The organism is Eggerthella guodeyinii (assembly GCF_009834925.2).
GTDB classification, from domain to species: domain Bacteria; phylum Actinomycetota; class Coriobacteriia; order Coriobacteriales; family Eggerthellaceae; genus Eggerthella; species Eggerthella guodeyinii.
In genome coordinates this window covers 3207912-3265582 of record NZ_CP063310.1, presented here as the reverse complement: position 1 = coordinate 3265582, position 57671 = coordinate 3207912, and the positions used below count along the sequence as shown (strand labels likewise).

General features: G+C 62.2%; 51 protein-coding genes and 1 pseudogene (2 of these 52 cut by a window edge). 36 read left to right on the top strand and 16 right to left on the bottom strand.

Annotation, left to right across the window (positions count from 1 at the left end; all coding sequences use genetic code 11):
* From GS424_RS13925 to GS424_RS13910, 4 genes are all read left to right on the top strand, one after another.
* Positions 1 to 3878 carry the 3' portion of a hypothetical protein gene (locus tag GS424_RS13925; RefSeq protein ID WP_193666528.1) on the top strand. 2722 nt of this gene lie to the left of the window's left edge, so the window shows 3878 of its 6600 coding nt (coding positions 2723–6600); its start codon lies off the left edge, out of view; its stop codon occupies positions 3876 to 3878.
* 103 nt (positions 3879 to 3981) lie between these two features.
* Positions 3982 to 5517 (top strand): IS21 family transposase, encoded by a 1536-nt coding sequence (istA, locus tag GS424_RS13920; RefSeq protein WP_009307278.1) that lies wholly within the window; start codon positions 3982 to 3984, stop codon positions 5515 to 5517.
* Positions 5517 to 5948 (top strand): ATP-binding protein, encoded by a 432-nt coding sequence (locus tag GS424_RS13915; protein ID WP_160943664.1) that lies wholly within the window; start codon positions 5517 to 5519, stop codon positions 5946 to 5948. The genes istA (GS424_RS13920) and GS424_RS13915 overlap by 1 nt, the downstream gene beginning before the upstream one ends.
* Positions 5933 to 6571, top strand: coding sequence for a protein rep (locus GS424_RS13910; RefSeq protein ID WP_234970878.1), 639 nt, complete (start codon positions 5933 to 5935; stop codon positions 6569 to 6571). The genes GS424_RS13915 and GS424_RS13910 overlap by 16 nt, the downstream gene beginning before the upstream one ends.
* Positions 6572 to 6748: 177 nt before the next feature.
* On the opposite strand, the gene GS424_RS13905 is transcribed toward GS424_RS13910, so the two are convergent.
* On the bottom strand, positions 6749 to 7600 hold the full coding sequence (locus GS424_RS13905; protein ID WP_218958846.1) for an ATP-binding protein: 852 nt from the start codon (positions 7598 to 7600) through the stop codon (positions 6749 to 6751).
* On the bottom strand, positions 7597 to 8904 hold the full coding sequence (gene istA / locus GS424_RS13900) for an IS21 family transposase (RefSeq protein ID WP_218958845.1): 1308 nt from the start codon (positions 8902 to 8904) through the stop codon (positions 7597 to 7599). The genes GS424_RS13905 and istA (GS424_RS13900) overlap by 4 nt, the downstream gene beginning before the upstream one ends.
* Before the next feature lie 167 nt (positions 8905 to 9071).
* Here istA (GS424_RS13900) and GS424_RS18165 point away from each other — a divergent pair.
* Both GS424_RS18165 and tet(L) read left to right on the top strand, forming a co-directional pair.
* A pseudogene (locus GS424_RS18165) lies at positions 9072 to 9131 on the top strand (tetracycline resistance efflux system leader peptide); the annotation flags it as partial.
* Between the two features lie 36 nt (positions 9132 to 9167).
* Positions 9168 to 10544, top strand: coding sequence for a tetracycline efflux MFS transporter Tet(L) (tet(L), locus tag GS424_RS13890; protein ID WP_160943602.1), 1377 nt, complete (start codon positions 9168 to 9170; stop codon positions 10542 to 10544).
* Positions 10545 to 10593: 49 nt separating this feature from the next.
* Here tet(L) and GS424_RS17990 read toward each other — a convergent pair whose 3' ends face one another.
* Positions 10594 to 10977, bottom strand: coding sequence for a hypothetical protein (locus tag GS424_RS17990; protein ID WP_244977561.1), 384 nt, complete (start codon positions 10975 to 10977; stop codon positions 10594 to 10596).
* Between the two features lie 130 nt (positions 10978 to 11107).
* Here GS424_RS17990 and GS424_RS13880 point away from each other — a divergent pair, with 130 nt between their 5' ends.
* Positions 11108 to 11251 (top strand): plasmid recombination protein, encoded by a 144-nt coding sequence (locus GS424_RS13880; protein WP_160943603.1) that lies wholly within the window; start codon positions 11108 to 11110, stop codon positions 11249 to 11251.
* Between the two features lie 81 nt (positions 11252 to 11332).
* On the opposite strand, the gene istB is transcribed toward GS424_RS13880, so the two are convergent.
* Complete coding sequence (gene istB, locus GS424_RS13875) at positions 11333 to 12067, bottom strand: IS21-like element helper ATPase IstB (protein ID WP_021410582.1); 735 nt, start codon at positions 12065 to 12067, stop codon at positions 11333 to 11335.
* On the bottom strand, positions 12064 to 13602 hold the full coding sequence (istA, locus tag GS424_RS13870; protein WP_057385246.1) for an IS21 family transposase: 1539 nt from the start codon (positions 13600 to 13602) through the stop codon (positions 12064 to 12066). Before istA (GS424_RS13870) ends, istB begins: the two co-directional genes overlap by 4 nt.
* A gap of 124 nt (positions 13603 to 13726) precedes the next feature.
* Here istA (GS424_RS13870) and GS424_RS18160 point away from each other — a divergent pair, with 124 nt between their 5' ends.
* A complete protein-coding gene (locus GS424_RS18160; protein ID WP_160943604.1) occupies positions 13727 to 14008 on the top strand; it encodes an NlpC/P60 family protein in 282 nt (93 codons plus the stop codon).
* A 135-nt stretch (positions 14009 to 14143) separates the two neighbouring features.
* Here GS424_RS18160 and GS424_RS13860 read toward each other — a convergent pair whose 3' ends face one another.
* The gene (locus GS424_RS13860; protein WP_160943605.1) at positions 14144 to 14821 is read right to left on the bottom strand and encodes an alpha/beta fold hydrolase; all 678 of its coding nucleotides are present in this window, start codon (positions 14819 to 14821) and stop codon (positions 14144 to 14146) included.
* A gap of 109 nt (positions 14822 to 14930) precedes the next feature.
* Here GS424_RS13860 and GS424_RS13855 point away from each other — a divergent pair, with 109 nt between their 5' ends.
* The 17 genes from GS424_RS13855 (at position 14931) to GS424_RS13775 (ending at position 30328) form a co-directional block, all read left to right on the top strand.
* Positions 14931 to 16349: a cytosine permease gene (locus GS424_RS13855; RefSeq protein ID WP_160943606.1), complete on the top strand. Its 1419-nt coding sequence runs from the start codon at positions 14931 to 14933 to the stop codon at positions 16347 to 16349.
* Entirely contained in the window at positions 16346 to 17449 is a 1104-nt protein-coding gene (locus GS424_RS13850) for an S-methyl thiohydantoin desulfurase family protein (protein WP_154333209.1), read from the top strand. Before GS424_RS13855 ends, GS424_RS13850 begins: the two co-directional genes overlap by 4 nt.
* 3 nt (positions 17450 to 17452) lie before the next feature.
* Positions 17453 to 19003 carry a hydantoinase/oxoprolinase N-terminal domain-containing protein gene (locus GS424_RS13845; protein WP_160943607.1) on the top strand — a complete coding sequence of 517 codons (1551 nt, stop codon included), beginning with the start codon at positions 17453 to 17455 and terminating at the stop codon, positions 19001 to 19003.
* A 183-nt stretch (positions 19004 to 19186) separates the two neighbouring features.
* Positions 19187 to 19570 (top strand): GntR family transcriptional regulator, encoded by a 384-nt coding sequence (locus GS424_RS13840; RefSeq protein WP_160943608.1) that lies wholly within the window; start codon positions 19187 to 19189, stop codon positions 19568 to 19570.
* 12 nt (positions 19571 to 19582) lie between these two features.
* Entirely contained in the window at positions 19583 to 20518 is a 936-nt protein-coding gene (locus tag GS424_RS13835) for a slipin family protein (protein ID WP_160943609.1), read from the top strand.
* A gap of 196 nt (positions 20519 to 20714) precedes the next feature.
* Positions 20715 to 22268, top strand: a complete 1554-nt coding sequence (locus GS424_RS13830; protein ID WP_160943610.1) for a molybdopterin-dependent oxidoreductase — start codon at positions 20715 to 20717, stop codon at positions 22266 to 22268.
* 67 nt (positions 22269 to 22335) lie between these two features.
* Entirely contained in the window at positions 22336 to 23157 is an 822-nt protein-coding gene (locus GS424_RS13825) for a molybdopterin-dependent oxidoreductase (RefSeq protein WP_160943611.1), read from the top strand.
* Positions 23154 to 23432: a hypothetical protein gene (locus GS424_RS13820; protein ID WP_160943612.1), complete on the top strand. Its 279-nt coding sequence runs from the start codon at positions 23154 to 23156 to the stop codon at positions 23430 to 23432. Before GS424_RS13825 ends, GS424_RS13820 begins: the two co-directional genes overlap by 4 nt.
* Before the next feature lie 66 nt (positions 23433 to 23498).
* Positions 23499 to 24116, top strand: a complete 618-nt coding sequence (locus tag GS424_RS13815; protein WP_244977560.1) for a 4Fe-4S dicluster domain-containing protein — start codon at positions 23499 to 23501, stop codon at positions 24114 to 24116.
* A gap of 5 nt (positions 24117 to 24121) precedes the next feature.
* Positions 24122 to 25114 carry an NrfD/PsrC family molybdoenzyme membrane anchor subunit gene (gene nrfD, locus GS424_RS13810; RefSeq protein WP_160943613.1) on the top strand — a complete coding sequence of 331 codons (993 nt, stop codon included), beginning with the start codon at positions 24122 to 24124 and terminating at the stop codon, positions 25112 to 25114.
* A gap of 173 nt (positions 25115 to 25287) precedes the next feature.
* Positions 25288 to 25557: a hypothetical protein gene (locus GS424_RS13805; RefSeq protein ID WP_160943614.1), complete on the top strand. Its 270-nt coding sequence runs from the start codon at positions 25288 to 25290 to the stop codon at positions 25555 to 25557.
* Positions 25554 to 26306, top strand: coding sequence for a tyrosine-protein phosphatase (locus tag GS424_RS13800; RefSeq protein ID WP_160943615.1), 753 nt, complete (start codon positions 25554 to 25556; stop codon positions 26304 to 26306). Before GS424_RS13805 ends, GS424_RS13800 begins: the two co-directional genes overlap by 4 nt.
* Positions 26307 to 26608: 302 nt before the next feature.
* Positions 26609 to 27451: a transporter substrate-binding domain-containing protein gene (locus GS424_RS13795; RefSeq protein WP_160943616.1), complete on the top strand. Its 843-nt coding sequence runs from the start codon at positions 26609 to 26611 to the stop codon at positions 27449 to 27451.
* A gap of 193 nt (positions 27452 to 27644) precedes the next feature.
* Complete coding sequence (locus GS424_RS13790; RefSeq protein ID WP_154333218.1) at positions 27645 to 28298, top strand: amino acid ABC transporter permease; 654 nt, start codon at positions 27645 to 27647, stop codon at positions 28296 to 28298.
* Positions 28299 to 28308: 10 nt separating this feature from the next.
* Positions 28309 to 29085 (top strand): amino acid ABC transporter ATP-binding protein, encoded by a 777-nt coding sequence (locus tag GS424_RS13785; RefSeq protein WP_160943617.1) that lies wholly within the window; start codon positions 28309 to 28311, stop codon positions 29083 to 29085.
* Between the two features lie 80 nt (positions 29086 to 29165).
* Complete coding sequence (locus tag GS424_RS13780) at positions 29166 to 29633, top strand: YbaK/EbsC family protein (RefSeq protein ID WP_160943618.1); 468 nt, start codon at positions 29166 to 29168, stop codon at positions 29631 to 29633.
* A complete protein-coding gene (locus GS424_RS13775; protein ID WP_160943619.1) occupies positions 29633 to 30328 on the top strand; it encodes a histidine phosphatase family protein in 696 nt (231 codons plus the stop codon). The genes GS424_RS13780 and GS424_RS13775 overlap by 1 nt, the downstream gene beginning before the upstream one ends.
* A 42-nt stretch (positions 30329 to 30370) precedes the next feature.
* On the opposite strand, the gene GS424_RS13770 is transcribed toward GS424_RS13775, so the two are convergent.
* The 3 genes from GS424_RS13770 to GS424_RS13760 form a co-directional block, all read right to left on the bottom strand.
* Positions 30371 to 31366: an SDR family NAD(P)-dependent oxidoreductase gene (locus tag GS424_RS13770; RefSeq protein ID WP_160943620.1), complete on the bottom strand. Its 996-nt coding sequence runs from the start codon at positions 31364 to 31366 to the stop codon at positions 30371 to 30373.
* Between the two features lie 230 nt (positions 31367 to 31596).
* Positions 31597 to 32865, bottom strand: coding sequence for an MFS transporter (locus GS424_RS13765; protein WP_160943621.1), 1269 nt, complete (start codon positions 32863 to 32865; stop codon positions 31597 to 31599).
* Positions 32866 to 32970: 105 nt separating this feature from the next.
* Entirely contained in the window at positions 32971 to 33789 is an 819-nt protein-coding gene (locus tag GS424_RS13760) for a MerR family transcriptional regulator (protein ID WP_160943622.1), read from the bottom strand.
* A gap of 201 nt (positions 33790 to 33990) precedes the next feature.
* On the opposite strand from GS424_RS13760, the gene GS424_RS13755 reads away from it, so the two are divergent.
* From GS424_RS13755 to GS424_RS13735, 5 genes are all read left to right on the top strand, one after another.
* Positions 33991 to 36654 carry a molybdopterin-dependent oxidoreductase gene (locus GS424_RS13755; protein ID WP_160943623.1) on the top strand — a complete coding sequence of 888 codons (2664 nt, stop codon included), beginning with the start codon at positions 33991 to 33993 and terminating at the stop codon, positions 36652 to 36654.
* Positions 36548 to 37288, top strand: a complete 741-nt coding sequence (locus GS424_RS13750) for a 4Fe-4S dicluster domain-containing protein (RefSeq protein WP_342354561.1) — start codon at positions 36548 to 36550, stop codon at positions 37286 to 37288. Before GS424_RS13755 ends, GS424_RS13750 begins: the two co-directional genes overlap by 107 nt.
* 85 nt (positions 37289 to 37373) lie before the next feature.
* Positions 37374 to 38117, top strand: a complete 744-nt coding sequence (locus tag GS424_RS13745) for a TorD/DmsD family molecular chaperone (RefSeq protein ID WP_160943624.1) — start codon at positions 37374 to 37376, stop codon at positions 38115 to 38117.
* Positions 38086 to 39765 (top strand): ATP-binding protein, encoded by a 1680-nt coding sequence (locus GS424_RS13740; protein WP_160943625.1) that lies wholly within the window; start codon positions 38086 to 38088, stop codon positions 39763 to 39765. The genes GS424_RS13745 and GS424_RS13740 overlap by 32 nt, the downstream gene beginning before the upstream one ends.
* Positions 39766 to 39770: 5 nt before the next feature.
* Positions 39771 to 40448, top strand: a complete 678-nt coding sequence (locus GS424_RS13735; protein ID WP_218958862.1) for a response regulator transcription factor — start codon at positions 39771 to 39773, stop codon at positions 40446 to 40448.
* Positions 40449 to 40452: 4 nt separating this feature from the next.
* Here the strand turns inward: GS424_RS13735 and GS424_RS13730 are convergent, their stop codons facing one another.
* Positions 40453 to 41118 (bottom strand): GNAT family N-acetyltransferase, encoded by a 666-nt coding sequence (locus GS424_RS13730; RefSeq protein ID WP_160943627.1) that lies wholly within the window; start codon positions 41116 to 41118, stop codon positions 40453 to 40455.
* A gap of 168 nt (positions 41119 to 41286) precedes the next feature.
* Here GS424_RS13730 and ptcA point away from each other — a divergent pair, with 168 nt between their 5' ends.
* The 4 genes from ptcA to arcC all read left to right on the top strand — a co-directional run bounded on the left by ptcA (position 41287) and on the right by arcC (position 46187).
* Complete coding sequence (ptcA, locus tag GS424_RS13725) at positions 41287 to 42318, top strand: putrescine carbamoyltransferase (RefSeq protein ID WP_160943628.1); 1032 nt, start codon at positions 41287 to 41289, stop codon at positions 42316 to 42318.
* A gap of 212 nt (positions 42319 to 42530) precedes the next feature.
* Positions 42531 to 44033: an APC family permease gene (locus tag GS424_RS13720; RefSeq protein WP_160943629.1), complete on the top strand. Its 1503-nt coding sequence runs from the start codon at positions 42531 to 42533 to the stop codon at positions 44031 to 44033.
* Between the two features lie 21 nt (positions 44034 to 44054).
* Positions 44055 to 45170, top strand: a complete 1116-nt coding sequence (gene aguA / locus GS424_RS13715) for an agmatine deiminase (RefSeq protein ID WP_160943630.1) — start codon at positions 44055 to 44057, stop codon at positions 45168 to 45170.
* A gap of 63 nt (positions 45171 to 45233) precedes the next feature.
* A complete protein-coding gene (arcC, locus tag GS424_RS13710) occupies positions 45234 to 46187 on the top strand; it encodes a carbamate kinase (RefSeq protein WP_160943631.1) in 954 nt (317 codons plus the stop codon).
* Between the two features lie 238 nt (positions 46188 to 46425).
* On the opposite strand, the gene GS424_RS13705 is transcribed toward arcC, so the two are convergent.
* Positions 46426 to 47028: a cytochrome c3 family protein gene (locus GS424_RS13705; protein ID WP_160943641.1), complete on the bottom strand. Its 603-nt coding sequence runs from the start codon at positions 47026 to 47028 to the stop codon at positions 46426 to 46428.
* A gap of 144 nt (positions 47029 to 47172) precedes the next feature.
* Positions 47173 to 48957, bottom strand: a complete 1785-nt coding sequence (locus GS424_RS13700) for an FAD-dependent oxidoreductase (RefSeq protein ID WP_160943632.1) — start codon at positions 48955 to 48957, stop codon at positions 47173 to 47175.
* Between the two features lie 213 nt (positions 48958 to 49170).
* Between GS424_RS13700 and GS424_RS13695 the strand changes: the two genes are divergently transcribed.
* Entirely contained in the window at positions 49171 to 50694 is a 1524-nt protein-coding gene (locus tag GS424_RS13695; protein WP_160943633.1) for a response regulator transcription factor, read from the top strand.
* Between the two features lie 6 nt (positions 50695 to 50700).
* Here GS424_RS13695 and GS424_RS13690 read toward each other — a convergent pair whose 3' ends face one another.
* A complete protein-coding gene (locus GS424_RS13690; RefSeq protein WP_244977559.1) occupies positions 50701 to 52137 on the bottom strand; it encodes an MATE family efflux transporter in 1437 nt (478 codons plus the stop codon).
* 520 nt (positions 52138 to 52657) lie between these two features.
* On the opposite strand from GS424_RS13690, the gene GS424_RS13685 reads away from it, so the two are divergent.
* Positions 52658 to 53647 carry a DUF559 domain-containing protein gene (locus GS424_RS13685; RefSeq protein WP_160943634.1) on the top strand — a complete coding sequence of 330 codons (990 nt, stop codon included), beginning with the start codon at positions 52658 to 52660 and terminating at the stop codon, positions 53645 to 53647.
* A gap of 381 nt (positions 53648 to 54028) precedes the next feature.
* Here GS424_RS13685 and GS424_RS13680 read toward each other — a convergent pair whose 3' ends face one another.
* The 3 genes from GS424_RS13680 to GS424_RS13670 all read right to left on the bottom strand — a co-directional run.
* Positions 54029 to 55660 (bottom strand): amidohydrolase, encoded by a 1632-nt coding sequence (locus GS424_RS13680; protein ID WP_160943635.1) that lies wholly within the window; start codon positions 55658 to 55660, stop codon positions 54029 to 54031.
* The gene (locus GS424_RS13675) at positions 55657 to 57084 is read right to left on the bottom strand and encodes an MATE family efflux transporter (protein WP_160943636.1); all 1428 of its coding nucleotides are present in this window, start codon (positions 57082 to 57084) and stop codon (positions 55657 to 55659) included. Before GS424_RS13675 ends, GS424_RS13680 begins: the two co-directional genes overlap by 4 nt.
* A gap of 219 nt (positions 57085 to 57303) precedes the next feature.
* A protein-coding gene (locus GS424_RS13670) for a helix-turn-helix transcriptional regulator (RefSeq protein ID WP_160943637.1) crosses the window boundary here: on the bottom strand, positions 57304 to 57671 show its final stretch. It continues 601 nt past the right edge of the window; 368 of the gene's 969 nt are visible here — the last part of the coding sequence; the start codon falls outside the window, past its right edge; the stop codon is at positions 57304 to 57306.

Here is a 57671-nt window from a genome sequence, read left to right as displayed (position 1 = left end):
CCGGCCAAACGTATTTCTTCGATGACGACGGTTCCGCTCATGCAGGTTGGCTGGATCACGAAGGATCGAGGTATTACTTTTATCCAAATGGCATCATGGCTCATGGCATCACGTCTGTTGACGGTCGACATGTGTATGTCGACTACGAAACGGGAAGGCAAGAGACGGGTCTTGTCGAGGTAGGTCTGAACAATTACATGCTTTTCTCCGAGGACGATGGTTCGGCATCGACGGGACTTCGCGAGATAGAAGGGGCGCTGTACTATTTCTCCGAAGCGGAAAGCACCTATAGCGTTGCTTTGTCCGGATTTAGAGAAGTTGGAGGCAGTACTTATTATTTCGACCCGATTACAAAACAGGCGCTAACCGGGTTCATTGAAAGCAATGGGAGCATGTACTTTTTCGGTCAAGATCATAGGATGAAAACCGGGCTTCAGACTATTGACGGGTCTTTGTGTCTATTCGGCAGCGGTGGGGCTATGAGATACGGGCTCTATGAGCAGGATGGAAACGTGTATTGTTTCGATCGCGATTCTGGAAAAGCAGTTGTCGGTTGGTATACATCAGAAAGCGGCGACTCCTACTACTTCTCCAACACGACCTTCGAAGCATTGACGGGAATTCAGATCATAGATGGGAGCCTGTTTTACTTCACTGCCTCGGGCCGGCAGGTTGAAGGTTTGGTTGCTGCCGACGATGGTTTCTACTATTTTGGCGAGGGCGATCAGGATGTAGAGGGGTTCCGCATCGTCAACGGAAGGACCATCTATGTAGGAGCCGATCACAAAATCTTGAAAGGGCTTCAAACGATCGATTCGAACCTTTATCTATTTAGCGAAAACGGCACGTTATTAACTGGTTTTCGCGAGGTGGGGGGAACTCGCTATTATTTTGATCTGGAATCGGGAATTGCTACCACAGGATTTGTCACCAGGGAAAACGGGCTTACGTACCTATTCGATGGTGCGCATGGCGCCGCGAAGGGCTGGCAAACGGTAGACGGAAAGCTTTACTATGCGAGCGAATATGGCATCCTTCAATATGGACGACAGCAAATCGACGGAGACTACTACTGTTTCAATGCGGAAACCGGCGAGGCGATGACGGGGTGGCAAATTACCCTAACGAGTTCTGGAAATGCTCGCAAGGCGTATTATGATCCCCAAACGTATCGAGCGATGACTGGCTTGCAATCGATAGACGGAGCGACCTATTGCTTCGACCAAGACAGTGGTTGGATGCTGACTGGACGACAGACCGTCGGTGACGTCGTGTGCTATTTTGATCTCGCGACCGGTGCGGTGTATACGGGATGGTACGAAGGAGAGAATGGCTCCTATTATTACGATGGCATTAACGGCCTCGTGAAAAACAGCGTCCGAGCAATTGATGGCGAGACGTACTACTTTAATGAGTACGGCGTTTGCTCGACGGGTGCGCGCGTTGTTGAAGGAAAAACTCTCTATTTTGATCCTCAAACAGCGGCTTTGAAGACAGGGTTTGTTAAGCTTGATGGTAAGACCTATTACTTCGACGGATCCAACGGCTATTTGTCCGGATTGCAGACAATCGGCAATAACGAGTATTACTTCTCCGACGGTGGCTCTATGCGCTACGGATACTATGTTGTTGATGGCGTAAAGTGCTATTTCGACGAATCTGGGGTGCGGGTTTTCGGTCCGCAGCTCAATTCCGCTAATGGCAGCTACTACATGATGAGCGAGACGCAGGAGGGCGGCGTTTCGTCGGGTGTCGTTTCGTCCGGCGACGTTCTCTATTATGCAAACGGAAATGGAGTGCTGCAAAGCGGTGCCCTCAGTGCAAGCGCGACTGGCTTGGACTATCGCTCGTACTTTGACGGTTCGACTCGCGAACAGCAATTCGGTCTTATTCCCTTTACGACTTCAAGCGGAAGCGCCTACACCTTTTACTTCCAAAAGGATGGTTGCGTGGAGAAAGCTTCGGAACTCGATGCAATTCGCCTCGAGCTTGAAGCTGCAGAGTCTTCGGAAGGTTGGTCGACGGTAGCCGGTCTTTCCTACCATTCTCATAACGGCTCGTTTGCGAGAGGACTCGAAACTATCGATGGCTCCACATATTACTTCAGCAATTTGAGCGGGGCGATGCTGACCGGATTGCGTTGCGTGGAAGGCGATCGCTACTACTTCAGCCCCGAATCGGGCGAAATGCAAACGTCTTGGGTCACTATCGATGGGAGGCAGTTCTATTTCGACCCCACAACGGGTCATCAGGCGATCGGCCTGTCTGAGGTTGATGGCAGCTTGTATTATTTGCTGCCGAGCGGGGGATTTGCAACTGGTGTTGTCCAGGTTGGGGAAGAGACGTATTGTTTCTCGGCGAGCGGCCCCGGGTCTATTATGCACGAAGATGGCGTTCGACCTGGCCAATCGGAAAAGGCAGGGAGCTGGGAGACGGATGGGCAAGGTACCTACTATTTCGACTCGTGTGGAGTAAAAGTGACAGGGCGCCAGGTCATCGAAAACAAGGCGTATCTGTTTGACGAGGATGGCAAGCTGGCAACAGGATTTAATGATGAATTGGGGAGCACGTTCTACTACACCGAAGAGGGACTTGCGAAAGGGTTCAAGACTATCGGAGGAAGCACGTACTATTTTGATCCTGGTTCGGGAGCGCTCGTAAAGGGGTTGCGCCAAATTTCGGACAAAAGCTACTTCTTCGATGAGAACGGAATCATGCGAACCGGATGGATTTTGCTTGAAAACGGAGCGAAATGCTACCTTTCGGAGACTGACGGAGTGCTGACCGGATTGCAGGAGATCGATGGATCGACCTATTGGCTCGGTGCTACGGGGGCCATGCGTACGGGTATTCAGACTGTTGAAGACGACAGCGGAAACTCAAGGGTTTGCTACTTTGACGACAGCGGAAAAATGCAAAAAGGGTTGGTTCTGACTTCCGCTGGGGTTTCGTATTTTGATCGAGCGACGGGAGCAAGGCAGGTTGGCTGGGTTGAGACAGATGGCGGCGAGTACTATTTCGATGCGACTACAGGATACGCCTTGAAAGGTCTCAAGATTATCGACGAAAACTATTACTATTTCGATCAAGAAACGGGACAGCGGCAAACTGGCCTGGTTGTTCATAATGGCAAGATTTACTGCCTCATGGGTGACGCTGCGGGAGATGGATTGGCGCACGGGCTGGTTGAAGTTGATGGCAACGTGTATTTCTTCGACGAAAACTCAGGTATCGCTAAAACGGGATACCAAATGGTTGACGGAGAAAAATACTACTTTGATCCAGAAACTGGCGCATCGATCGGGGGTATTCATTGGGCCGAGAGTGAAGGAGCTGCCTACGCTTTCAAGCAGGGCGGTGGATATGAAGTTGGATTGATCGATTTTGAAGGGTCGAAGTATTTCTTCTATCCGAGCAGCGGGAAAATGGTGACAGGACTTTTGTCGATAGGAAGTTCGCTTCATTATTTCAGCAACGAAGGGAAGATGCTTTCCAATATTTCTTTCGAGTTTGCGGGCGTTACCTACCTAATTGATGAAAACGGGTTGGTTTCGGTTGAGGGAGATTCCGGTGTGTCGGCAATGATACGCTTCGGAATAGAGAAACTCGGCACTCCGTATGAACACGAGTCCGAAAAGGACGAAGAAGATACCTCCTCGACGTTTTCCTGCAGTACGTTCGTGTCTGCAGCTCTTGATGCGAGGGGAGTTGAGGTGAGGGCTACGGCATACTTGCAGTATTACGCGTTGACCCATAATGGTTATGATGTCGATCTTGTCGATGATCTGAGAGATGCCCAACTGACTATTGCAGCGCTTTTGCTACACCGTTCCACGCTCCACTGCTACAGCGCTCCATGGCAGACTGCCACACCCTAACAATCTAAATTGCCACGCGCCCCGAAAGGGGCGCTTCCTTTTCCGCCACAATTCCGATGGGCACAAAAGTGCCCATCGGACCATTGCGAGAAAGGAAGAAAAAATGGTCAAGTACAGAGAAATACTTCGGCAAAGGGCGATGGGGGTGAGTGTCAGGAACACAGCGTTCTCGTGCAGGTGCTCCACCGCAACGGTAAGGGCGGTGACCACCCGCGCGAAGGCGCACGGCCTCGAGTGGCCCTTGCCGGAGGAGATGAACGATGCGGCGATTCGAGCCGTCATCTATCCGGCAAAGGAGCGATCCGATATGTCGAAGGCGGAGATCGACCATCCCCGCATCGACAAGGAGATGAACCGTCCCGGCATGACCATGCTGACGCTTTGGAGGGAGTACTGCGAGGACGCCCTGGCATCGGGCATGGAACCCTACCTGTACTCCGCCTTCTGCCAGAAGCACCGCGCCTGGGCGGCCGCCAACAAGGTCTCCATGCGCATCGAGCGCAAACCCGCCCAGGAGATGCAGGTCGACTACGTCGGCGACACCATGGAGGTGCTCGACGCCGACACCGGCGAGGCGCGCAAAGTCTACGTCTTCGTGGCGTGCTTGCCCTATTCGGGCGAGATGTTCGCCGAGGGCGCCTACAACATGAGAGCGGAGTCCTGGGTCGAGGCCCACGTCCACGCCTTCGCCTTCTTCGGCGGCAGCGTGCCGATAGTGGTTCCCGACAACCTCAAGCAGGGCGTCGTCAAGAACACCGTCGAAGAGCTCGTGATCAACGAGCAGTACCGCAGGATGGCCGAGTACTACGGGTGCGCCGTCGTGCCCGCGCGCCCCAGGAGGCCGAGGGACAAGGGGGCGGTGGAGATGAGCGTGAGGGTCATCGAGCAGCGCGCCATCGCGCCCCTTCGCAACCAGCTGTTCACCTCTCTCCGGCAGCTGAACGAGGCTCTTTTGGAGAAGGTGCGCGAGATCAACGCCCGTCCGTTCCAGAAGCGCGAGGGCAGCAGGGATGAGGTCTTCGTCCGCCAAGAGAAGCCGCTGCTCATCCCGCTGCCGGGCAAGCCCTACGAGATGGTTACCCGCAAGGTTGTCACTGTTAATTTTAACTACCACGTCTCGTTTGACGGATGCTGGTACTCGGTTCCGTTCAGCTACGTCAAGCGCGAGGTGGAGCTATGCGCCACCAGATCCGCTGTTTGGGTGGCCTGCGACGGCGAGCGAATCGCCATGCACGAGCGCATCTACGGCCCTAGGGGAAGCTACCGCACCAACCCCGACCACATGCCCGATTCCCATCGCGACTTTGTGGAGTGGGACGCGAAGCGCTTCCGTAAATGGGCGGCCGGGATCGGCCCGTCCTGCGGGGAAGCCGTCGATGCCATCTTGAGGTCGCGCAAGATCGAGCAGCAGTCCTACCGCTCGTGCCGCGCGGTGCTGGCGCTCGCGAAGAAGCACGGAAGGGAGATGCTCGAGCAGGCGTGCGCCAAGGCCTGCTCTCTAACGCCCAGGCCGAGCTACAAGACGATCAAATCGATTATCTCGGAGATGGGGGCCGCAGGGCCCGAGGACCAAAACGCCGGAGCGTATCTGCGCGGAGGCGACTACTACCGGAACTTGAGCGAGGGGGACGATGAATAATGACGGCGAGCCAGACGACGATGGACAAACTCTATGGCATGAGGATGTCGGTGATGGCGCAAGCGTATCGCGACCAGGAGGAATCGCAAGGAGTGGCAGAGATGACCTTCGACGAGAGGTTCGCCATGATAGTCGATGCCGAATGGGACGCGCGCCGCATCAACAGGAGGACGAGGCTGTTGCGCCAGGCCGGCTTCTCCGATCCCGAGGCGAACATTGCCGATGTCCGCTACGACGCGGATCGCAAGCTCGACCGCACGAAACTGATAGAGCTGTCCAACTGCACATGGATAAGAGGCCACCGCAACGTCGTGATCACGGGCGCGTCGGGCGCCGGCAAGAGCTGGATTGCCTGCGCGCTCGGGGTGGCGGCCTGCAACGCCTTCTTCAGCGTAAGGTACGAACAGTTCGTTGGTTGTTTCTCACATTAACAGTTAAAAATGTTTATGATGGCGAAGAATTAAATAAGAGTTTGTCAGATATGGCTCAAGGATTTCGCCGAATGATGCAATATAAAAAAATTAATAAAAATCTTGTTGGTTTTATGCGTGCAACGGAAGTGACAATAAATAATAAAGATAATTCTTATAATCAGCACATGCATGTATTGGTATGTGTGGAACCAACTTATTTTAAGAATACAGAAAACTACGTGAATCAAAAACAATGGATTCAATTTTGGAAAAAGGCAATGAAATTAGACTATGATCCAAATGTAAAAGTTCAAATGATTCGACCGAAAAATAAATATAAATCGGATATACAATCGGCAATTGACGAAACTGCAAAATATCCTGTAAAGGATACGGATTTTATGACCGATGATGAAGAAAAGAATTTGAAACGTTTGTCTGATTTGGAGGAAGGTTTACACCGTAAAAGGTTAATCTCCTATGGTGGTTTGTTAAAAGAAATACATAAAAAATTAAACCTTGATGACACAGAAGAAGGCGATTTGATTCATACAGATGATGACGAAAAAGCCGATGAAGATGGATTTTCTATTATTGCAATGTGGAATTGGGAACGGAAAAATTATTTTATTAAAGAGTAGTTCAACAAACGGGCCGTATTGTTGTATAAGTGATGAAATACTGAATTTAAAACTTAGTTTATATGTGGTTGTTAACGTCGGGGATAAATAGCCTCCGAGAGTCGGGCGAGAATAGCCAATTCCAGTCAAATAATAATCGCCAATACACCAGCAATTAGCCATGCCCGCCCGACAGATTTACTTAAGCTTTACCGCATTGGGAACCGCCTCGACAGAGTAGGTATCAAGCCCGGCGCCGCGGTAGCTCGGGCCCCTCATCATGAACACCGTGGCTTTATCGAAGATGCGGTCGAGCATGCAAAGAAGCGTTTCGTCACCCGTAAAGAACTCGCTCCAGTTGACCACGGGATAATTGCTCGTGAGGATGAGGGTGTTCGGGCATTCCTTTTCATAACGGCGGTCAATGATGTCGAAGAAAAGATCCGTGCACGCCTTATCGAAGGTGCAGCGGCCCACTTCGTCGACGATGAGGCACGACGGCTTTACCAGCGAGCTCACGGTCTTGCCGGGGTTCGGGCTCTTCGCCGCCTTGCTCAGCTTGTCTCTGAGTTCGGAGGCCTTCAGGAAGTAGGCTTTGAAGCTTTGCTGGCAGCACTCCCGGCCGTAGGCTTGGGCAAGGTGCGTTTTTCCGACGCCATGGGGGCCGATGAGCGCGATGTTCTTGCGCGCGTGCAGGTTCGACAGCGCCGACAGCTTCCTGAGCGCCCCCGCATCGCGACCCTGGATGCGGCCGTAGTCGAAGTTCCCGAAGGTCTTGGGCTCCTTGCGGGGCAGGCGGCTCATCTTGAGCATGGTCGCTATCGTGGCCTCGTGATGCTTTTCCGCCAGATACTCGAACACCGAGGCCACGGCCTGAAGCTCCGACTCTCCCATGTCCGACCTTTCTGCCAACGCGGCCAGCTCTTCCGCCGTCAAGCTGACGGCCAGCTCGTCGGCGCGGGTTTTAACGAGATCGTAGATGCTTCGGCGTGGGGCAGGTTCGCCGGCGGCAGGATCGAAGACGGCGCCGTTTTCGATCTCGGCCATCATAGCATCCCTTCGAAGTCGAACTTCTCAAAGGCCGATTTGACTTTCGGCGGCTCGAGTTGCGCGATCGTCGTCTTTACGGGTGCGGTCGGCAACTCGCATGGCTGGATGTCTGCATATTGATCCGAACAGAAGCTGTCGCGACGGCCCCAGGTGACGGCATGGGCGGCAAGCTCTTGCGACAGATCCTCAGAGTAAACGTGCAGGACGGAGCCTTCGCGGCTGATGCGGCAGGTCTTGCCCGCATACCAGTACGGGACCCCGAACCGCCGACCTTCATAGCTGACGAACCCGTCGAAGCTGATCTTGCGGCGCGGGCACAAGTAGCATGCGACGTCATCGGCGATGGCGACGACATGGGCGGCGGGAAGGCAGGAATTCGCATGCTTGTCCGCGGGAATGCAGTCGACGGCACGCCGATAGCGCGAACCTTGCGCGACGCACCAGGCCAGCGCATCGGCGTTCAACTGCGTGACGTCGGCGAACGTGCGTCCGGCGAGGAAGTTCCCTTTTACGAACCGCACCAGGCGCTCGACCTTCCCCTTGGTAAACGGGTGGCGAGGCTTGCAGAGCCTGGTCTTGAAGCCGACGCAGGCCATGAAGGCGGCGTAATCGGCCTGCCAGACGGGGCGTCCCTCAAAGTCGCGGCGGATGACGACGCTTTTCATGTTGTCGGTCAAGACGTGGTCGGACACACCCATCAGCATGAAGGCATGAACCATGCCGATAAACAGGTTTTCCTGACGGGCATTGGGGAAGAATTCGATGTAACAGGTGCCACAGTGATGGCATATCATCGCGAAGCAGGCAATCTTATAGGTACGGCCCCGCCAGTCCTCAACCTCGACGAAGCCCCAGTCCATCTGGTAGGACTCGCCAGGCCCGGTCTGAAAGCGCCTCCCGCGGCTGCCTTGTGGCTCCACCAGCCTCCGCTTGGCAGGCACCAGGTCGGCGTGGTCTTTGATGTAGGTCTTCACGCTGGTAAGGCCGCCTTTGTAGCCCTGTTCGGCGATGCGTTCGAAGCAGACCTCGGAGTTGGTGACGCTACGCCGAAGCAGGTCGTCCAACACGCCTGTAAACCCCGTGAGCACGGTGGTCTCCGCCTTCTTCCCGCACCGGCCGTGCGGAGCCGCTTTAAAGCCCTTGTCCTGCAAGGTTCTGGCCTTCGATCGCGACAGGCCTGTCTTTCTTGAGAATTCGGCGAGGTTGACCTTCGACGGGTCGAATACGTCTCCCGACTCCTCGGCCATCTCTTTCAAGACAGCGTCTATAATCGCTTGAAGGCCATTGCGTTCGTTGTCATTCATAATCCTCCTAACGCTGGCGTATTGGCGTATACCAGTGTAGGTTTATGGGGACGCAATGGCTGTTTATCTCTGACTGAAATCGGCTAATTTAATCCGACTGTTGGTGGCTAATATCACCCGACGCTAACATGGTAAAATGTTTTAATCAAGTTTAGGAGGAATTAATTATGAAGTGTAATGAATGTAACAGGGTTCAATTAAAAGAGGGAAGCGTATCATTAACCCTAAAAACTACGTCTGCCCTCATTATTGGAGGGTGAAATGTGAATACATCCTATCCACAATCGAATTTACGACACAACCAAATTTTAATTTGGCTTTGCATTTTATCTTTTTTTAGCGTATTAAATGAAATGGTTTTGAACGTCTCATTACCTGATATTGCAAATGATTTTAATAAACCACCTGCGAGTACAAACTGGGTGAACACAGCCTTTATGTTAACCTTTTCCATTGGAACAGCTGTATATGGAAAGCTATCTGATCAATTAGGCATCAAAAGGTTACTCCTATTTGGAATTATAATAAATTGTTTCGGGTCGGTAATTGGGTTTGTTGGCCATTCTTTCTTTTCCTTACTTATTATGGCTCGTTTTATTCAAGGGGCTGGTGCATCTGCATTTCCAGCACTCGTAATGGTTGTAGTTGCGCGCTATATTCCAAAGGAAAATAGGGGTAAAGTATTTGGTCTTATTGGATCGATAGTAGCCATGGGAGAAGGAGTCGGTCCAGCGATTGGTGGAATGATAGCCCATTATATTCATTGGTCCTATCTTCTACTCATTCCTATGATAACAATTATCACTGTTCCGTTTCTTATGAAATTATTAAAGAAAGAAGTAAGGATAAAAGGTCATTTTGATATCAAAGGAATTATACTAATGTCTGTAGGCATTGTATTTTTTATGTTGTTTACAACATCATATAGCATTTCTTTTCTTATCGTTAGCGTGCTGTCATTCCTGATATTTGTAAAACATATCAGGAAAGTAACAGATCCTTTTGTTGATCCCGGATTAGGGAAAAATATACCTTTTATGATTGGAATTCTTTGTGGGGGAATTATATTTGGAACAGTAGCAGGGTTTGTCTCTATGGTTCCTTATATGATGAAAGATGTTCACCAGCTAAGTACTGCCGAAATCGGAAGTGTAATTATTTTCCCTGGAACAATGAGTGTCATTATTTTCGGCTACATTGGTGGGATACTTGTTGATAGAAGAGGTCCTTTATACGTGTTAAACATCGGAGTTACATTTCTTTCTGTTAGCTTTTTAACTGCTTCCTTTCTTTTAGAAACAACATCATGGTTCATGACAATTATAATCGTATTTGTTTTAGGTGGGCTTTCGTTCACCAAAACAGTTATATCAACAATTGTTTCAAGTAGCTTGAAACAGCAGGAAGCTGGTGCTGGAATGAGTTTGCTTAACTTTACCAGCTTTTTATCAGAGGGAACAGGTATTGCAATTGTAGGTGGTTTATTATCCATACCCTTACTTGATCAAAGGTTGTTACCTATGGAAGTTGATCAGTCAACTTATCTGTATAGTAATTTGTTATTACTTTTTTCAGGAATCATTGTCATTAGTTGGCTGGTTACCTTGAATGTATATAAACATTCTCAAAGGGATTTCTAAATCGTTAAGGGATCAACTTTGGGAGAGAGTTCAAAATTGATCCTTTTTTTTATAACAGGAATTCAAATCTTTTTGTTCCATTAAAGGGCGCGATTGCTGAATAAAAGATACGAGAGACCTCTCTTGTATCTTTTTTATTTTGAGTGGTTTTGTCCGTTACACTAGAAAACCGAAAGACAATAAAAATTTTATTCTTGCTGAGTCTGGCTTTCGGTAAGCTAGACAAAACGGACAAAATAAAAATTGGCAAGGGTTTAAAGGTGGAGATTTTTTGAGTGATCTTCTCAAAAAATACTACCTGTCCCTTGCTGATTTTTAAACGAGCACGAGAGCAAAACCCCCCTTTGCTGAGGTGGCAGAGGGGGGTTTTTTTGTTTCTTTTTTCTCGTAAAAAAAAGAAAGGTCTTAAAGGTTTTATGGTTTTGGTCGGCACTGCCGACAGCCTCGCAGAGCACACACTTTATGAATATAAAGTATAGTGTGTTATACTTTACTTGGAAGTGGTTGCCGGAAAGAGCGAAAATGCCTCACATTTGTGCCACCTAAAAAGGAGCGATTTACATATGAGTTATGCAGTTTGTAGAATGCAAAAAGTGAAATCAGCTGGACTAAAAGGCATGCAATTTCATAATCAAAGAGAGCGAAAAAGTAGAACGAATGATGATATTGATTATTGCGGGCCGATTGCCACGGCGTTCCACGCTTAGCTGCCACACCGTACCGCGCAGGGCTGCCTCGTGCTAACGGGGGCACCGGGGCATCTGGCGCCCCCGTCTTCACTGGCCTTTCTAGCCGATGCGCTTGCGCATCGACTCGTCGCCCTCGATGTGGATCACATCCGACCTGTACACGATCCTGTCAATCACGGCATCCGCAATTGCGCCCTCTCCCAACTTTGCGTGCCATCCGGCTGGCGAGAACTGGGAGCAGATGATCAAGGAGCCGGTCCTGAGCCTTGACTCGACTATCTCGAGCAGCTCTCGGGCCTGGTCGCCCCCGATCTTCTCCAGCAGCCAATCGTCTACTATCAGTACGTCGCACTTCGTGTAGCGCTTCTTCGATTTGAGCCATTCCTCGTCCTTGGATACGGTGAGCTCGTCGAGCATCTCGGGCATGCGCGTGTAGCGCACCGAGTAGAAAGCGTTGCAGGCCGCGACGCCCAGAGCGCAGGCGAGCCACGACTTGCCCGCGCCCGAGGCGCCCGTGATGACCACGTTCCTGTGCGCCTTGACCCACTCGCAGTTCGCCAGCTCGGCGATCTTCACCTTGTCGAGCTTGCGGTCGGCGTCGTAGCGGATGTCGATGACGTTGGCCTCCGGGTCGGAGAAGGCCGCCTGGCGCAGCAGGCGGGTCCGCTTGTTGATGCGTCGCGAGTCCCATTCCGCGTCCACGATCATCGCGAAGCGCTCGTCGAAGGTCATGTCGGCAACGCTCAGCATCTCCTCTTGGTCCCGATATGCCTGCGCCATCACCGACAACCTCATTCCGTACAGCTTGTCCATGGTAGTCTGGCTTGCGCTCATCGTATGTCTCCTTTGCTATCGAGGGTTGCGTAATAGTCGCTACCGCGCAGATACGCGCCGGCATCCGGGTCCTCCCCGGACAGCTCGGCGCTTTTGGCGATGATCGACTTGATGGTCTTGTAGCTCGGCCTGGGAGAATAGGAGAGCGCCTTGGCACAGGCCCGCTCGAGCTCTTGCCGTCCGTGCTTGTCGGCCAGCGCCATCACCGCCCTGCAGGATCTGTAGGACTGCTGCTCGACCGCCCTCGACGAGAGGATCGCCTCAATGGCGTCGGCGCAAGCGGGGCCGATTTCCTTTGCCCATCTGCGGAAGCGATCCCCGTTCCACTCGGAGAAGTCGCGGTGGGCGTCGGGCATGTGGTCGGGGTTCGTGGAATAGGACCCCTTCGGCCCGTGCAGCCTCTTGTGCATGGCGATGCGCTCTCCGTCGCAGACGACCCACACCGCGCTCTTGGTGGCGCAGACCTCCACCTCGCGGCGCACATAGGAGAACGGGACGGAGTACCATCCTCCGTCGAAGGCGACATGGTAGTTAAAATTGACGGTGGCGGCCTTGCGCGCGATCATCTCGTAGGGTTTGCCCGGCAGCGGGACGAGCAGTGCTTTCTCTTGGCGGAGGAATATCTCGTCCCTGCTGCCCTCGCGCTTCTGGAAGGGCCGCGCGTTGATCCGGGCGACGTTGTCCAGGAGCGCCGCGTTGAGCGCATCGAGGGATGTGAAGACGCGGTTGCGGAGAGGGGCGATCGCCTGCTGCTCTATGACCCGGACCCCCATCTCCACGGCTGCCTTGTCCCGGGGGCGCCGCGGACGGCCCGGCACGACGGCGCATCCGTAGTACTCGGCCATGCGCCTGTACTGCTCGTTGATCACGAGCTCGTCGACGGTGTGCTTCACCACTCCCTGCTTGAGGTTGTCCGGGACGAGGATCGGCGTGGTGCCGCCGAAGAAGGAGAACGCCGACACATGGGCGTCCACCCAGGACTCCTCCCTCATGTCGTAGGAGCCCTTCGCGTAGAGCTTGCCCGAGAAGGGCAGGCATGCCGCGAACACGTAGACCTTGAGCACCTCCCCCGTGTCCATATCGACGACCTCCATGGTGTCGCCGACGTAGTCCACCTGCATCTGCTCGGCGGGCTTGTGGGCGATGCGCATGGCGGTCTTGCGAGACATCGCCCACTTGCGGTGCCTCTCGCAGAACGCCGAGTACATGTAGGGGGATCTGCCTTGGCTGACCGCAGACTCGCAGTACTCGGACCACAGAAGCATCATCGTCACGCCCGGACGGGACATCTCGGCGTCAACATGATCGTGGTCGATCGGCGCCTTGTCGGGATCGGCCTTGGATTTGGGAGGATAGATCACCTCCCTGATGGCGCGATCCCCCATCTCCTCAGGCAGGGGCCATTCGATCCCAGCCGCCTTCGCTCGGCCGGTGACGGCCCTGACGGTGGCGGTGGAACATCGGCACGAGAAAGCGATGTTGCGGATGCTGACCCCCATGGCGTGAAGCCTGAGGATCTCTCTGTACTTGACCATTTTCTTCTCCTGTTCTCTCGATGGCCAGCAGGTGCCTTTTGCACCACATTGGGATTGTGCAGGAAAAGAAAGGACGCCTCCGTCTGAAGACGCCCTTAAACGCGGCAAGCCGGGCAGCTAGCGCGTGGCAGCGCAACGCGGAACGCCGCAGCAGCGCAGTCTGGAACGGCGTAGCATCTCAGCCGCAATAATCACCCAACCTGGAGATCTGGTATACCTCGCAGATATGAATTGTTCTTTTGGGGATTCCTGTGAGTTCTGGAATGAGATTCATCACGTCATGATTTACCTAGGCGATGGCAAAGTGCTCCATGCGACAGACGGGATCGATGGCAGCGGAGTTGTCATTCAGGACTGGAGCGAAGTTGCCGGAAACTTCGTGTATTCGATCTTGAGGGTCAATTGATAAAGCATTTTGACCGTAGTGCGCAATTTTTGTCAGCATGACGTAGAGTAAGCCACATTCCTCCGAGATTATAGTAAACGGATGAGTGTAATATGCATGCATATTACACTCATCTATTGTTGGGATGGGATTCTATTACTCCCAAAACCCCTCCACCACTCGGTTGAACTCCTCGGGGTTTCCCGCCGCCACGAAGTGATCGCCCTCTACGAAGGCCAGCCTCGCACCCGGGATGCCGCCAGCTATCAACCTGGTGTGGTCTTCCTTGATCATGTCCTTCGTGCCGGCCACCACCAGCGTCGGTGTGCTCAGCGCGGCTAGCTCCTCCGGGGCGATGTTCGGGTCGTTCACCATGAGGCCGAGCATCTCGGCGTTGCGGCGCGCCTGCTCGCTCCACCTCCCGAAGAACGACGCTATCCGATAGCCCACGACGATGGGCAGCTGCACCGACGGCTTCACGCCGCCGGCGTCGAGGTTCGCGCCGTTGAGCACGAGCTTGCCCACGCGCTTTGGATGCGCGAGCGCGAACACGAGGGCGATGTTGCCGCCGTCCGAGAATCCCAGCAAATGAGCGCGCTCGATGCCGTGCTCGTCCATGAAGGCCAGCAGGTCGTCGGCGAACTGGCGGATGGTGAAGGGCGCCTCCCCGCGCGGCGACTTCCCGTGCCCGCGCGTGTCGAGCGCGATCACGCGGAAGCGCGACGCGAACGCGTCTATCTGATGCTCGAAGTACGAGCCGTCCTCGCCGTTGCCGTGCAGCAGGATGAGCGTCTCGCCCGATCCCTGCTCGCGGTAGTGCAGTTCGACGTCCATCGTCGCCCTTCGTCCCGTGTCGTATTGAATCGCGCTCCATGATAGCATGCGCCGTTATGCTACACTTTCGAGCCGTTACCACCTGAAAACGACGAACGAGGAGGCACCGGTGCCTACGGCACGCGACACAACCGCCGCGGCGGAAGCCGACGGCTTGCGCATCGACGAATCCGAACGCAAGAGCTGGGCCAGCATCGCGTTCATCCGCGCGGGCGGTATGTTCAGCGCGCCGACGCTCATGGTGGGCGCGTCGCTGGGGCTGGGCCTCGCGCTCGGCGGCGCGGCGCTCGCCACGCTCGTGGGGTTCGGCTTCATCGTGGCCTACATGTGCTTCGTGTCCATGCAAGCCTCCGACCTGGGGATCCCCACGGCATCGCTCGCGGCTCCCGCGCTCGGGCGCGCCGGCGCGCGCTACCTCGTATCGCTCATCGTGGGCGTGGTGACCATCGGCTGGTTCGGCGTGCAGACGGCCGTGTGCGGAGCGTCGCTGGCGCTCATGCTGGCCGACGTGTTCGGCCTGGCCGTGCCCGTGTGGGCATGCTCGGTGGCGCTCGGCGCGCTCATGCTGGCGACGGCGCTCGTGGGCTTCGACGGGCTGAAGTGGGTGAGCTCCGTCGCCGCGCCGCTGCTGGTGGCCATCTGCCTGTACGGCGTGGGCGCGTCGGTGGCGCAAACGGGCAGCCTCGACGCGCTGTTGGGCTACGTGCCGCTGCCGGCCGATGCCATCGGCCTCATCGCCGGCGTGAACATGGCGGTGGGCCTGTTCGCGTTCGCGGGCGCCACGGCCGGAGACTTCGCCCGCTTCGCGCGCACGCGGCGCGACGCGGTGCTGTCGTGCGTCGTCGGCGTCATCCCCGCGGCGCTCGTGGCGTTGGTGGCGGGGGCGGCGCTGGCCATCGTCACCGGTCAGGGCGACATCGCCGTCATCATGAACTCCATCGGGTTGCCGGCGGTGGGCCTCATCGCGCTCGTGCTGTCGGCGTGGACGGTGAACGCGAGCAACGTGTACTCCGCCGGCCTCGGCTTCGCCGTCATGCTGGGTAAGGGCGAGGGCGGCAGCAAGCTGACCACGGCCGTCTCCGGCATCGCGGGCATCGCGCTGGCGGTGGGCGGCATCCTCGGGCAGTTCGAGGCGTTCCTCACCGTGCTGTCGGCCTGCGGCCCCGCGCTGGCCGGCGTGATGGTAGCGGACTACTGGCTGGTGCGGAAAGGCCGCCCGGCGAACGTGCGCGTGAGCGACGGCGTGTCCGCAGCGGGCGTGGCGGGGCTCGTGTGCGGCATCGCGGTGGCGCTCGTCACGGGCGGCACGTTCGCGCTCGTGCCGGGGCTCGGCGCGCTCGACCTGCCGTTCTTCGTCGGGCCGGTGAACGGCATCGTCGTGGCGATGGCGGCCTACGCGCTGTCCTACCGCCTGGCGGACGGCGAGCGGTTCGCGGGGCGCATCGCCCTCAAACGACCCGCGGAATCGACTATCATGAACCATGCCGCACCCGATGCGGCGGACGGCATACAGGAAGGACGAGCATGAGGAAGATCGGCATCCAGGAAATCGAAGACATCGCGCTGGGCGCGGCGCTTCTCGGCGCAGGCGGGGGCGGCGACCCCTACATCGGCAAGCTCACGGCCATCGGCGCCGTGAAGGAATGCGGCGAAGTCGAGCTCATCGGCGCCGACGAGGTGCCCGAGGGCGCGTTCATCATGCCGACGGCGTCCATGGGCGCGCCGACCATCCTCGCCGAGAAGGGCGTGGGCGCCAACGAGTTCGCCAAGCTGTTCGACATGGTGTCGCGCTACTACGGCAAGCCCGTGTACGCCACCATGCCCATGGAAGCCGGCGGCGTGAACTCCATGCTGCCCATCGCCGCGGCCGCGCGCCTCGGCATTCCCATGGTGGACGCCGACGGCATGGGCCGTGCGTTTCCCGAGCTGCAGATGGTCACGTTCACCATCGGCGGCGCGTCGGCCACGCCCATGGCGTTCATCGACGAGAAGGGCAACTCGGGCATCCTCGACACCATCACGAACAAGTGGACCGAGGACATCGCCCGCGCGGCCACCATGACCATGGGCGGAACCATCACCATCGCGTTGTTCTGCATGGATGCCGACACGTGCAAGAAGTACGGCGTGCACGGCATCGTGACGCGCTCCGAGGAGCTGGGCCGCGCCATCCGCACGGCGAAGGACGGGGCGGCTGCGGCCGGCCTCACGCCCGAGGAGTTCTTCCTGAAGTTCACGGGCGGCCACAAGCTGTTCAAGGGGAAGATCTCCGACGTGCTGCGCGAGACGCGCGGCGCGTTCAACTTCGGCAAGGTGGTGCTCGACGGCATCGGCGAGGACAAGGGATCGCAGGCGTTCGTCGAGTTCCAGAACGAGAACCTCAGCTGCGTGGTGGACGGCGAGATCAGGGCCACGGTACCCGACCTCATCTGCCTCGTGGACCCCGACACGTTCACGCCCGTGCCCACCGACGCGCTCAAGTACGGCAAGCGCGTGCTGGCCGTGGGCCTCGAGTGCTTCGATATGTGGCGCACGCCGGCGGGCATCGACCTCGTGGGGCCGCGCTACTTCGGCATCGACACCGACTACATCCCCGTGGAAGAGCGCAGCGCGCGGAAGGAGGCGTAAGCCATGTACAAACTGGGCATCGACGTGGGCGGGACGAACACCGACGCCGTCCTGATCGACGAGAACCTGCAGGTGGTGGCCGCGGTGAAGAACCCCACCTCGGGCGACATCTACACGGGCATCATGGGCGCGGTGGACGCCGTGCTCGACGAGAGCGGCGTCGATCGCGCGCTCATCGGGCAGGCCATGCTGGGCACCACCCAGTGCACGAACGCCATCGTGGAGCGCAAGGGCCTCGCGCCCATCGCCATCCTGCGCATCGGCGCGCCGGCCACGGTGGGCATCCCGCCGATGGTGGACTGGGCCGAGGACATCGCGGCCGTGTGCGTGGACGCGCTCGTTATCGAGGGCGGCTTCGAGTACGACGGCAAGCGCCTGGCGGAGTTCGACGAGGCCGCGTGCCGCGCGTTCTTCGAGGGCGTGAAGGGGCGCGTGGAGGCGGTGGCCGTGTCGAGCGTGTTCTCCACCGTGCGCAACGACGACGAGCTGCGCGCCGCCGAGATCGCGCGCGAGGTGCTGGGCGAGGGCGTGCATGTGTCCATCTCGAGCGAAATCGGCTCGATGGGCCTGATCGAGCGCGAGAACGCCACCATCCTGAACGCGGCGCTGTACGACGTGGCGCGCCGTTTCACGGAGGGCTTCGCGCAGAGCCTGGCCGACAAGGGCGTGGTGAACGCCGAGGTGTACCTGTCGCAGAACGACGGCACGCTCATGACCATGGAGCACGCGCGACGCTATCCCATCCTCACCATCGCGTGCGGGCCGACGAACTCCATCCGCGGCGCCAGCTACCTGTCGCGCCGCGACGACGCCATCGTCATCGACGTGGGCGGCACCACCACCGACCTAGGCGTGCTGGCGCACGGCTTCCCGCGCGAGAGCGGCGTAGCGGTGACCATCGGCGGCGTGCGCACGAACTTCCGCATGCCCGACGTGGTGTCCATCGGCCTGGGCGGCGGCTCCATCGTGCGCGTGGCCGACGACGGCACCGTGTGCGTGGGCCCCGACTCGGTGGGCTACGAGATCGCGCGCAAGGCGCTCGTGTTCGGCGGCGATACGATGACGGCCACCGACATCGCCGTGCGCCTGGGCATGGCCGAAGTGGGGGACGGGGCGCTCGTGGCCGACATCCCCGAGGACGTGGCCGAGCGCGCGATGGCCGCCATCCGCGCGCTCGTGGAGGATGCCATCGACGTGATGAAAGTGTCGAGCGACGACATCGACGTGGTGCTGGTGGGCGGCGGCGCCATCGTGCTGCCGCACGAGCTTGCCGGCACGGCCGAGGTGGACGCACCCGAGCACGCGGGCTGCGCGAACGCCATCGGTTCGGCCATCTCGAAGGTGAGCGGCGTGTACGAGGCGTTGGTCGACTACGACGTCACGCCGCGCGACGAGGCGCTGGCCATCGCGCGTGCCGCCGCCGTGGACGCCGCGGTGGAGGCCGGTGCGGTGCGCGACACCGTGGAGATCATCGACGCCGAGGACGTGCCCCTGGCGTACTATCCGGGCCACACGAACCGCGTGAAGGTGAAAGCCGCAGGCGATTTGGGGTAGCCCCGGCTTCCGGGCTCCCAGAAGCGCGCCGATCGAGCGCGGCCGTCAACGCGACGGCCGCGCTCTTCTTTTCCCGATCCCCGTGTTCGCTCGATGCACTCGTCGTTCGTTGAGGCGATCCGTTGGCGTTCGCTTGTGTTATCATACGACCGGATGATACTTTGAAAGGAAGGCTGGGCGCGCGTGTTCGAGACGTTGCGGGTGAACGATACATCGGGCGTTCCCGTGTGGATTCAAATCCGCAACCACATGATCTTCCTGATCCGATCGGGGCGGCTGCGGCCGGGAGACACGCTGCCCACCGTGCGCGAGCTGGCCATTCAGCTGGGCGTGAACTACAACACCATCCACAAGGTGTATCAGGACCTCGAGACCGACGGGCTGATCCTGTCGGGCCGCGGGAAGCGTTCGACCATCGCCGAAATCGACCGGGAAGCGCTCAACCTTCCCGATTCGCCGGTGGACGTCGTGATCGAGGAGCTGGTGCGCGTGATTCGGGAAACGGGGATTTCCCGCGTGGACGCGATGGCGCGGATCGAGGAAGCGTTCGCGACGCTCGACGAGTGAGAGGGGAGAGCCATGGGGGAGAAGAAGTCGTATTTCGACGAGGCGGACGAGATGAGCGCCGATGACGTCGTGATCGCGACCGAAGCGCAATTCGACGAGACGACGACGAGCCGAACCGGCGCGACGGCGCTTCGATGGGTGCTGACGCTGGTTGTGTTCGCCCTGTTCGTGGGCGCGGCGTGGCTTGCGTGGTCGCCGGTGCTCGCCGTCGTGGGCGCGGTGGCCGCCGCCGTGCTGTTCAGCTGCATGCACGTGGTTCTGGAGTGGGAGCGCTCGGTGGTCCTGCGCTTCGGCAAGTTCAACCGCGTGGCCGGCCCCGGCCTCATCTTCATGATCCCGCTCGTGGAATACTCGGCGGCCACTGTGGACATGCGCATGCGCTCGACGGCGTTCAAGGCTGAACACGTGCTGACGGCTGACCTCGTTCCCGTGAACGTGGACGCCGTGCTGTTCTGGACGGTGTGGGATGCCGGGAAGGCGTGCTCCGAGGTGAAGAACTACGTTCGCCTGGTGTACTGGGCGGCGCAGACCACCCTGCGCGACGTGATGGGCGCGGTGAACATCGCCCAGCTGAGCACGCGCCGCGAGCAGATCGACCGCGAGGTGGCCGACATCCTCGAGCGTAAGACGAACGAATGGGGCATCACCGTGGTGTCGGTGGAGATCCGCGACATCGAGATACCCGACGACCTGCAGGAATCGCTGTCCGCCGAGGCGCGCGCCGAGCGCGAGTACAACGCGCGCATCATCCTGGCCGAGGTGGAGAAGGAAATCTCGGAGATGTTCGTGGACGCCGCGCGCACGTACGGGCGCGAGGATGCGGCTCTCCAGCTGCGCGCGATGAGCTTCGTCTCCGACAGCGTGCGGGAGAAGGGCGGCCTCGTGGTCATCCCCAGCGCGCTGTCCGAGGCCTTCGAAGGGTTGGAGAGCATCGCGAAGAAGGGGTAGCGCGCCGCCCGCGCTGCCGTCCCGGAGCGCATTCCCGGGTGCGTTTATTGCAAGGGCCTCGCCGCCGACGCGGCGGGGCCCTTCTCTATTCTCAAAAAAGAATCATATACCTGTAAGACAAGTATCACAAATTTGTATGATTTATGATACGATACCGGCAGAGGGCGAGTATCGAACAATAGGAGAGGAGAGTGCAATGCGAAAGCGCGCTATATGGACGACGGCGCTGTGCTGTGCGATGGGGTTCTCGCTCGCAGCCTGCGTCCCGAACGTCGAAGGGGAGGGGGATGGCCAGTCTCGCGTTGTGGCGGGAAGCGACCTGCCCGATGACGCGACGCTGCAGGATCGCATAGACAAGGTCCAATCGGACGTGGAGGCCTATGCCCCCGAGATCCGCACGCTTGAGGACGGAACGAGTATCCAGCTCACGCCCGATGCTGCGTCGAACCAATTTGGATTGAACCATCTGAACGGCGCACCGGCAGCGTATAACACGCAGTATCTGAATGCCGACAACAGGGGATGTGTTTCGTGCCATGAGGATGGGCTGGCCGATCTCGTAAACAACAAGATGGACTATCCGCACATCAAGATCACGAACAACCTTGGTTCCGACGTGACGCCGATGCAGTGCGTTCACTGCCATTCGGAGGATGGCTACAGCAACAGCTACGATTCGTTCGGAAGCTTGATCCATGGCATGCACAGCCGCGATTCGTTTAAGGGCTCGTGCCTGTCGTGCCACGACGCTACCGACAATGGCACGATGCGGCTTTGGGAGGAGGCGAAGTACGATGTGCTCAGGGGCTTCTCGTATGTGGAAAATGCCCAAGGCCGTTTCTCGTACGAACAAGAAACCCTCACCGATCTGCCTCAGATCGACTGGATGTTGGCGACGCTTGACGATGCAGAGGTTGAAAGCCTGGTCAAAGGATCGAATGGGGAATCGCTCGATTCGGAAAGCCTGATCAACGATTGGGATATTACGGTGAGCGGCGAAGTCGACAATCCCGTATCGGTAAACCTTGGAGAGCTGATCAAAGAGGCTCCCAGCGAGACCTTTGTTACCGGGGCGCAGTGCGTCATCAATCCCGAAGGCGGTGAGCTCATTGCGAACATGGAGATCACGGGCATTCCGATGAGCTATGTGCTCGACAAGGCTGGCGTAAAGGAAGGCGCGAACGTCATCTACCCGACGGCACCGTCGGGCTATACCCAGGCGTTGCCTGTCGAAGGCGCTGAAAACGGCGAAATCTACCTCGTGTACAAATTGAACGGCGAGTACCTGACGTACGAAGAGGGCGCACCTGTCATGGTGTGGGACACCGATCTGCGGTGCCTGGGCAATCATACGCGATTCGTGAGCGAGGTTGTTGTCGCGAGCGTTCCTGAGGAGGAAGTGCATTTCTACAACGGTCTTCCCGATCGTGAGGGAAATTATTTCGACAAGCCAAATGCCGGCATAACGAACTTCCATGATGGGCAGATTGTCGAAGTTGGAAAACCGTTCGATTTCACGGGCTTCGCTCAGGCGTTTGACGAGCAGATTGTTGCCGTGGAGTTCTCTCTCGATCAGGGTGAAACCTGGACCACGTTCGACACGTCCGACTCCGACGAGACGAAGGTCGTGTGGTGGACGTTCGCGTATACGCCGGAAAACGCGGGGTCGTACGTGATGTCGATTCGCGCAGTCAGCGACACGGGCAAGGTGTCGCCGTATCCGATCAAGGTTATGTTCAACGCAAAGTAACGTGGGGAAACAAGTGCCACGCCCGGCATGCGATGCGGGTCGGGCGCGTGGTAAGAGGAGGTGCGCAATGAGCACGTTGAAGAAAACGTTAGTGCTGGGAACCAGCTCGGTGCTGGCGCTGGCGGGCGTGAGCGGCGGCATAGCTGTGGCGGCCACCGATGCGGGGCCGCAGCAGGATGCGCCGGAGGCGGTGTCTCGCGATGCGAGCGCGACGTACGTGAAAACCGACATCGTCACGCTCGATGCGGTGGAGGGGCAGTTCGCCTTCACGCAGAGCGAGACGTCGTCCAACGAGGACATCCAGAAGAATCTCGGCGCGTCGCAGTATCTGTGCGGAGCCCGCCCGACGGGCGAGGCGTCCGCGGCGGATGTGGCTCCCGAGGATTGGCAGATCGCTGTTGGCGGCGCGGTGGCGAACCCGTACACCGCCACCTACGGCGAGCTCGTCCAGACCGATGAGGTGCAGTCGTTGCTGATGGGCTGCGCATGCGCCGGGAATCCCGCCGACGGCAAGGCGAGCGCGAACGCCGAGGTCACGGGCATCTCGGTGCTCACGATGATCGGTATGGCGCAGCCGGATGCGAACGCGAACACCATCGTGTTCACGTCGGCCGACGGCTACGAGGTGGCGCTGCCGCTGTCGTACGTGCAGCGGCGCTACTGCCCGATCGTGTTCGACGTGAACGGTGCGCCGCTGGCCGAGAGCGTGGGCGGCGTGAACCAGTTGTGGCTGGGCTCCACCTCGGCGAACTACTTCGCGCGCGACGTGGTGGCCATCACGCTCGAGGACCGCGAGACGCCCCCGCCCAGCCCGAGCAGCGACGAGGCGCGTGAGGCGTACGCCAACCTGCCGAACGTCGGTGTGCTTCTGGGCGGCGACGTCGCATGATCCCCTGCGTGCGGGGAAGCGTCGGCAAGCCGGTCAGGCTCAAGGGGACCGCGTACGACTTCGATCGCGCGATATCCGCGATCCAGTTCTCGCTCGATGAAGGCGCCCACTGGACCGAGTACCCGACCGCGAACACCACCGACTACCAGAACGTCACCTGGGCGTTCGACTTCACGCCGCCGCAGGCAGGCCGGTATCGGATGAAAGTGAGGGCCGTGAACGATCGGGGAGAAGCGAGCCCCGAGGCGGCTTATGTCGAATTGGAGATTGACTGAAAGGGGGGAGGCATGCAAGCGAAAACGCTGATGACACGGCGGGTCCTACTGCAAGGAACCGCAGCGTTGGGAGTCTCGGCGCTTGCGGTCGGCGGGGCTGTAGGCGCGGGGAGCTCGGCCTTCGCCGAAGATGCGGATGCGGGCGCGAACGGCTCCGGGGTCGGAGACGTGCAATACGGTTTTCTCGTCGACCTTGGGAAGTGCGTGAACTGCGAGTTGTGCATCGAGGCGTGCCGCCGGGAGAACCGCCTGTCGGACGACACGCCCGACAGGCGGCGGATAACCCTGTTCGTGAACGCGAAAGGGGAGAACGTCACGCTGTCCACGTCGTGCATGCATTGCGGCGAGCCGAGCTGCTTGCGCGTGTGCCCGGCGGGTGCCATCTCGAAGGGCGATGCGGGCATCGTGTCGGTTGACCAGGAACGTTGCATCGGGTGCAAGTACTGCTTCCAAGCGTGCCCGTACGAGGTGCCGCGGTACAACTCCGTGGCCATGGACAAGTGCGATTGCTGTCTGGGCGCAGGCGTGCCGGCGGGCGAGACGCCGCACTGCGTGCGCGCGTGCAAGTTCGACGCGTTGCGCTACGGCCCGCTCGACGAGCTGATGGCGCAGGCGAACGGCGCGGCGGTGCCCGTCGCGCAGGCGAACGATCCGTCGTGCCTGCTGCTGGGAACGAGGGGGTGAGCGCTATGTTGCAACTGACTTGGAGCTGGCAACCCGCCCTGTACCTGTTCTTGGGCGGCATGGGCGCCGGCGCGTTCGTCATGGCGGCGGTGCTGTTCCTGATCGACCGGACGCGCCACCGCCTGATCGTGTGCGTGTCGATGTGGGCCGCGCTTTTCAGCTTGGCGGCCGGTCTGCTGTTGCTGCTCACCGAGCTCATCACGCCGGCGCGCGGCCTGTTGATGTGGCAGAGCTTCGGGCACTTCACCTCGTGGATGACCTACGGTGCGTGGGGCGCGTTCGCAGCGATGGCGGTGTTCGCGGTGTCGGCGCTGCTGGCGACGAGGCCGGTGGGCGTGTGGCTGGCGAAGAAGTGGGCCTGGTTCGAGAAGAAGGGCACGACCCTACGGCGGGTGCTCGCGGTGATCGGCATCGTGTTGGGCGCGTTCGTGGCGGTGTACACGGGCATGCTGCTCATGACGGCCGAGAGCGTTCCCCTGTGGGACACTCCGTTACTGCCAGCGCTGTTCACCGTGTCGGCGTTCGACACGGGCGTGGCGCTGGTCGAGCTGGTGGCGATCGTGCTGTCGAAGAAAGACGCCCTCGTTCCCAAGGCGCGTCTGCTCATGGAGCGGATCGTCGTGGTGCTCGTGCTGGTGGAGGGCGTGGTGATGGCGGTGTTCCTGGCCAGCATGCTGGGTGCCGACGCGCAGACGGCGGTGGGCGCGACGGCCGCGGCCTCCGCGACGCTTCTGGTGTCGGGCGGCCTCGCGCCCTGTTTCTGGGGCATGGTGGTGGTGTGCGGGCTCGCGGTGCCGCTGGCCATGGCCCTCTTGGGGCTCGTGCTGCACCGGCGCGACGGCAAGAAGCCCGGCGCGAAGCAGCATGCGGGCACGGCGCTCATGGCCGTCGGTGCCGTAGGGGCGTTGATCGGCGGGTGCGAGCTGCGCTTCTTGATCCTTGCGGCCGGCATCCATGCCGACGTGATCGCCGAAACGGTGATGAGCCTGATCGGATAGGCGCAAGGGCGGCACCCTCCCTCGCCGCCCTCCGCGCGCGAACCGGCAGCCATGGCGGCTGCCGGTTCGCGTTTCGGGGCAATTTTTGCGCGCGCTGCGTGCTTGTGGTACGGTGGGCGGGCGCGTTTCGGGCGCGCGCGACGAGGAGGATCGGCCGGTGAAGGGGGTTGGCGGTGGCGCATCGAGTGGGGGAGCCTCTCGAGTTCGACGGGTACGTTGACGATTTCGAGCACAACGTGTCCGCCATGCAGTTCTCGCTGGACGGCGGCGCCACGTGGACGACCTACCCCACGTCGGGCGCGGTCATCGACAAGGGCGTGAACTGGCACTTCGTATATCGTCCCGAGCGCCCCGGGCGTTATCTGCTGAAGGTGCGCGCAGTGGACGGCGCGGGCGCGGCGTCGGACATCGTCGCGGAGTATGCGTTCGAGGTGGAGCGGTGACGGAGGTTGACGCGAGCGTGCGCGCGTTCGGCGGCTTCCGTCTGCGCGCCGTCGACGGCGGGCCGCTCGAGGGCGCGTGCTTGTTCCGCTCGGCCTCGCTTGCGCGCATCACCGAGGACGAGGCGGCCTACCTGGTGGGCGAGCTGGGCGTTCGCTCGATCTACGATCTGCGCAACCGGTGGGAGGTCGCATCGAGCCCCGAGCCGCGCATCGTGGGCGCGAAGACGCTCGCGTTCGAGCCCTCCACCGACCGCGGGCGCTCCGACGCGTCGCGCCGCCTCGTGGCCGGCGTCATCGGCGAGTACGGCCGCCCCGAAGAGCGCATGATCCGCAACTACCGACGTTACGCGCGCGAGTTCCCCCTCATGGGCACCGTCCTGCGCACGATGGCCGCCGAGCGCCGCGCGGCGCTTGTGCACTGCGAGCACGGCAAGGACCGCACGGGCGTGCTGTGCGCCGTGCTGCAGCGCATCGCGGGGGCTTCCGAGGATGACGTCATGGCCGCGTACCTGGCTACGAACGAGGCGAACGCCGAGGCGACGGAGCGCGAGATGTCCCAGCTTGAGCGCGGGATGTCGGACGAGGAGCGGGCGGTGCTCAGGTCGTTTCTCGAGGCGCGGCCCGCGTACCTGCGCGCGTTCTTCGACGAGATCGACGGACAAGCCGGCGGATTCGCGGCGTACGTCCGCGACGCGCTGCGCTTGACGCCCGCCCAGGTGGCCAGCCTCTGCGCGCTGCTGGCTCGCTGAGCGCTGGCCGTCTTTTTGGGAATGGTTCGAGGAAATCTCCTGATCGGGGGCGATACGGAGAACGCCGCGACGCAATGGCGGGCCGGGCCGCCATTGCGCTCGCACCTCGGGGCAGCCGCTGGTTCGCGCTCGTGCCGCTTCCGCCGCCTGCCACCGGTTCCCGATCGCAGGGGGTTCCGCTTTCCGACGGCTGTGCTATACTGTCCCCGCGCTTTAGTACAGTAAAGTAGAAAAGCGGTCGAAGCGAAGGCGCCACCAGGGAAGGGCGCGCATCGGCCGGGTTCGGGATGATGGGAGATACGATGAAGAAGAAACTCGTTGCGCTCGTGGCCGCCGTTGCCACGCTGGCGCTGTCCGCGGTGATGCTGGCCGGGTGCTCCGGCGGCGGCGACGCGCAGAATGCCGACAGCTCGACGTCGGACGGTTCGTTCACGTTGGCAGTGGGCTTCGACCAGGGGTACCCGCCGTACGGCTACGTGGGCGACGACGGCCAGTTCACCGGTTTCGACCTGGAGCTTGCCAAGGCCGTGTGCGAGAAGAACGGTTGGGAGCTCAAGCTGGAGCCCATCGACTGGGACGCGAAGGACGCGCTCATCGGCAGCGGCACCATCAACTGCATCTGGAACGGCTTCACCATGGAGAACCGCGAGGACAAATACACGTTCTCCGATCCGTACATGTACAACGAGCAGGTGGTGGTCGTCAAGAAGGACAGCGGCATGACGAAGCTCGAGGATCTGAGTGGCAAAACGGTCCTGACGCAGGTCGATTCGGCGGCGCTCCACGTGCTGGAGAACGATAACAAGGACGAGGGCGGCCAGGCCGAGCTCGCCGGAACGTTCAAGGAACTGCAGACCATCGGCGACTACAACAACGCGTTCATGCAGCTCGAATCCGGCATGGTGGATGCGGTGGCGTGCGACCTGTCCATCGCCAGCTACCAGATGGCGGCCAAGCCCGACGCGTACGTGAAGCTGGGCGTGCTGGCTCCCGAGAACTACGCGGTTGGCTTCAAGAAGGGCGACACCGAGCTGGCCCAGCAGGTGACGGATGCGCTCAAGGCGCTTGACGAGGACGGCACCGTCAAGCAGCTGTGCGACAAGTACGCCGACCAGGGAATCACCTACGACAACTGGGTGCTGTAAGGGTTAGGGTTCCGCCGGCCTGTCGGCCGGCGGGTCTGCTCGATGCTGCGGGCCGTTCGCGCACCGAATCTTCGCGCGATCCCGGAAGCTCGCGTACCGCAGTACGCTTCGCCTCCGCGATCCCTCGAATCTTCGGCACGGGAACGGCCCTCGCTGACGTTATTGGACCTGTTATGTTTGAGAAAGGCCGGACATGGAATTCGCGACCATGATGGAGCTGTTGCTCTCGGGCTTGGCGTTCACCTTGCAGATATTCCTCACCACCCTCGTCGGCTCGCTGCCGTTGGGCGTGCTGGTGGCGTTCGGCCGCATGAGCCGGTTCAAGCCGGTCGCGCTCGTCACGCGCTTCTACATCTCGGTGATGCGCGGCACGCCCCTCATGCTGCAGCTCATGGCGCTCATGTTCGGCCCGTACTACCTGTTCGGCCTGCAGATGGGCAACGACTGGAAGTACTGGGCGTGCTCCATCGGCTTCATCATCAACTACGCGGCCTACTTCGGCGAGATCTACCGCGGCGGCATCCAGTCCATCCCGCGCGGGCAGTACGAGGCGGCCGAGGTGCTGGGCTACTCGCGCTTCCAGACGTTCATGAAGATCGTGCTTCCCCAGGTGGTCAAGCGCATCCTGCCCGCCATGAGCAACGAGATCATCACGCTGGTCAAGGACACGTCGCTCGCGTTCGTGCTGGGCATCATGGAGATGTTCAGCCAGGCGAAGGCCATCGCCGCCTCGCAGGTGAGCATGCTTCCCTACGTGATCGCGGGCGTGATCTACTGGGTGTTCAACTTCATCGTGGAAATCATCCTGACCCGCGTCGAGAAGCGGCTGAACTACTACCATGATTAGGAGCGACATCATGACCAACGAACAACCTGTCGTGCTGCTCGAACATGCGCGGAAGAGCTTCGGCGATACGCCGGTGCTCAAGGACATCTCGCTCAAGGTGCAGCCGGGCGAGGTGGTGGCCGTCATCGGGCCGTCGGGCGGCGGCAAGTCGACGTTGCTGCGCTGCATGACGCTGCTGGAGACGCTCGACGCGGGGCGCCTCGCGTACGGCGACCTCGTGGTGGCGGAAGACGGCGGGAGCGGTGCGGCGACGTATGCGTCGAAGGCCGTGCTCAAGGAGGCGAAAACGCGCTTCGGGCTGGTGTTCCAGAACTTCAACCTGTTCCCGCACTACTCGGTGCTGAAGAACATCACCGACGCGCCCCTGCACGTGCAGAAACGCCCGAAGGACGAGGTGCTGGCGGCGGCGCGCGGCCTGCTGGCGAAGATGGGCCTCGAGGGCAAGGAGGACATGGTGCCCTGCGAGCTGTCGGGCGGCCAGCAGCAGCGCGTGGCCATCGCCCGCGCGCTTGCGCTCGACCCCGACGTGCTGTTCTTCGACGAGCCCACGAGCGCGCTCGACCCCGAGCTGACGAAGGATGTGCTCAAGGTCATCCGCGACCTGGCGGCCGAGAACATGACGATGGTCATCGTGACGCACGAGATGAACTTCGCGCGCGACGTGGCCGACCACATCGTGTTCATGGACGGCGGCGTTATCGTGGAAGAGGGGCCGGCCGAGCAGCTGATCAACAGCCCCCAGCACCAGCGCACCCAAGCGTTCCTGGCGAAGTTCGAGGGGGAGTAGGGGTTCTCTCGCCCCTCGCCGCATCGCGGGATACGGCGCTATACTGATTCCGTAACCTATTCAGAAAGCGGGGCGAGACGATGGCTATCGACAACGTGAGAGCGTATTTGCGCGAGCGGGGCATGGAGGAGCGTGTGCTCGAGTTCGAGACGTCGAGCGCCACCGTCGAGCTGGCCGCGCAGGCGGTGGGGTGCGAGCCGGCGCGCATCGCGAAGACGCTGTCGTTCCACGTGGGCGACCGCGTCGCGCTCGTGGTGGCCGCGGGCGACGCGCGCATCGACAACCCCAAGTACAAGGCGCAGTTCGGGTGCAAGGCGAAGATGCTCGCCGCCGACGAGGCCGAGCCGCTCATCGGCCACGGCGTGGGCGGCGTGTGCCCGTTCGCGCTCAACGAGGGCGTTGACGTGTTCCTCGACGAATCGCTGCGCCGCTTCGACGTCGTGTACCCCGCCGCCGGCAGCGCCGCAAGCGCCGTGCGGCTGACGCCCGACGAGCTGGAGCGCTGCGCCGCGCCGTGCACGTGGGTCGACGTGTGCAAGGTCGTCTGATGGAAGCGGGGGAGCGCCGTCCCGGCGAGGTGACGTTTTACGTCGTGCGCCACGGGCAGACGCTGTTCAACGTCATGGGCAAGGTGCAGGGCTGGTGCGACACGCCGCTCACGGACGAGGGCGTGCGCGCCGCGCAATCGCTCGGTCGCGGGCTGGCGGAGGTGGATTTCGCCGCGGCGTACGCGAGCGACAGCGGCCGTGCCGTGCACACGCTCGACGAGCTGCTGCGCGCGCGGGCGGGCGCGGCGGTGCCCTTCGGCCCGCACGCCGACCAGCGTCTGCGCGAGTGGTGCTACGGCGACCTCGAGGGCGAGCCGGGCGAGCTGCTGCATGCCACGCTCGATGCGGGGTTCGGCGCGCCGCTGTCGTTCGAAGAGCACAACCGACGGTTGCCCGAGGTGGCCGACGTGCTGGCCGATGCGGACTGCTCCGGCCGCGCCGAGCGCTTCGACGTCATCGAGCGCCGCCTGCGCGGGTTCTTCCGGGAGGCCGGCGATGCGGGGCTCGCGCGCGGCGGCGGCAACGTGCTGGTGGTGACGCACTCGTTCGTCGTGCGCACGCTCGTGTACCTCATCGACCCGGAGCGCGTGAACGACCCGGTGAAAATCCCGAACGCGAGCGTCACGCGCATCTCCTACGACGGCTCCGACTTCCGGCTGGGCGAGATCGGCTCCACCGCCTGGCAGCGTCCGTAAACGCGGAAGCGGCCGGGATCGCGCCCCGGCCGCTTCGTGGAACTACCAGCGATCCCAGCTGATGCGGCATGAGGGGCCGCCGGTTCCGCCGTCCCGGCCGTCGCGCTCGCGCTGGCGATCGCCATGGCAATGGTGATGGTCGCGATTGTGGCCGTGGCCGCGCTCGTGGTCGCGACCGTGCTCATGGTCGTGCCGGTGCCCGTGGTCGTGATGTCGGCGGCCCTGGGGCGCTCCTTCCTCGGTTCCCTCGTGGTCGAGCGGGTGCTTGCGCACGCCCATCAGCCATTCGCCGGCCAGCAGCTGCGCGCCCATCGGCATGAAGCGCACCGAGATGGCGCCCACCTTGTTGTACCAGCCGGTCACGGCGCAGCGCTCGCCGCGCATGAGCGCGCGGTACACGCGGACGGCCGTCTCGTCGGCGTCCATCGAGAAGTACTTCCACGCGGGCGCGCCTTCGATGCCGGCGTTCTTCGAGAAGTTCGTGCGCGTCGCGCCGGGGCACGCGGTGGTCACCGACACGCCCGTGTGCTTGAGCTCGCGCGACAGCGCCGTGGAGAACGACAGCACGAACGCCTTCGCCGCGCCGTACAGCGCGTTGTAGGGGCAGGGGGTTTTCGCCACCATCGAGCTCATGTTGAGGATGCGGCCGTGGCCGCGTTCGAGCATGGGGTGCAGGAACACGCTCGTCAACTCGGCGAGGCTCGTAGCGCTCACCTGGATCATCGAGCGGATGTCGGCGATGGACAGCTCCGAGAACTGCCCGGCGGGGCTGTAGCCCGCATCGTTGACGAGGAACTCGATGTCCTTGCCCGCCTCTTGGACGCGCTTGAAGATGGTGCGCGCGGCGTCGGGGTCTGAGAGGTCGCACGCGACGGGAAGCACGTCGATGCCGAGTACGCGCAGGTCCTTCGCCTGCTTTTCCAGTGCTTCCTCGTCGCGGGCGACGGTGACCAAATCGTAGCCGTCGCTGGCGAACAGCAGGCAGAGGGATTCTCCGATGCCGCTCGTCGCGCCGGTGACCAGTGCGGTTTCTGCCATGATGGCGCTCCTTTCGTGCCGGACGCGCAGCGCCCGTGTCGTGTTCCCCGTCATCATAGGAGCGCCGCGCGAACGCCGTGCGGGCGGTCGCGCGGCCGTTGGAAAGGTGCGACCCGCACGCAATCCCCCTGAAATCGCGACGAAATCGCTTCGCGGAACGGGGCGCCTGCCACGGCGCGGAGCGCGCCGGGCGATTCGCGGGTCCCGCCTCCTGCCCGGGGGAGAGCCTCTTATGAATCCGCCGGAGCCCCCGCGGGCGCAGGTTCCTCGTCGAGGTGGCGCATGCCGCGTGCGACCAGGGCGAAGGCCGTGATGGCGATCCAGCAGCCCACGAGCGCGACGGCTGCGACGGAGGTTCCCAGCACGCTGACGCCCACCGAGGTGGCGAACACGGCCACGGGCGCCGCCACGAGCAGCAGCGAGTTCTGCGTGCCCAGCGCGCTGCCGCGCGACTGCTCGGGGATGCGGTCGAGCATGAAGAAGCCCATGAGCGCCGACGCGGGGCCGGCGCTCACGCCCAGCACGAGCGCGCCCAGCAGCATGAACGGGTAGGCGGGCAGCGCGCCCAGGATGGCCACGCCGATCAGCATGCCGAACATCGACAGCACGTACCACGTCCGGCGCGACAGGCGCGGGGCGAGCGCCGCGTACGCGAGCGAGCTGGCCAGCAGGCCCAACGACATGGCCGACAGCACGTAGCCCAGCAGCTCCGGCTGCCCGCTGTCCGTGAAGTACACGGGCAGCACGAGGCCCTGGAACGATCCCATGACCATCACGATGCCGAACGTGAGCAGGGTGGAAACCGTCAGCACGCCGTCGGTGCGGAACAGCACGCGCACGCCGGTGCGCAGTGCGCCCACCGTCGAGGACACGATGCCCTGCTGGGTGGCCGGGGTGTCGCCGACCGCGGCGCCCGCCGTGCGCACGGCTCCCACCGAACGCGGGATGGTGGTCGTGGCCAGCGCCGCCAGGAACGACAGGGCGGCTGTAAACCACAGCGACGGCACGCCGCCGACCAGCCCGATGAAAAGCGCCGCCAGCGCCGGCCCGATGATGGTGGTCAGCGAGTCGAGCGACTGCGACAGCCCCATGAACCGCTGCAGGTCTACGCCGTCGCGCTCGACGACCTCGGGCAGCAGCGCGTCGCGCGCCGTCATGCCGGGGATGTCGCCCACGGCGCTCAGCAGGCCCAACGCGACGAACCACCAGAAGTTCAGCCCCCAGACCATATCCACCACGGGGATGAGCGCGATGCTGGCGGCCGACACGACGTCGGAGATGATGGAGATGGTGCGGCGGTTGAAGCGGTCGAGCGCCGCACCGCCCACGATGCCGATGATCATCTGGGGGACGGCGCAGATGAGCGCCAGCGTGCCCGCTGCCAGCGCGTCGCCGGTGGTGGCCAGCAGGATGAGGGGCAGGGCGACGCTGGCGATGGAGTTGCCCAGCAGGGAAAGCGCGTTCGATACGAGGAATCTGATGGATATGCGGCCGAACATGAGGGGTCCTTTCTGGCGAGATCCTTCGACTGCGCGCCTGCGGCGCTTCGCTCGGGATGACAATTCGTGCTAGAAAGGAGTAAAAACTACGACGTTACGTCGGGGTCAAGCGTCCTGTGGCGAAGATGTGGAGGGAAGCCGTTCGAGGATGCGCGCCTCGAGCGCCTCCGCGAGACGATCCGTCGCGACGCGCTGGGCCTCGTTCAGGTCCTTCTTCGTTATCTCGCGCAGGAGGTCCTCGGAAACGCTGTCGTAGTCCTTGTCCCAGTTGGCCGGGTCGAAGCAATCGATGAAGGGGCCGAGCAGCTCCATCGCGGCATCGATCGCGCGGTCGATCTCGTCGCGCGAGGCGTCTGCGGGCAGCTCGTCGAAGCGCGCCTGAACGGCTTGGAGCTGGTCGATCATCTCGCCGTCGAACAGCGCCGAGATGACGCGCTCAAGCTCGTCGGCGTCCTCCTCGGAGAACAGGTTGCCGGCGAGCAGGAGGGCTTCTCGGTCGCTTTTCGTGATGGCAGAGCGTGCGGAAAGCTCCTCGAACAGCTTCTTGATCCGCGCGAACCGCACCGGCAGGTCGAGGTCGATCTGCTCCTGCTTCAGCAGCGCGATGGTGCGGCGCTGCTCTTGCAGGCGCTCGATCTGCAGCTCCAGCTCGCGATCGAGCTCGTCGAGGGCCTCGTCGGCATGCGGCCCGGAGGCCTCGGCCAGGTTCGCGTCCATCTCGTCGAGCACCTCGCCGATGCGCGACAGCGAGAACCCCAGCGACGACAGCCGCTTGACGCGCAGCAGGCGCACGAGATCCTCCGCGTGGTAGTCGCGGTAGCCGTTCTCGCCGCGCGGCGGCTCGGGCAGCAGCCCGATGGCGTGGTAGTGGCGCAGCGTGCGCACCGACACCCCCGCCAGCTTCGCCAGTTCGCTCGACTTCATGGTGTCCTTCCGGTTCGTAAGGCACGAGGGCCCGCTTATGCAAACCATCAGCGCAAAGCTGCTAGATTAAAAAAAGTTAAAGCGAACTTAAAACAGCGTTTATTGAGCTGATCCGCGAATGTGCGTACTCTGATGATAGCGAGTGGAAGCGTGGACCGGAAGAGAGAATTCGGTCGACGCATACGGGGAAAGGGGAATCCTATGTCATTGTTTGACGCGGTTCGGGCATCTTCGTTCGATCGTCGCACGTTCGTTGCCGCCACGGCGGCTGCGGCCGCTGTGGCCAGCTTGGGATTGGCTGGATGCGAGAACAAGGTTCGCGAGACGACCAAGGAAGAGAAGCAGGAAATCGATCTCGAGGGGGGCGCATGGGTTCCGTTCAATTGCGTTTCCACCACCTGCGCAAGCCGTTGCTACAATCGAGCGTACGTTGTGGATGGCGTCATCGTGCGCCATGGAACCGACAATACCCACGAAGACAGCGAAGACTATCCTCAGCAGCGATGCTGTCCGCGCGGAAGGAGCACGCGATCGTTCCTGACGGGCCCCGATCGTCTCAAGTATCCCATGAAGCGCAAGCACTGGTCCCCCGGCGGAGGCGAGAACTCGCAGGGAGAGCTGCGTGGGAAAGATGAATGGGAGCGCATCGGCTGGGACGAGGCGATCGATCTGATCGCTCAAGAGCTGACGCGCATCAGGGATACCTACGGCAATCGCGCTTTCTTGGCCATGGGCCTCATGGATACGCGCCTCGGCGCTGGTTTTCTGGGAAGTTCCGTGCTCAATATGCTAGGAGGTTGCCTTACCACCTGGGGCCAAGCGTCGGTCGGCGGTTTCTCGGTAACGAGTCAGATGATCCGGGGACATTGGTCGCTTGGCGCGAGCGATGCTCAAGATCGCATGGCTTTGCGTCATGCTCAGCTCATCGTATTGTGGGCCCTCAACCCTGCGTGGAGCATCGCCGGATCCGACATCTACAACTTCATCGTTGCAAAGCGCAAGGCGGGGGCGAAGGTCATTATCGTCGATCCGTACTTCCACCCTTCGGCGCAGGCGCTTGCCGACGAATGGGTGCCGTGCCGTCCCGGTACCGATGGCGCGCTGCTCGAGGCCATTGCTTACGAGATGATCACGCACGATTGGCAGGATCAAGATTTCCTCGATCGGTGCTGCGTGGGATTTGACGCCGACCATATGCCTGCTGATGCCAAAACCGACGAGAACTTCAAAGACTACATTTTGGGAGCGTACGATGGCACGCCGCGATCGCCGGAATGGGCCAGCGCGATCTGCGGCGCCTCGCCCGAGGCCATCCGCAGCTTAGCTGAGCAAATGGCCACTACCAAGCCGATGGCCCTCAAAGCGGGACAAGCTCCAGCCCGTACGTATTACGGCAATCGATTCGCGCAGCTGTTCTTCACCGTGGGCTGGATGACGGGGAACGTCGGCGTGCTCGGCGGCGAGGTGGCGGCTGGCGCCGGTTTGGGCACGAGCCATTTCGGTGCGTCGGGCAAGGGCATGGTCAAGTTGGGAAGCGCCGGATACGCGTTTCCCCAGAATCCCGTATGTTCCGAACCGCGCGCTGCGGGTGCGATCGCCGCTGGCAAGCTCGATCCAGAGCAGGAGTACGGACTGCCGTATTCGGAGTGCTACGAAGCCGTCGTCAAGGGCGAGTACACCCTGCCCGGCCGCAACAAAGAGAAGCGCAGTTGCGATATCAAGTGTTTGTACCGCGACAACGCGCACAGTCCGGCGAATCAATTCAGCGGCGGCAACTTCGTTGAAGAGGCGTACCGCAAGGTCGAATTCGTGCTCGTCCAGGATTTCATGTTCTCCACCGACGCGCGGCTTGCCGATATCGTGCTTCCGGTCACCTCCACGCTCGAGTACGATATTTCGGCTGCGCCGATGTGCCCCCATGAATTCGTGATGGTGGGAAGCAAGGTGCTCGAGCCCTATTATGAAAGCAAAGCCGATGTCGAGATTTTCTTCTTGCTGGCAGACAAATTCGGCGTTGGCGAGGACGTCGTGCCGCGCAAGAGCGTGAAGCAAGGCGAGTTCAACAAAGTGGCGTCGGCGTTCGTGGTGACGGAAGACGGCAGCGATTACGAGCCGCTCGTTGCCATTACGCAAGAGGATCTCGACCGCTACGGGGTGGAGGGCGTGCCGCAGGAAGGTCGCGTGCCTATACAGGACTTCCTCGCGAAGGGCGCCTATCAAGTCGAACGTTCCGATGGCGATGCGTTGATGAACTGCTTTGGAAAGGCGTTTCGGGACGATCCCGCAGCGAATCCGGTTGCAACCGCATCGGGCAAGTACGAAATATACTGTCAATCGCTCAAAGACTACTACGATTTCATCGGGTTCAGCGACATCGACGCGCTTCCCAAGTACAAGCCGGCTTTCGATGGGTACGAGCAGGCGAAATCGGACGATGCCTATCCGTATCAGCTTGTCACCATCCACCACATCCGTCAGGCGCACAGCGTGTTCTCGAATGTGAAGCAGCTGAACGAAGTGTTCGCAAACGATATTCTGATCAGCGAATACGATGCCGGGCGCACCGGGCTGTCGAAGGGGGATTGGGTCAAGGTCACCTCGAGCGCGGCATCCATTGCGCGACGCGTGAACCCCATTCCCAACTTGATGCCGGGCGTGGTTGTGCTCGGCCAGGGGAACTGGCGCCGTACCGACGAGGCGACCGGGGTGGACGTCGGCGGCAACGTGAACACCATCACGCGCCCGCTCGTCATCGGCGATGCGTACCAGCCGTTCAACAGCGTGCTCGTTTCGCTTGAACCGTGGACGGGCGACGAGCTCAAGCCGGACTATCTGCGCGAATCCGTCGCGCCCGTTTCCGAATAGGAGGTCGAACATGTCTCAATGGGGGTTTTATCATAACGCGGACGCATGCGTCGGCTGCAAGGCGTGCGTTATCGCATGCAAGGACAAGAACGATCTTGCGCTGGGTCGCAAGCTGCGTCGCGTATACGATTATGCCGGCGGTTCCTGGAAAGTCGACGAGCAGGGGGCGTGCCGGCAAGAAGGCAGCTTCGTGTATTCGATCTCCGTGGCGTGCATGCATTGCGCAAGCCCCCTCTGCGTGGCGAATTGCCCGTCGGGAGCCATGACGAAGCGCGAGGATGGCATCGTGTACGTGGACACCGACCTCTGCATAGCCTGCGGCACGTGTGCGAAATCGTGTCCTTACGGGCAACCGTTCGTCGACGAAGACCGAGCTCATTCGGTGAAATGCGATTTTTGCCGCCTGCTGGTGGACCAAGGCGAGGAGCCCGCTTGCGTCGCCGCATGCGTGACGCGCGCGTTGAGCTTCGGCGAGCTGTCCGAACTTGAAGCGCAGCACGGATCGGTTCATGCTGTTCCTCCCTTGCCGGACGACACGGGAACGAATCCCTCCCTCGTTCTCACGCCATCCCGGCTCAATCCGGATGGGGCGCTGCCGGGCAAGGTGATCAATCCCGAGGAAGAAGTGCTCTAGGACGGTGGGAAGAGAGGTCGGCCGCGCTGGGCGGAGGAGATGCGCAGCGCGGCTCGGCCTTCTTCGCGAACGCGAGGGGGAAGCGATGAGAACGAAGGATGGCGATATCGAGCTGTTGGCCATGTCTCGATCGCAAGCGTATCTGTGGTTTCAGGCCGTTCTGGGGTATGCGCCTGTTCCTGCGGTGCTCGAGTGGGTGCTCGCTGAGGAGAACGTGAGCGCGCTGGCCGTATTCTGCGAAGCCGATCTCCGCTTCCGCGCAGCTCAAGAAGCTGCGATGCTTGAGGTCGAGGCGTTGCGGGCGCACGACGACGCTGGACGAGAGCGCGCTTCGGCGGCGTATGCGAGGCTTTTCGTCGGTCCGGAAGCGCTGCCGGTTCGTCCATGGGAATCGAGTTGGAGAGGGTCCGACGAGTCTTTGTTCCAGGAGCGCACGCTGGAAGTGAGGAGAGCGTATTTCGCCGAGGGGTATGTTTGCTCGGGTTATCCTCATGTCGCCGACGACCACATTGCCATAGAACTCGATTTCATGGCTTCGCTTGGCGTGCGCATGGTGGAGGCGTTGGGGCGGCCGGACGCCTTGGAGGCTCGGAGACTCGTGCATTCCTCGCACAGTTTTTTGTGCGGCCATGCAATGGCTTGGATGCCGGATTATGCGGAAGCATGTTCGACGTTGCCCGCCAGCTACGGTTTATACGTTCGCGTTGTACAATTGCTTAAAGAGTTTCTGCGGCTCGACGAAACGGCCTTGGTCGAGCTGGGTGATGCGCTCGAGGCTCGCCAGGGGGAACGCGCTTATGGGCAAGGGGACGGTTGTACGAAGAGCTAACCTGTATTTCAAATTCGCCGTGCTGTTCGTCGCGGTGATCGCCGTGCTGCTCGGATTCAACGTTGCGTGGCGCCAGCACACGCAACATGAGCAGACCGAACGCGAATTGCTCGAAAAAGCGCAAGTTCTTGCCGTGGAGATGGATGCGGTCTGGGACTTCATGGAGCGCAATCAAAACCAGTTCAAAACCGACGAAGACGGAAACTATACGCTGTACTGCGTGGTTGCGGCCAAATCCATCAGCCGCTCTTTTACCGCCGAGACCGATTACATCATTCATTACACGAATACCTCCACGCGCAGGAAATCCGACGCTCCGGACGAGTTCGAGCGCGAAGCGCTTGAAGCCCTCAAGTCCGATCCGTCGCTTGGTTCGTATTACGCGCTCACGACCGACGACGAGGGCTACGATGTGTTCCGCTATGTTGAACCGCTCTTCGTGACGGAGTCGTGTCTGGATTGCCATGGCGAACCGGCTGGCGAACTCGATGTTCTGGGGTATGAGAAGGAAGGCCAGAAGATCGGCGATATCGCTGGCGCAGCGAGCATCATCATGCCGGTCGACACGTATCTGCAGAATTCGCGGACGAATCTCTTGCAGGAAACCGTGATCTTCGCGCTGGTTCTCGCTGGCGGGCTTGCTGCGATCTTTTTCGGCATCGCCCATCTCGTTGCGAAGCCGCTCAAGCAGCTCGGTGGGGCCGCGCGCAAGATAGAGCGCCATGATTTCAACGTCGATCTTTCGCGGATAGGCGATCGCGATGAGTTAGAGGATCTGGCGCGCTCGTTCGATTCGATGGCTGTGCAATTGCAGGAGCTCTACGACCATTTGGAGCAACAGGTGGACGTGCGCACTGCGGAACTCGAGCGGGCGAATGCGTTGCTGGAGACTCAGCGCACCCAGCTTGAGGCCGTCAACGAGAAGCTGCTTGACGAAAGCGCCTACAAATCCGACTTCTTGGCAATCATGAGCCATGAGCTTAAAACGCCCCTCACGTCCATTCTGGCATTTACCGAGCTATGGGAGCAGTCTCACGGAGAGGGCGACGAAGACGATCAGGTAGCCATCAGGGAAATCAAGGAGAACGGTCGGCTGCTTTTGCAGATGATCAGCAATATTCTGGAAATGGCACGTTTGGAGGCGGGCAAGGCGACGCTCGTGTGCGAGGCGGTCGATTTCCGCGATCTTGCTGCCGGCGTTGCAGGAACGGTGAGGCCCATTGCCGAGAAAAGAGGGATCGGGCTCGAAGTGGTCGTGCATGATGACGTGCCGGTGTTCAACGCCGACTACGAGAAACTGCGCCGTATTATGGAGAACCTTGCAAGCAACGCCCTCAAATTCACCGAGCGGGGCGGTTCGGTGGTTGTAGAAACCCGCTACGATGCGATGCTTGGCGAGGTTGTCGTTTGCGTGTCCGATACGGGTGTCGGCATCGCTCGGGAGGATGTGGCGCGGGTGTTCGAGCGCTTCGCCCAATGCGATCGGTCGGAGAACCGCCGATACGGAGGCAGCGGCCTTGGTCTGGCGGTTGTCAAAGAGCTGGTCGAGCTGCACGGCGGTCGCGTGAGCGTGGAAAGCGAGCTCGGACGAGGGAGCGTGTTCACGGTGCGGATACCGGCAGAAGCGGATGGTTGGGGGGACGAATGAAGGTCATGTTGATCGACGACGAGGAGAGCATGCAAACGCTCGTCGAACGGGTTCTCGTGCGCGAGGGCTACGAATTTTGCGTTGCGAGCGATGGCGAGGAGGGGCTTGCGATGCTCGAGCGCGAACGTCCGGATCTTATCATCTTGGACATTATGATGCCGCGCATGAACGGGTTCCACGTTTGTCGCGAACTTAGGGCGCGAGGGATAATCGAGCCGGTCGTTTTCCTATCTGCTCGTAGCGATATCGTCGATAAAAGCGAAGGGTTCGAAGCTGGCGGGAACGACTACCTCGTGAAGCCGTTCGATCCGCAGGAACTGACGCTGAGGGTGAAAGCCCATCTGCGTCAGTTCGCAGCGGTTTCCGATCGGAACAGGACGTCTATCGTTGCGGGGCCCATCGAGATGGACGTCAAGCGTCACCATGCCGTCGTGTACGGCGTCCCCATCGACCTCACCGCGAAAGAGTTTCAAATCTTGTATTTGATGGCATCGTATCCGGGCGAGGTGTTCACGCGCGAGCAGCTGGTGGCTGAAGCCTGGGGACGCGAGTTCGTTGGGGAGACTTCGAGCATCGCGGTGTTCATCCGCAAGATTCGCGAGAAAATCGAACGCGATCCCTCGAACCCCGATTTCGTGATCACGGTGCGCAACGTGGGGTACAAAGTGGAGATACCGGGCTGACTTCCTACTGCGCCCGGCGGATCATGAGGCGCTCTTCGATGGGGAAGGCGTCGATGCTGCGGCGCTCCACCGTCTCGAAGCCGAAGTGGCCGTACAGCTGCTCGAGCCGATCGGTGTAGCAATCGAGGTAGCAGTCCAGCCCGTGCTCGTCGGCGTAGGCGAGGAAGGGCGTGAACAGGCGGCGGAACGCCCCCGTGCCGCGCTTCTCGGGATCGACGCCGGCCGAGATGAAGTAGACGAAGTCCTCGTCCGCGCCCGCGCGCTCGAGCGGCCAGCTCGTGGAGGAGATGGGGTCCATCGCCTCGATGCGCGGCCCCAGCACGTCGATCTCCTCGTCGGTGAGCACCTCGGCCAGAAGCGCGCCCGACTCCTCCTCCAGCTCGGTCCAGTCGACGTCGCCCAGCTCGCTGCGCAGGTAGACGTTCGCGGCGCCCGCGCGGTCGGGCAGCGCGTACACGCACTGGTACGGCGCGGTGACGGCGTAGTCCGACCGGATGACGGCGCGGGTGATCTCGAGCTTGCGGTCGGTTCCGATGCCCAGTTCGTCGAGCGCTTCAAGCCAGGTGACGTACCACATCTCCTCGAGGAAGCACGTGCCCACCATGGTGGCGAGCGCGTCGAGCTCTTCGGTCTGATCAGGCTGAACGGTGATGAGTCCGGATAGGTTCATAGCGTGTCCTTTAGCGATTCGGTTTCGGTTCGTCTTCGATTCTCGCACGACCGGCCAGCCTTGTCGAGCGCCTCGGCGATTCGGGTTACAACTGAGGGCAAGGCGCGGCCGTACTGCAATCCGGCCGCGCCGATCCACCTGTCCGCATTCTCCGAAGGAGGCTCGTCCATGACCGTCAAGGATTTTCTCGATACCAATGATTTCACGAAGGACCAGCTGCTCGATATGATCGAGCTGTCGCGCGTGCTCAAGCGCTGCGTGAAGGCCGGCTACTTCCCCGAGCTGCTGAAGCACAAGACGCTCGGCATGATCTTCCAGCAGGTTTCCACCCGCACGCGCCTGTCGTTCGAGGGCGCCATGGCCGACCTCGGCGGCACGGGCCAGTTCTACGCGCCCGGCACCATCCAGCTGGGCGGGCACGAGACCATCGAGGACTCGGCGCGCGTCATGAGCCGCCTGCTCGACATCCTCGAAGCGCGCGTCGACCACCACGAGGACCTCGTGGAGCTGGCGAAGTACGCCACGATCCCCGTGATCAACGGCATGTCCGACTACAACCATCCCACCCAGGAGATGGGCGACCTCCTCACCATGATCGAGCACCTGCCCGAGGGCAAGCGCATCGAGAACTGCAAGATGGTGTTCGTGGGCGACGCCACCCAGGTGTGCGTGTCCGAGATGTTCATCACCTCGAAGATGGGCATGACGTTCGTGCAGTACGGCCCCGAGGGCCATCAGATCCGCGAGGACCTGCTGGAGATCGGCCGCAAGAACTGCGAGGTGTCGGGCGGCAGCGTGAGCGTCACCGACAACCGCGAGGAGGCCATGAAGGACGCCGACTTCGTGTACACCGACGTGTGGTACGGCCTGTACGACAAGGAGCTGTCGAAGGACGAGCGCATGGCCATCTTCTACCCGAAGTACCAGGTGACCGAGGAGCTCATGGCGATGGCCTCCCCGGACGCCAAGTTCATGCACTGCCTGCCCGCCTCGCGCGGCGAGGAAGTCACCGACGCGGTCATCGACGGCCCGCAGTCCATCTGCTGGGACGAGGCCGAGAACCGCAAGCACTCCATCCGCGGCTTGCTGGCGTACTTCTGCAAGCAGGCCGAAACCGAGGAGCCCGAAGCCGGTGAGGCGCACGACCAGCTGAACTACCTGCTGGAAGGCCTCGGCAAGCAGGGGGTTCCGATGGCCTAACGGCCATCGGAACGGGTCGACGTGCTGCGCCGCGAAGCAAGTCCCCGAAGGGGACGGGCGGCCGTGGCACCCGATCTCGCGGCGAGGCCGAGGCCTCGCGTACCGAAGTACGCTTCGCCCTCGCCCTCCCCGCGATCTCGGGCACCACGGCTGTCCTCGCTGACTGACTAGCGCCAACCTGTGAACTCAGCGCTATCGAAAGAAGGAAACTTATGGCAAAGAATAAGAAATTCCGGTTGATCGACGCGATCTTGTCGGTGATCACCGTCGTGTTCGTGGCCGAGGCGGCGGCTCCCGCAGCTGCCATCGGCAACTCACAGTTCTTCTGGTGGATCTTCCTCATCATCGCGTTTTTGCTGCCGTACGGCCTGGTGGTTTCCGAGTTGGGCACCACGTACGACGACGAGGGCGGCCTGTACGACTGGGTGCGCCGCGCGTTCGGCGACAAGTGGGGCAGCCGCGTGAGCTGGTACTACTGGATCAACTTCCCGCTGTGGATGGCGTCGCTCGCCTTCCTGTTCCCTGAGACCATCTCGATGATCACGGGGATGGAGATCGGGTTGGTGCCCTCGCTCATCATCGAGCTGGCGTTCATCTGGATCGTCGTGTTCCTCAGCTTCTCGAAGGTGTCGGACTCGGCCTGGATCCTCAACCTGGCCGCCGTGCTCAAGGTGGGCATCGCGGTGGTCGTGGGCGGCCTGGGCATCTGGTACGCCGTGAACTTCGGCTTCGCGAACGAGATGACGCCCGAGTCGTTCCTGCCGGCGCTCGACTCGAACAGCCTGACGTATCTGTCCATCATCCTGTTCAACTTCATGGGCTTCGAGGTCATCACCACGTACGTGGGCTCGATGGAGAACCCGAACAAGCAGATCCCCCGCGCCATCATCGCCGGCGGCATCGCCATCGCCGCGCTGTACCTGTTCAGCTCGTTCGGCATCGGCGCCGCCATCCCCGCGATGGACATCTCGCTCGACTCCGGCATCATGGACGCCGTGGGCATCATGGCGGGCGTGGGCAGCGTACTGTTCATCGTGGTGGGCATCGTGTTCCTCATCACGCTGTTCGGCAACATGGTCAGCTGGTCGTTCGGCGTGAACTTCGTGGCCGAGCACGCCGCGCGCAAGAAGAACATGCCGAAGGTGTTCGCGCACGAGAGCAAGAAGAACGGCATGCCCACCGGCGCCGCCATCGTCAACGGCGTGGTGGCCAGCGCGCTCGTGCTGCTGTCGCCCGTGATGGAGCTGGCCGGCTTCGACAGCTTCTTCTGGATCTTCTTCTCCATGAACATCGTGTTCCTGCTGATCAGCTACATCCCCATGTTCCCGGCGTTTTTGAAGCTGCGCAAGATCGACCCCGCCGCCAAGCGCGTGTTCAAGGTGCCCGGCGGCCATGGCGTGGCGCTCGTGGTGGCGTGGCTGCCCGTGGTGCTGCTCGTGCTGGCCATCATCGCCACCATCGTGCCGCTGAACGGCTCGCCCGAGGAGATGGGCAAGATCCCCATGCTCATCGGCGTGATCGCGTTCGTCATCCTGGGCGAGATCGTGCGCATCTGGTCGGCGCGCGGGCGCAACAGCGACTACGGCGGCATGGGATCGAACGGCGACCCGCTCGACTTCGACGTGGCGCAGGGATTCGTGGAGATGCCCGAGTCCGAGAAGATCGCCATCGAAGAGGACGAGCTCATCGGCCGAGAACCGCGCGACTTGGTGTAACCAACCCGAAAGGACGTACCTATGGATACGATTTACGAGAACGAATCGACCCCGAAGAAGGACGGCTACCGCATGCCCGGCGAGTTCGAGCCGCAGGAGTGCATCTGGATGCTGTGGCCGCACCGCCCCGACAACTGGCGTGACGGCGCGAAGCCCGCGCAGAAGGCGTTCGCGGACGTGGCGCGCGGCATCGCGCAGTACGAGCCGGTCATCGTGGGCGTGAACCCCGAGGACTACGCCGCCGCGCACTACGTGCTGGCGGGCGAGGAGAACATCCTCGTCGTGGAGATGACCAGCGACGACTCGTGGATCCGCGACTGCGGCCCCACGTTCGTGGTGAACGATGCGGGCGACGTGCGCGCGGTGCACTGGCACTTCAACGCGTGGGGCGGCCTGGTGGACGGCCTATACTTCCCGTGGGACCAGGACGCGCTCGTGGGCCTCAAGGTGGCCGACCTGGCGGGCGTGGACCGCTATCGCCCCGATGGGTTCGTGCTCGAGGGCGGCTCCATCCACGTGGACGGCGAAGGCACCGTGATGACCACGGAGATGTGCCTCTTGTCCGAGGGGCGCAACCCCGAGCTGTCGAAGGAGCAGATCGAAGGGTACCTGTGCGACTACCTGGGCGTCGACAAGGTCATCTGGATCAAGGACGGCATCGACCCCGAGGAGACGAACGGGCACATCGACGACGTGGCCTGCTTCGTGCGCCCCGGCGAGGTGGCGTGCATCTGGACCGACGACGAGGACAACCCCTTCTACGAGGCCGCGCATGCCGCCTACGACACCCTGTCGAACGCCACCGACGCGAAGGGGCGGGCGCTCAAGGTGCACAAGCTGATCATGCCGAAGGAGCCCACCTACATGACGCAGGAGGAAGTGGACGCCATCGACGTGGTGGAGGGCACCATCCCGCGCACCACCGAGGACGTGTGCATCGCCTCGTACATGAACTTCCTCATCGGCAACGACTTCGTGCTGGTGCCCCAGTACGACGACGAGTACGACGAGCGCGCCCTGCAGCAGGTGCAGGAGATGTTCCCCGAGCGCGAGATCGTCGGCGTGCCCACTCGCGAGGTGGTCTACGGCGGCGGCAACATCCACTGCATCACCCAGCAGCAGCCCGCGGGGCTGTAGGCGAATTCCGAGCGGGGCCCGTCCCTTGGGGTGGGCCCCGCTCTGCGATCGAAAGGAGCTTCCATGCCCTATCAGAAAGGCGCCGGCAAGTCGGTGGTCATCGCGTTGGGCGGCAACGCCTTGGGCTCGACCCCCGAGGAGCAGCTCGAGTTGGTGAAACATACCGCGCAGAACATCGTCGACATGGTGGCCGAGGGCATCAACGTCGTCGTCTCGCACGGCAACGGGCCGCAGGTCGGCATGATCGAGAGCGCGTTCGACTACGCGAACGCGCACGACGGCAAGACGCCGGCCATGCCGCTGCCCGAGTGCGGCGCGATGAGCCAGGGCTACGTCGGCTATCAGCTGTCCCAGGCGCTGCTCAACGAGCTGAAGGAGCGCGGCATCATGCGCTCGTCGGTGGCGCTGATCACGCAGACCGTGGTGGATGCCGACGATCCCGCGTTCAAGGATCCGACGAAGCCTGTGGGCGCGTTCCTCACCGAGGAGGAGGCCGTGCGCCTCGCCGCCGAGACGGGCGCCATGTTCAAGGAGGACGCCGGGCGCGGCTGGCGCCAGGTGGTCGCGTCTCCGCAGCCGCAGCGCATCGTGGAGTTCGACGCCGTCAAGGACCTCATGAACGACGGTTACGTGGTGGTGTGCGCCGGCGGCGGTGGCGTGCCGGTCGTCGAGGACGCGAGCGGCTACCACGGCGTGCCGGCCGTCATCGACAAGGACCGCTCGAGCGCCAAGCTGGCCGCCGAGTTCGAGGCGGACATGCTGGTCATCCTCACGGCGGTGGAGAAGGTGGCCATCAACTTCAACACGCCCGAGCAGGAGGAGATCGACGTCATGGACGTGGCCCAGGCCGAGCGCTACATTGCGGAGGGCCAGTTTGCTCCGGGCAGCATGCTGCCGAAAGTGGAGGCGTGCATTGAGTACGTGCGCGCCTACCCCGAGGGTCGCGCGCTCATCACCTCGCTCGAAAGCGCCGCCGCCGGCCTCAAAGGCGAGACGGGAACGCTGATCGTCGCGTAGCGGGCGCGAATTCCGGTCGCGTGGACGCGAATCGGGGGCCATGACAATTTTGGCGTGCGATTCTCGTCGTGCGACGTCGCTGCAACAAGCAAAGCCCCAGGTGGCGAGACTTCGATTCGCCACCTGGGGCTTTGTGCTGCCAAGAGAATTGTCACCGGTGCCGTTTTGCGTCCAAAAGCGGGGAGGCACGCGAAGGAAGGCGCGCGGCGGGAGGCGCGCGGCGCGCGCGAGCGCTTCGCTAGTCGTGGCAGGTGTGGCAGGAGTACACGCCGGCGTGGTGGCACGAGTCGCAGTATTCGGGCGCGCTCTCCTCGGCCGGCTCGCTGTCGTGCATGACGTGGCAGCTGGCGCAGTCGGTGGAGGCGTGGTCCTCGTTCTCGGGCATGGCGTGCGGGTTCACCGTGGTGCCCTCGCTGTCGGTGAGCAGTGCGAGGTCGGCGGTCTTCGCCGCGAGCTCCTCGTAGCTGCCATGGCATGACAGGCACGCGGCCTCGTCGATGGTGGTGCTGCGCAGTTTGGTCGCGCGCTTCTTGGCTTCGTCGGGCGTGGCGTTCTTGTGGGCGCTCGCCAGGCCGCTCTCGTCGGTGTGGCAGGTCGCGCACGTGGTGCCCTCGGCGGCGTGCGTGGCGGCGAGGCACGCCGCATCGTCCATCGACCCGTCTTCCTTCTCGTGGCATTGCGCGCAGGTGGAATCGTAGCTCCAGGTGAAAGCGACCTGCGTCGATTCCGCGTTCGCGCCTTCGCTGCCGGTTTCGTCGTTGTGCTGCGGAGCGCACGCGGCGAGGCCGCCGAGGGCGACGATGCCGCACGTTGCCAACGCAACGGTTATGCGCAGGTGCATTCGGTTCACGGCTGACTCCTTCGTCGAACGTGGTTGCGGATGGCCCCGCTCGGCGCGGGCGAGGGGAGGGAGGGTGTCGCCCTCCGCCGAGCGGGGCGGGGAAGCGGCGGCGTCCGCGTTCGCACGCCGCCGCGGCGTATGGTTTTACTTCGCGGCATCCCAGGCGGTCTCGGCCGCGGCGTTCTCGCCGGCGATGCGCCCGCACACGATGCACTCGGTCACGTTGCCGCCGCCCTGGTACACGAACTTGAAGCACGACGACATCTCGCCGGCCGAGTACAGGCGCGGGATGGGCTCGTTGCGCCAGTCGATGACGCGGCGCTCGCCGTCGGCCTGCAGGCCGCCCTTCGTGTTGGGGCCGCCCGCCACGAGCGGCATCGCATAGAACGGCGGCGTGCTGATGGGCTGGAATCCCTTGTCCGTCTCTTCGCCGGTCAGCGGGTCCTTCGATTTGCTCGTGCGCCCGAACTCCTCGTCGACGCCGGTGTCCACCATGTGCTGGTACTGCTCCATCGTGGCGGCCAGCACGGCGGGATCCATCCGGCCCCTGTTGAGCTCGTGGGTGTCGCGGATCTTCTCGGCCAGCTCTTCGATGGTGTCGGCTTTGATGAGCCATCCCTTGTCGATGGCGGTCTGGTTGTCCTCGTCCCACGGGACGATGCCGAAGCCGCAGGTGGAAAGCGTGATGTTGACCAGCGGCGCCGACGTGCGCTTCGTCTCGTCGATGATCATGTACGACGGGTTGTTCGGGAATTCCAGCTTCTCGATGTCCATGTGCACGGCGTTCTTGTACGAGAAGTAACGGCTCGGGTCCTTCGTGATGAGCGTCTCGTTCATGAAGCGGCGGCCTTCGGAGTTCACGACGATGGTGCCGGCGCCGCCCACTGAGTCGGTGATGGAGCCCACGTTGCAGTCGTTCTTCGTCACGTCGGGGCACGACCAGATGAGGCGCGACGCCGCCTTGCCCACCTTCGCCAGCTGCGCGCCCGCCTCGCATCCCATGCGGATGCCGTCGCCCTCGTTGGAAAGCGTGCCGTAGAACGCCCAGCCGGTCATGCCCTCGCCTTCGAGGAACGCGCGGCGCATCTCTTCGTTGTACTCGTAACCGCCGGTCGTGAGGATGACGCCCTTTTTCGCCTTGATGCGGACGTCGGCCCCTCCCTGCTGGGCGACGACGCCGATCACTTCGCCTGCGTCGTTCTGGATGAGCTTTTGACCGGGCGTTTCGTATGCCACTTCGATCTTGTCGGTGCGGTCGGCGATGCCCGTCTTCAAGCAGTTGAAGAACGCGAGGCCGGCGGCCGTGTCTTCCTTCGGCATGTCGATGGTGGGGAACTTGGGCCCTGTGGCCGACTTGCCGTACGTGCTGTTGTAGCTCTTGTAGCCCGCTTTCTCGGCGCCGGGGAAGTCGGGGAAGGCCGCGCCGCCGCGCTCGATCACCTTGAAATCGGGGTCGAGGCTCTGCATGAATTCGACGTTGAGCGGCTCGTACTCGGCGAACTTCTCCACGATGCCGTCCACGAACAGGGGCGACTGCTCGCCCTCGTTCTTCGTCGGCAGGTTCTCGCCCGAGAACATGCCGCGCAGGTATTCCTTGAGCGCTTCCTTGTCGCCGTCCTTGTCGGGCGAGTGGAAGATGCCGCCGGACATGAGCGTGTTGCTGAGGTGCTCCGCTTCCGCGTTCTTTTCGAGCAGGATGACGCTGGCACCCGCGTCGGCCGCGGCGATGGCCGCGCAGGCGCCCGCGCCGCCGAAGCCCACGACGACCACGTCCGCTTCCTTGTCCCATGCCTCCTGGTCGGTGCCGCCGCCGGTCGCCTGATCGGCGCAGCCCGTCAGGCCGAGCGCCGAGGCGCCCACGGCCGCTCCCGCTGCGGCCAGGCCTGCGTTGCGCAGAAAATCACGACGTGAAACCGATGATGCTCCCATGATGGTCCCCTTTCCTTGATGGTTCCGTGGTGCCGGCGATGCCGACGCCCTGAGAGTAGGCGGCGGGACGGAATAGGGCATCGTGCGAACCGGCAGATATTGCCCCTGGTCGCACTATCGTCCGAACCGGATGATGTATGGTGGGGCGGATGCATCTATCGTGCGAAGTGGCTTGAGGGGGCTGGATGCAGGGCGCGCAGGGGAGGGGTTGCTATGCGGTTCACGGGAAGCGGTCTTGGGAGTGTGGCGCTCGACGAGCGCAAGCGCGCCATCGCGGCGCTCGTCGGCCTGGCGGTGATGGGCGTTTGGGTGAACCTGGTCGGATACGGCGGGGTGTTTCTCGAGCCGTCGTCGACCGACTCCTCGCTCGAGACGACGCGGTACGCGTACCACGCGGGGCGCGTCGCGGTCTCGCTGCTGATCCTCGTCGCTCCCGGGGCGTTCGAGCGCTTCGGGCGCGGCATGCGGACGTATCTGCCGCTGGTCATGTGCTTCTGCACCGCCGGGTTCGCCATCGCGTTCCACCAGACGCTCGTGGCGCCGGTGGTGCTCGGCGTGGGCGCCTCGTTCGTGCTCGGCATGGGGTACCTGTGGATCGTGGCGTCGTTCTACATCGCGCTGGCGCGGGCGGTCCCGCTGCGCCCGGCCATCGTCGTGGCGCTTGCGAGCCAGGTGATCGAGCAGGTGCTGAGCGTTGCGGCAAGCTCGGCGCTGGGCGCGACGGCGCAGATCGTCGTGTGCTGCGCGTGCCCGCTCGTCGCGCTGGCGGCTTTGCCGCGCGCGTGGCGGAAGCGCGATGCCGCGCAGGGCGGCGTCGTGGCCGACAAGGCGCGATCGCACCTCTACCTGCTGCTCGTCGCCTCGGGGGTTGCCATCGTCACGCTCAGCGCGGTGAGCAACGTCGGGATATGGGGAAGCGCGCGGGTCGAATACGTTGCCGAGGACGCGCTGGTCTCGTGCGTGCGGACGTGCCTTGCCTGCGTGCTGCTGACGGCGTTCGCGTTGGGCACGCTCGTGGCTTCGGCCGACAAGCCGCTGGGGTACCGCTACCAGGTGCCGTTCCTCGTCATCGTAGGGTGCTTCATGCTGGCGGTGCTCAAGCAGGTGTTTCCCGGCATGTGGAGCGAGCCGGTGACGGTGGTGCTGCTGGCGGCCGAGTTCTTCTCGCACATTCTCACCTGGACGCTCGTCATGAACGCCGAGAAGGATCTGGCGGGGCCGTCGTACTTCAACGCCGGCATGTCGTTGGCGCCGTACAGCATCTGCTCTATCGGGTGGATATTCCTGCTCGAAACCGACCAGGTGGCGTCGGCGTTCGTGGTGCTTGCGGTGTCGTACGCGCTCATCATCGTGGTGGCCGTGCACCCGCGCTTGCTGTACGAGCGGCGGCAGCGCACGCTCACGTCGGCGGATGCGCTCAACGAGTACACGATCGAGGGCGAGCCCGAGATCCCGCTTGAGAGCAACGGTGCCGCCGTGGTGGAGGTGGTGGATCGTCGCTGCGTGCTGCTGGGTGAGCGCTACGGGCTGTCGCAGCGCGAAACGCAGGTGCTGTCGCTGCTGGCGCAGGGCCGGTCGCGGCCGGCCATCCAGCGCGAGCTCGTGCTGTCCGAGGGCACCGTGAAGACCCACGTCGCCCACATCTACGAGAAGATGGGCGTCGGCTCGCGCCAGGAGGTGTTCGACATCGTGTACGATGCGGGCGTCGACGGGGAGACGGCCCCCGCATCTTCGTGAGTCTTCCTACGCCCCCTCGACCAGCGCTTCCCCCTCCGGCGCTCCCAGCGCGGACGCACTCGCACTCGTGTCCGCGTCCGCGCGCTTGAGCTTGCGGCATTCGCGGGCGGCCAGCGCCACGGCCAGGGCGGCGGCCAGCAGGTCGGCGGGCGGCTGCGACCACCAGACGCCCGTGATGCCCTCGAGCGCGGCCAGCGCCACGATCAGCGGGATGGCGAACAGCAGGTAGCGGCAGATGCCCAGCACGATGGACGTGCGCTCCTGGCCGACAGCTTGGAAGTACGCCGAGGCCACCTGCGCCATGAATCCGAACGGCGCGCACACCAGCAGCGGCAGGAAGTGCGAGGCTGTCAGCTCGACGAGGGCGGGGTCGTCGCCGATGAAGAACGCCGAGATGGGCGCCGCGAACGCGATGACCAGCCCGCACACCACGGCCAGGATGGCGAACGTGCCGCCCAGGCTGGCCTTCACCAGCTCGCGCAGGCGGTCGTGGTGCCGCGCGCCGCAGTTGAAGCTGGCGATGGGCTGCAATCCGTACGTGGCGCTCAGGCACAGCATGTCCAAAAGGTAGATGACGTAGCCGTTGATCACGGCGAACGCGGCGAGGTCGGGGTCGCCGCCCAGCGCGCCCAGGTAGTTGTTGATGACCATCGTGTACACGAGGCTGGCGGCCTGCACCAGGAACAACGGCAGCCCTTGCCACAGGATGGCGCCGCACACCTTGCGCTCCAGCTTCATGCCCGAGAACGTCACCTTGAAGGTTGACTTCTTGTTGAACTGGAAATACAGGATGGCGAAGAACCACAGCCCCGTGCTCATGCCGTAGTACGCGCCCGCGGCGGCGAAGCCCAGCTGCAGCACGTACACGCACACGTACAGCCACAACAGCGACACGACCGAGGCGATGACGGCCAGCGCCGAAGCGAGCGAGGGCTTCTCGTCGGTGCGCAAGAGCGAGCACAGCAGCTGGCCCAGCGTGCAGAACGGGTAGAAGCACATGAGCAGGCGGATGAACGCCGTCACGTCGGCGTGGATGTCGGCCGTGGCGCCCAGCAGCGTGGCGATCTGCGGTGCAAACAGGGCGATGGCCGCGGAAAGCGCCACCAGCAGGTACGCCGACAGCCAGAAGCCCTGCGCGAACACCTTCTGTGCGCCCGCCGCGTCGCCGCTGCCGAGGCGCTGGCCGGCCGCCGCGGCGGTGCCCATGCCCAGCGCGCCGCCCAGCGCCAGGTTCAGCAGCTCGAGCGGCAGGATGACGGTGACGGCGGCCAGCCCGAGCGGGCCCAGGCCGTTGCCGATGATGAGCCCCTCGAGCACCACCATCACCATCTGGGCCAGCATGCCGGCGAACGTGATGGCTGCGTAGCGTGCGAACAGCGGCTTGATGGGAGCGGTTCCCAGCTCGCGTTCGGTGGGTTCGGGCTCGATGAGCAGCTCGTCCATGGCCGTCGGCCTCCTAGCCTGTGTGGCGCGTTTCCCTTGGATCGACGATACCGCGAAGCGGCGACGAGCGGGGGATTATACCGGTCGCGTTTCGCCCCCGCGCGGGATTATATGGGATTAGCACGTCGCGCTGGATGTATTTGAACAAAAATCCCCGACGTGCGGACTGCGCCTGAGAGAAGAAGCCTCCGTACCTATTCTGGAAAGCGGATTTCGCGCGGTATGCTGATGACAGCGTTCCTGATCAGGTGTTTCTTTTAGCGGTTGCCGCCCAACGCGCGGATGTCGAGCGCGATGTTTCGCACGTCGCCCGTTATTGTGCAATATGAAGGCGTTTTGCATGTTAGGATAAGCGCATACAGGGAGTTAGTGCGAGTGCCCTTCTCATGAAGCGGCCCATTGCGGAAACGGTGCCCTCGTTTTCCTTACCACACCCGCAAGATCCTCTTAACGTAGGGCGCGAAGGGGATGTTGTGCTTACGATGTTTGCGGAAACCTATACGAGCGGTCGGCGAGCCGCATGATCGCTCCGACAATATGCTTCGGGCGCGAAACCGCCCTTCAGATTCTGCGCACGACCGATCCGGGTGCGCGCGCCTATCTGCGAGCCGATGCGAGCATGCTGCCCGATCGGGCTCCAAGCCCACGCGAGCTTGAAAGAGCCATCGAGCTCGTACGGACGAGCCATCCTTCGGTGGCGATCGACCTGCCTGCCCATGTCCTGGTGGCAAGCTCATCTCGACGTCGCATGTCGCAAGCGTGCAAGTCGCATGTTTGCGCATCCGCGCTGCAAGGACGATCCCTGCACCGGCTGGGCAAAGGCGTGTTCGCAAGCGCGGCCGCTCTTGCCTTCGTGCATATCGCGGCGCAGGAAAAAAGCGAGGTCGCCCTGTTGGAGCTCGGCTACGAATTGTGCGGTTCGTATCAAACGCGACGAACCGGGGTCGCTTCCGCCTATCAGGTGGAGCCTCTTGCTTCCGTCAAAGTGCTTGAAAACTTCGCAGCTCGTAATCCTTCGTTGCGCGGCTCGGGAAAAGTGGCGAGCATCGCACGCTACTTGGCCGACGATTCTGCATCCCCTCGCGAAACCAAGCAAGCGCTCGCTTTCGGTTTGCCTATGATGTACGGGGGTCATGGGCTGGGCATTCCTCGTATGAACTACAAGATACTCGCAAGCCCTGCGGCACGGGCGCTTACGGGGAAAACGTATTTCCGCGGCGACCTGTGCTGGCCCGAAGCGAAACTCGACGTCGAGTATCAAAGCAAAGAGTCGCACTCGGGCGAGAAAAAGCGCATCTCGGATTCTCGCAGGATGAACGCCCTTGTCTCGATGGGGTGGACGGTCGTGTGCGTCACGAACGACGAGCTCGACAGCATGGTTGCTACGGATGCGATCGCAGAGACGATCCGCCGCCATCTTGGAAAGCGATTGCAGGTTCGCGTCTCCGGCTACCACGCACGAAAGCTGAAGCTGAGAAGGCAGCTGGGATTGCCCATTGGATACGATTAGGTCTACCCGCGTTTTCTTGCGGCCCGACATCGATTTTGCAGCGGAATCGGTCGTGTTTGAACAAAAATCCCCGACGTGCGGGATGTCGTTTCTGCCATCGTGTCGCGCGGTTTTTGCTTGGTTTGGGAAACGCCAGGTCAGGAACATGGTTGTATCGAAATGCGCGGATTGGGGCCCTGATGGGCGATTCAAAGGCGTTTTCCGAAGCTCTCCGAACCCGCACGTCGCGGGTTTTTGTGCATAGTGAGCTGGATACTGCTGTGTAGCCGCGGTTGGCGGCGGAGTTCAGCCTTCCGATCCGAGTCCGTCGTGCGACGCCGACGCGGGCGGTGCCCCCGGTTCCGCGTCGGGGGCACCTGAAAAAGAAGGGGATGGGGATGTTTAGGCCCCGAACACCTTCTTGCCGCCCAGGTACGTGGCCAGCACCTTCGCTCCCAGAATCTCCTCGGGGGCGCACGTCACGAGGTCGGTGTCGAGCACCGCGAGGTCGGCCAGCTTGCCCACCTCGAGCGACCCGACTTCGTCGCCGCGGCCCGCGGCGACGGCGCTGCCCAGCGTGTAGGCGCGCACGGCGTCGGCGGCGTCGATCTTCTCCTGCGGCTGCCAGCCGCCCGCGGGCTCGCCGGTGGCCGGGCTCTGGCGCGTCACGGCGTCGTAGATCACCTCGCGCGAGTTGATGTCCACCACGGGCGAGTCGGTGCCGAACGAGAACTTCACGCCCGCGTCGAGGTAGCTGCGATACGGCCACATCCATCGCGCGCGCTCGGGCCCCAGGTCGCGCTCGATGCCGTTCGGGTCGAGCACCGTGTGGGGCGGCTGGCAGTTGGCCGACACGTCGAGCTCGGCCAGCCGCGCGATGTCCTCCGGTAGGAAGTTCTCGAGGTGCTCCAGCCCGTTCTGGCCGGCCACGGGGCCGAACTTCTCGCGCGCCTCCTCGAAGATGTCGAGCGCCACGTGGATGGCGCGGTCGCCGATGGTGTGGATGCGCACGGCGAAGCCCTCCTCGGCCGCGCCCAGCACGATCCGGCGCATGCGCTCGGGATCGGTGACCGGCGCGCCGCATTCGCCCTCGTACGCCGCGTTCGCATACGGCTCGGTGAGCCAGGCGGTGTGGGTGGACGACACGCCGTCGAAAAACTGCTTGAGGCCGGGGGAGCGCAGTAGGTCGTTGCCGGCGAACTCGTCGCGCAGCGCGCGGGCGCGGGCGAGGTCCTCCAGCGCGGTGGGGAACATGTTGATGCGCACCGTGAGGTCGCCGCGCTCGTACAGCGCGCGGTACACGTCGTCGCGCACGAAGTCGCCGCCCGGGACGGCCAGCAGCGACACGTCGCACACGCTCGTGATGCCCTCGGCGTTGAGGTCGGCCAGGAACTGCTTGATGCCGGCGTTCGTCTCCTCCTCGCTGAACTGCAGCATGGTGGGGATGAGCTGCGTGGCTGCGGTCTCCTGGATGATGCCGGTCAGCTCGCCGTGCTCGTCTTTCTGGTAGATGCCGCCGGCGGGCGGCACCGAGTCCTTCGTGATGCCGAACTTCTCGAGGCCCTTCGAATTCGTCCACAGCGTGTGGGAGTCGCCCGACTGCAGGCACACGGGACGGTCGGGGTAGGCAGCGTCGAGGAGATCCTTCGTGGGCAGCACGGGGTTGTCCCACAGCGGGTGGTACCAGCCGTACGACAGCATGAACTCGTCGCGCGGGCGGGCGTCCTCCACCTGCTTGAGCGCCTCGACACAGTCCTCGGGGCAGGTGCCCTCGCAGAACACCACGTAGGGCGAGCGGTCCATCGCCGAGGGGAAGAAGTGCAGGTGGGGATCGTGGAAGCCGGGGCAGACGAACGCGTCGCCCACGTCTTCCTGCCGGGTGGCGGGCCCTGCGTAGGCGGCGGCCTCCTCGCGCGGCCCGACGAAGACGATGCGGCCGCCCTCGATGGCGATGCTGCCGTCCGTCGTGACACCGACGCCCGGCTCGGCGGTGAAGATGCGGGTGCTGCTCAGAATCAGATCGGCCGGCTTCATGCGACGGCTCCTTCCTGCGGGAGGTCAGACGTATCGGGTGCGGACTCGGCGCGCAGCGAGCTCAGGCGGCGCAGCTCGCGCACCACGAACACCAGGGTGAACGCGAAGCACAGCACGTCGGCCACCGGCTGCGCCCACCATACGCCCGTGATGCCCATGAACGAGGACATGATCATGATGCAGGGGACGGTGAAGATGAGATAGCGGCTCATGCCCAGCACCGTGGCGATGACCACCTTGTCCACCGCTTGGAAGTACGCCGACATCACGTTCGACACGGTTCCCAGGCACGCCAGCGCGCACAGCGGAAGGGCGTTCGCGGCGGCAAGCGCGATGAGGTCGGGCTCGTTGCCGCAGAAGATGGTGCAGATGGGCACGGCGCACACGATGAACAGCACCGAGATCACGGCGATGGCGCCGGCGGTGTCCACCACGGCCACGCGGATGAGCGTCTTCAGGCGGTCGGGGCGCTTGGCGCCGAAGTTGACGCTGGCCAGGGGCTGCACGCCGTACGTCGCGCACAGCCACATCATGTTGAGGATGTACACGAGGTAGCCGTTCAGGATGGCGAACGCGGAAATCTCCAAATCGCCGCCCAGCACGCCCAGGTAGTTGTTGATGACGATGGTGTACAGGAGGCTGGCCACCTGCACGAGGAAGGTGGGCAGGCCGATGACGAGGATCTCGCGGCACAGCGCGCCCTCGATCTTCATGTCGGACAGCGAGATCTTGAAGTTCGTGTGCTTGCTGAAGATGAAGTAGAACACCACGACGAACCACAGGCCGATGGACGTGCCGTAGTACACGGCGGCGCCGGCCACGCCCATGTTCGCCAGGAAGATGGAGCAGTACAGCCACACGATGGCCAGCACGGCCGAGCCGAACATGGCGGCGGTGGCCAGGGCCGGCTTCTCGTCCACGCGCAGCACCGACGACATCATCTGGCCGAGGATGCAGAACGGGTAGAAGCACACGAAGATGCGCATGAACGTGACCACGCCGTCCACGAGGTCGGGCGTGGCGCCCAGCATGAGGGCGATCTGCGGCGCGAAGATGAAGATGAGCACCGAGACGGCCAGGATCAGGTACGTGGACAGCCAGAAGCCCTGCGAGAACGCCTTGCGCGCTCCCGCCGCGTCGCCCGCTCCCAGGCGGTTGCCCGCCACGGTGGCCACGCCCATGCCGAGCGACCCGCCCAGCGCCAGGTTCAGCAGCTCGAGCGGCATGATGATGCCCACGACGGCCAAGCCGAACGATCCCAGGCCGTTGCCGATGATCACCCCCTCCAGGATAACCATGACGGCCTGCGCGGCCATGCCGATGAGCGTGATGAGCGAGTACTTCACGAACAGACCGTGTACGGGTTTGGTGCCGAGCTCGCGGTCCTCGTCGGTGACCGCGACGGCGGTCGTATCCTCTGCCATCAGCGCTGCCCTCCTTTCCCAATCCGGTTGAAGCGGGCGCGGTGCCGCTTCCTCGGGACGACCGGGCGGTCGCCCTCGCGTGCGGGCGGCTCCCTTGCGGCCGCCCCCTCTGGATACGACCATACGCCCGCCGCCCCGCCGGAGGAAAGTTTATAAGGGGTTGGATTCCCCGCCCCCGGGATTAGAAGGGGTTAGCACGCTTTTGAGCAGGGGAGATTCCTAGTCTTCTTTCCAGAAGCTCTGGAGGAGCTGTTGACGGGAGCCGACGCCCGCCTTGTGGTAGATGTTGTGCACGTGCGCCTTCACCGTGCCCAGCGACAGCGTGAGCGCGCTCGCGATGTTCTGATTGTCCTTGCCCTCCAGCAGCAGGCCCAGCACGTCGCGTTCGCGCGGTGTGAGCGCGTGGCGGTCGGCGTAGCGCGCCAGCTGCGTGTGGGCGCGCTGCTGCACCTTCGTGGTGGCGCCGGTGGGCGGCTCGTGGAAGCGGATGGACAGGGCGTCGGCCGCCGAACGGATGGCCAGCGCCGCGCAGAAGACGACCGCCGCGTTCTCGCACATGTTGCGCTCGCTGAGATGGTAGGTGAAAG

Coding starts and splice junctions, on each gene's coding strand:
- aguA (WP_160943630.1), top strand. CDS start 44,055: ATGGATACGATTTACGAGAACGAATCGACCCCGAAGAAGGACGGCTAC.
- GS424_RS13760 (WP_160943622.1), bottom strand. CDS start 33,789: ATGAAGTCGAGCGAACTGGCGAAGCTGGCGGGGGTGTCGGTGCGCACG.
- GS424_RS13730 (WP_160943627.1), bottom strand. CDS start 41,118: ATGAACCTATCCGGACTCATCACCGTTCAGCCTGATCAGACCGAAGAG.
- GS424_RS13750 (WP_342354561.1), top strand. CDS start 36,548: ATGCGTACCAGCCGTTCAACAGCGTGCTCGTTTCGCTTGAACCGTGGA.
- nrfD (WP_160943613.1), top strand. CDS start 24,122: ATGTTGCAACTGACTTGGAGCTGGCAACCCGCCCTGTACCTGTTCTTG.
- GS424_RS13860 (WP_160943605.1), bottom strand. CDS start 14,821: ATGGACGTCGAACTGCACTACCGCGAGCAGGGATCGGGCGAGACGCTC.
- istB (WP_021410582.1), bottom strand. CDS start 12,067: ATGAGCGCAAGCCAGACTACCATGGACAAGCTGTACGGAATGAGGTTG.
- GS424_RS13845 (WP_160943607.1), top strand. CDS start 17,453: ATGTACAAACTGGGCATCGACGTGGGCGGGACGAACACCGACGCCGTC.
- GS424_RS13765 (WP_160943621.1), bottom strand. CDS start 32,865: ATGTTCGGCCGCATATCCATCAGATTCCTCGTATCGAACGCGCTTTCC.
- GS424_RS13680 (WP_160943635.1), bottom strand. CDS start 55,660: ATGAAGCCGGCCGATCTGATTCTGAGCAGCACCCGCATCTTCACCGCC.
- GS424_RS13880 (WP_160943603.1), top strand. CDS start 11,108: ATGAGTTATGCAGTTTGTAGAATGCAAAAAGTGAAATCAGCTGGACTA.
- GS424_RS13825 (WP_160943611.1), top strand. CDS start 22,336: ATGAGCACGTTGAAGAAAACGTTAGTGCTGGGAACCAGCTCGGTGCTG.
- GS424_RS13720 (WP_160943629.1), top strand. CDS start 42,531: ATGGCAAAGAATAAGAAATTCCGGTTGATCGACGCGATCTTGTCGGTG.
- GS424_RS13700 (WP_160943632.1), bottom strand. CDS start 48,957: ATGGGAGCATCATCGGTTTCACGTCGTGATTTTCTGCGCAACGCAGGC.
- GS424_RS13755 (WP_160943623.1), top strand. CDS start 33,991: ATGTCATTGTTTGACGCGGTTCGGGCATCTTCGTTCGATCGTCGCACG.
- GS424_RS13690 (WP_244977559.1), bottom strand. CDS start 52,137: ATGGACGAGCTGCTCATCGAGCCCGAACCCACCGAACGCGAGCTGGGA.
- arcC (WP_160943631.1), top strand. CDS start 45,234: ATGCCCTATCAGAAAGGCGCCGGCAAGTCGGTGGTCATCGCGTTGGGC.
- istA (WP_218958845.1), bottom strand. CDS start 8,904: ATGAATGACAACGAACGCAATGGCCTTCAAGCGATTATAGACGCTGTC.
- GS424_RS13740 (WP_160943625.1), top strand. CDS start 38,086: ATGGGCAAGGGGACGGTTGTACGAAGAGCTAACCTGTATTTCAAATTC.
- GS424_RS13835 (WP_160943609.1), top strand. CDS start 19,583: ATGGGGGAGAAGAAGTCGTATTTCGACGAGGCGGACGAGATGAGCGCC.
- istA (WP_057385246.1), bottom strand. CDS start 13,602: ATGGTCAAGTACAGAGAGATCCTCAGGCTTCACGCCATGGGGGTCAGC.
- GS424_RS13735 (WP_218958862.1), top strand. CDS start 39,771: ATGTTGATCGACGACGAGGAGAGCATGCAAACGCTCGTCGAACGGGTT.
- GS424_RS13905 (WP_218958846.1), bottom strand. CDS start 7,600: ATGATGGCCGAGATCGAAAACGGCGCCGTCTTCGATCCTGCCGCCGGC.
- GS424_RS13685 (WP_160943634.1), top strand. CDS start 52,658: ATGATCGCTCCGACAATATGCTTCGGGCGCGAAACCGCCCTTCAGATT.
- GS424_RS13850 (WP_154333209.1), top strand. CDS start 16,346: ATGAGGAAGATCGGCATCCAGGAAATCGAAGACATCGCGCTGGGCGCG.
- GS424_RS13790 (WP_154333218.1), top strand. CDS start 27,645: ATGGAATTCGCGACCATGATGGAGCTGTTGCTCTCGGGCTTGGCGTTC.
- GS424_RS13830 (WP_160943610.1), top strand. CDS start 20,715: ATGCGAAAGCGCGCTATATGGACGACGGCGCTGTGCTGTGCGATGGGG.
- GS424_RS13915 (WP_160943664.1), top strand. CDS start 5,517: ATGACGGCGAGCCAGACGACGATGGACAAACTCTATGGCATGAGGATG.
- GS424_RS13695 (WP_160943633.1), top strand. CDS start 49,171: ATGCGGTTCACGGGAAGCGGTCTTGGGAGTGTGGCGCTCGACGAGCGC.
- istA (WP_009307278.1), top strand. CDS start 3,982: ATGGTCAAGTACAGAGAAATACTTCGGCAAAGGGCGATGGGGGTGAGT.
- GS424_RS13780 (WP_160943618.1), top strand. CDS start 29,166: ATGGCTATCGACAACGTGAGAGCGTATTTGCGCGAGCGGGGCATGGAG.
- GS424_RS13820 (WP_160943612.1), top strand. CDS start 23,154: ATGATCCCCTGCGTGCGGGGAAGCGTCGGCAAGCCGGTCAGGCTCAAG.
- GS424_RS13785 (WP_160943617.1), top strand. CDS start 28,309: ATGACCAACGAACAACCTGTCGTGCTGCTCGAACATGCGCGGAAGAGC.
- GS424_RS13795 (WP_160943616.1), top strand. CDS start 26,609: ATGAAGAAGAAACTCGTTGCGCTCGTGGCCGCCGTTGCCACGCTGGCG.
- GS424_RS13705 (WP_160943641.1), bottom strand. CDS start 47,028: ATGCACCTGCGCATAACCGTTGCGTTGGCAACGTGCGGCATCGTCGCC.
- ptcA (WP_160943628.1), top strand. CDS start 41,287: ATGACCGTCAAGGATTTTCTCGATACCAATGATTTCACGAAGGACCAG.
- GS424_RS13770 (WP_160943620.1), bottom strand. CDS start 31,366: ATGGCAGAAACCGCACTGGTCACCGGCGCGACGAGCGGCATCGGAGAA.
- GS424_RS13745 (WP_160943624.1), top strand. CDS start 37,374: ATGAGAACGAAGGATGGCGATATCGAGCTGTTGGCCATGTCTCGATCG.
- GS424_RS13775 (WP_160943619.1), top strand. CDS start 29,633: ATGGAAGCGGGGGAGCGCCGTCCCGGCGAGGTGACGTTTTACGTCGTG.
- GS424_RS13675 (WP_160943636.1), bottom strand. CDS start 57,084: ATGGCAGAGGATACGACCGCCGTCGCGGTCACCGACGAGGACCGCGAG.